Below are 57671 nucleotides of genomic sequence, written 5' to 3'. Positions count from 1 at the left end.
TATCTCGCCCGCTACCCCGTATACGTCGTAGCCGATGAGCCTGACCAGCTCAGGGTCGCTCTCGCGATCAGCGAGGATCAGCGCTTCCTCGGCGTGCCCCGAGCCGATGAGGTCGATCGGCGGCGCACCGTGCAACGGCTGACCAACCTGCGACTGCATCAGCCAGTCTTCCGAGCCCAGGTCCTTGGCGCTTACGAGCGGTCCTGTGCGATGTGTCGCCTTAAGCACGTCGAGTTGCTCGACGCTGCGCATATCATTCCGGATTCAAAGGAACGCGGAACGCCCGTGGTGCCGAACGGGTTGTCGCTGTGCTCGATCCACCACCGAGCTTTTGACGCGAATGTCCTAGGTCTGCGCCCCGACTTCAAGATTGCCGTACGACGAGACATCCTCGACGAGATCGACGGGCCGATGTTGAAGCATGGCTTGCAGGCGATGGAGGGCGTCCCCTTGACGCTGCCGAGACGGCAGGCTCAACACCCCGACCGTCAGCGCGTGGAGGAGCGTTACGAGGAGTTCCGAGCGGCAGGTTGATCTCCAAATCGTGGTTGTCGGCCGCCTCCTGCCTCGTGTTGGTCCTGGCGACGAGCTCCCACCTGGGCCGACCCTGCGGCGGGGGCCGCTGCTCGATGCCGTGGAGCGGTCCTCGCCGCAGAGACTCCGCCGGCGTCGGGCGGAGCCCCATCTCTTGCAGGACGCTTCGGGATACACCGCTGACCCGGGCGCCGTCGACCGGGGTTACCAGCGCACAGCCGGGGGCGAAGGGCGCGTCTTCGGGCGTGGCCCGTGTCGGTCGTCACGCGGGATCACCTAGTGTGTCCCAGCCAGTGGAGGACGGACCACCGAGGACGACGAATGGCGGCCCCATGACCACCGAATCGCTCATCCCAAGGATGCGGGCCTGATGGCTCGTCTGCACGTCCTGGGAGACTGGCACGGGCCCGGCGAGGAGAAGGCCGCTCGATCGCTCGCCGAATCGTTGCCGCGCGAATGGGACGTTGTCGCTGGTCGGCAGATACCCGACCCCATGGGGGCCGTCGACCTGGACCTTGTGATCATCGGGCTCCATGCCGTCTTCGTCTGCGAGGAGAAGGCGTGGGGTCGGCACGTCGAAGTCGGAGAGGTCTCCTGGTATGTCGACGGAGACCGCCGGCATAACCCCGCGAATCAGGTGGCCCACGCTACCCGGGTGCTGGCAGGGCGCCTTCGCACGAAAGTTGTCGGCTGGACATCTGCGCAGCGCAGTCTCCCCCGCGGCCGCCGACCTGTGTCTGGGCATGTGGTGCTGTCACATGACCGGCTGGTGCTTCGTGGGGCTGACGAGCTTGGTGACGACGTGGTGCTCCGGCTCGATGACGCCGCTTCACGGCTGGTGGCTATCGACAGCGAATTTCCCGCCGCCATGGCACCGCTACGTCAGGGCGTCATCAGTTACCTACTCGGCCTTGGGGAGCGCTCGAAGGAAGGACCGCCCCAGACGATCTTGCAGTACCACGTGTTGGGAAGTCCGGTCGTCAACGGCAACGCGCGCGTATATCCGACCTTGAACCCCGCCGGGGAGCACGTAGGGCTTTACTGCGTCCCGATCATCGGCGCGACCGACTCGGACGCTGCCGCGCGGCTCGCCACTCGCGAGCACGATGCCTTGGTTCGGTTATCAGCTAAGGACCGCACCTGGCGGGTCCAGGGCTGGTTTGATTGGGAGGGCTACCGCGTTACTCCTGTCCTCGTAGACATGAGCGCGGAGAGCCTTGGGCGGCTCGCGGCTGCCGGTCGACCCGAACCCGACGACACCGGCCGCGTACCCGTCGAGATCGCGCGCCACGTAGTTAGCGAGGCCTTTCAGGCGCTGGCCGACGTACATGCCGAGGGCGTTACGCATCGGGCACTCCAGATGCGAAGCGTCGAGCTCCACCCTGACACGCACCGAGTCCGTTTCCGCGACTTTAGCCGCGCACATCTCCCGTCCACTGAGACGATCGCCGGGGTCCTGGACTCGGACCACGGTTCGGCTGGGTTCCAGCCACCTGGCACCGGCCCGGAGCATTTTCAGCCGCGTGACGACGTCTATGCCCTCGCGCTATGCCTCGTGCAATGGCTTCATGGCGATGCGACCGATCAACCTGACCACGACATGGCTCGAGCTCTTGCGGCTGCCTACCCGGAGGTCGGGCAGGTGCTTGCTGAAGGCATGGCCCTCGCCGTCGACGACCGGCCGGAAGCCGCCGATGTCGTCCGGGCCGTGCGGAGGTCCAAGGGGGCGGAGTCTGAAGAGCAAGAGCCGGCAGCCTCCCCAATTGTCGAGATGGAGGAGAACGCCCTCGTCAACGGAAGGTTCCGTCTCCTGCGTCGCCTCGGCGAAGGTGCCTGGGCGGTGACGTGGCTGGCGTGGGACGAAACCGTCGAAACGCACCGCACACTCAAGCATCTCCATGGCCACCGTTCGGGTTTCGACCAGGTGCTGGCGGAATACCGCAGCGCTGATTGGTTGCACAGCCGGTACTGTGCGCGGGTGTACGACGTGCTCGCCCACCCCGAGCCCGGCGTCCTCGTCCAGGAGTACATTCCCGGGCAGAGCTTGCGCGACCTCGCTCATGCGGATAGGAGGCTCGATCAAGAGCAATGTCGTCGTATAGCAGTCGACATTCTGCGGGGCTTGGCGGACGCCCACGAGCAAATGCTTTACCACCGCGACGTTAGTCCAAACAACATCATCGTTCGGGACGACGGCAGCGCCGCGCTCATTGACTTCGGTCTATCGGCGCGCGCTGAAGAGGCACGGTCAGCGGTCGGGTCCCCTCCATACACCGCTCCCGAGGTCATCCTCCGGCGGCACTGGAGCCCGGCTGCGGACATCTACAGCGCCTCGGTTTCGCTGCTCGAGGTAATGCTGGGTCATTACCCCTTTGCGGGGACCGCCATGGACGAGCGACGGCGAGTTGTGCGACCTTCCGTTCAGCAAGAGCAGTACTATGGTCAAGCGCTCCTGTTCGCTCTTTTTGAAGGCGCGTCGTTTGAGTCCGCTACACGTCCACAGGACGCGCGCGCATTCGCCGACAGGGTGATGCGGGCGCGGGACACCTCACGCGCTTCCGGTCGCCCTGTCCACAACCCGACAGTAGCTGCGCTGCGTGGTCTCTACCGGCTCAGTGACGTCGGGAATGCCGGAAACCGAGGCATGGATGACCCGTTCGCTTACGCGACTTACGTGCAGACTCGGCTCGACACCGAACTATTACCTGCGATCACGCGCGGTGATCTGGATGTGGTGGTTCTGAGCGGGAACCCCGGCGATGGGAAGACCTCCTATCTAGTCCAGGTAGGAGAAGAGCTCGATGCCTCAGGCGCAACGACGTTACACAGCGACGCCGCTGGGTGGAAAAAACGGCTTGGGGCTCGAACTTTCGCGGCTGTTTATGACGCCTCGGAATCGCACGGCCAACTCAGCGCCGACGAGTTACTCCGGCAAGCACTAGATTCCGACGAAGACGAGCACACGGTGCTCCTGGCGGCGAACGATGGCAGGGTCGTGCAGTTCTTTCTTAACGACCACGCTGAGCGCTACCCGGAGATCGCGGAGGAGCTGGCGCGACAGCAGGCCGGAGAACCTGCCAGCGGGCGCATCGTCCTGGTGGACCTCAAGCGCCGCGCACTCGCGCTTCCGTCGGGGTCCGGCATCGTTCCCCTAGGTGAGAACATCCTAGCGTCGCTCACGGGACCTGAGCGGTGGTCATCGTGCGACGAATGCATCGCGCGTGCGGTGTGCCCAGTACGCGGCAACGTCGAGTTATTGCGCGGGAACGCAGCCCGTAGCGCACTCTCAGAGCTCCTACTAATCAGCCATCTGCGCCGCCGCCGTCGGGCTACCGTCCGCGACCTTCGGTCGGCGCTCGCGTGGCTCATCACGGGAGACCTCGACTGTGGAACCGTCCACAGTGAGCACGGACGCGGCCAGGACCCCGGAGCAGGACCGTATCGCCGTACCCCCGACCTGGCCTTCGCGCCGGACAGCGGTGACTACCTGGTGCAGGAGTGGGCCGAGCTCGACCCGGCGGTCCTGCCAGCACCCGCAGTGGCACGCGCGGCTCGCGCGGACCGGCGGCTGATCCCGGACCTGTCAGCGGTGGAGCACGAGCTCATGGGGAGTCTGAAGCGCGCGTTGTTCTTTGGCGGGTGGACCGCTCCGACAGAGGCCCACCGCGAAGTCAGGGGCTACCGCTATCTCGACGAGTACCTCGCCGCTCTGCGGGATCCTGCTAAAGCGTTGGGGCGGATCGCCCTTGGTGTATCACGGCTCCTCGCCTACCCGGGCTACGATGACCCACATCTGGCACTTCGTGACCGTGCCTTCGACGATCCCTCGGTGCGCGCGATCGTGGTGGTCAAGGAGCTGCCCGTCACCGACTTCCGACTACGTGCCACGAGCGCTTCGTCCTCGTTCGTCGAGTCCTTTGCCGATCAGATGATCCTCATCCACGTGGCGTCCAACGCTCAGCTGCGCGTAAGCCTGGACGTCGCCGAGCTCCTGCTCCGCACAGCAGATGGAGAGTTGGTTGGGGACACTGCTTCCGCCGCTCTGCGCCAGGAGATCGAGGGCTTCGGGAACCGGCTTCGGCTCCAGCCGGCGCGTTCTGTTCGGGTCGTTGACGGCTCAGGTCGCGCCGTCGGGGCGACTGTGATCGACGGCGGCCGTATTGCCCTGGAGGACCGATGACCATCAGCCTTCCAAAACCGTTACGGACCTACCAATATCGGCCATTGACGGTATTCTCGCTGATCGATACTGATACTGATAGGGTTTTGCCTCAGCTGTTCGAGATGTGCGTTAAGGGAGGACGCTCGAGCCGGTCGCGAACTGATGCGGGGAACTTTGCCGGATACCGCGAGGCGCTGGTCCGTAGTGGTGCCGTGGTCGGCTACGAACCGCGACACCAAGCGTTGCTCGACGGATGGCTGCGAACCTGCGTAGTGGACATGGGGACGGTCGGGCGATCGCGCTCCGGAGAGCAGATGCTCGCTGTTGCACCACTCACGCTCGCTGCGTACCGCGCGGGTCTGCCTAAGGAGCGGACCCGACACCGCGGCATTGACGATTTGGTGTACCAGGTGCTGGTGGCCGAGCTCGCCCGGACCGAAGGCCAGGGAAACGCTGTTGCGCAGCTGCGCGACCTCGTAGTGCGCACTGTCGGGCGTGGGCTTGAAATCGGGCCACAGCCACGCTGGGAGCCACGCTTGTCCGACCCCGCCCAGCTAGACATCGGGGCTCTCCTCGAGCTGCGGTTCCTCGAGGGCTTCGAGATGGCCGACGCGCGCAAGGTCGACGATGTAGTCGCAGACGGGCCTATGCCGCGCGTCGCCGCCGATCTCGGCGCGACCCTCTTGGCGCATCTCCGAGTCTACGGCGATCGCCTACCACCGCAGTCGCTGATGGGCGGATTTGCCGCACTGCTCGCGACCGGCATTTATACGTTCACCTTGCGGACCGATGCCGCAGCCCGTGAATTGCTCCGGACCGGTACGCTCCCTTCGGATATGGCCTCCGCGGGAACCGACACAACGCCACCATCCGAGCTCGAAATCTATTGTGACGTCACCGAAGATATCGGTTCGCAGTCCGACCGCCTCGCCAAGCGCTGCGTCGAGCGCGATTTGGACCGGACTCGTCTTGCGTTCCGGGACCGCATGACGTTCGTAGTGGTCGAGCAGGTGCTCAACCGGATCGCGGACGAGAAATCCCGATACGAGACCCTCGATCGTCCTGCCCGGCTTGAGCTGCTCGCGTCGCTGCGTGGACATCGGCGCGTCGAGTCTTCCTGCGAGGCGCAGATCGACAATCTGGTCGCCGATCCCGGTGATTCTGCCACGGAGACTGAGGTCGACTTTTTGCGCCAGGTGCAAGGTCAGGACACCTCCGAGCTCGACAAACTCCTCGACGTCATGCAGTTCGTCAACGAGACGAAGGCACTGAAGAACTCGGTGGGGTGGTTGTCGTCGGTCGGCGGGCTCCGCAAGCCTTACGGTCTGCTACACGGTCTGTCCGCTAACCGGCGAACGTGGCGTTATGCGCCGAGCGATGAACAATTGACGGCACTGCTTCTTGCACTGTTCGTCGGTCCGGGCGGTCAAAGCCATCGTACTTCAATGCCCCTCCAATCCGTCCTCGACAGGCTCCACGACCGCTACGGGATCTTGATCGATCGACCGCCCCGGTTCCTCGACGGTGCCGAGGCGCGTGCGGCTGCAACCGCAAACCTCGAGGCGTTCAAGCGCCGGCTGCAGTTGCTCGGCTGCTTCGACAGTCTCTCCGACGACTTCTCCGTCCAGGTCGTCCGCCACCCCTTGGGAGACGCCCGATGACCGCTGCTGCCCTCTCCGCCGGCCTTCCTCAGTTGATCGTTGACGCGCTCGCTACGCAGATCGTTAATACGATCGAAGGCCATGGCCGCGGCGACTGCGTCCGGGTAGACAGCATCCGCCAGGTCGACGCCGCGTCGCTGGCGGTGGCCGTCCGGACACGAGTCGAGGCGGACGTGGCAGGTGGCGCCGATGTCCATGTTCTCGCTGCGGCGCCGGACCATGACCTCGATGGCGGACTGACGATCCCGGCCGAACGGGCTGTTGAGCTACGGAACCGTAAACAGAGACGGCTCGTACTTATGGTTCCGATCGGTAGCGGCGTGAGTGCGAGCTCATTGGACAACAGTTTCGCGCGGATCGATATCGCCAGGTTGCTAGCAGATGCAGGCGATCGACTTATGGCCAGTGTGGATGTCGGCCTTCGTGACGCTGTTCGCCGCGCCGGACGCGAGCTCGGGTCATCCCGTCCGGTCGAGGCATGGAGCCGTTACGCTGCCGCGGTCGCTGCGGAGCCGACCTGGGAGGTCGTTGGCAGCTCGCTGTGGATGGTGGGGCTGATCCCGGATCTCGGCGGGGAAGAGCTTGTCGATCGACTCTCCCGCAACGCCCGTTGCGCGAAGGCGGTGTCCCGCCCGCTGCGTCCGGTCGCCTCGGTAGCGGATCGGCTCAGTTCAGCAGGCGTTCCAGAGGGTTCCGCCCGCGACCGGATCGCTAGATTCCTCGCAGGGCCTGGGGTCGACCTTTCAGATGTCGTCTCGTGGGCCGGCATGCTTGTTGAGCCAGGCAACGCCGGAGTTCTCACCTTTGAGCACTGGCCACTCACAGAGCCCACCAGCCTGCCGATCACCGCGCTCCGAGTGGATCCGTTCCTCAAGGAGGATGGTGCGCTGCGCACCGGAACTCGCCTGCGTCAGGCAGTCTCAGGCGATCTCCCCTATCTGGAAGTCGGCGAGGATACCCCCGGTTCGGTAACCGTGACATGGCGGACCGAGCCTGCGAAGTCGGATACTGTCGACCGCTGGTTGCTCGAGGTGCTCCCTCCGGAGGATCTCCGTGATTCCGACACTGAGCCGTTCGTGCGTCAAACTGTGAAGGGGGACAAGCGCCGCGCGACGGTCCGGATCGACCTGGCCGAAGAGGACGCCGTGGCGGGTGCGTTGCTGGTCGTGCGGCTGACCGCAGTTGATAACACGGGACAGGCCTGTGTGTTGAGCAGCGGCATCGATGCGGTCGACGAGAGCCAGCAATTCGCGGTGCGTTGGGAAGCCGAGCCCGTCCCAGCGGCCGGAGGTCGACGGGCCTCGGCGCCCTCATTGGCACAGGCGCTACTCGACGCCGCCCTGGACGGGCAGGATGACCTCAAGGAGGACGCTCCAAGCTGGGACGGTGGTGCTTTCTCAGTACGGGTTGGTGGGCGGCGGACGGTCCGTCTGGCCCTGAGTCCTACCCTGACGATGCTGCAGCGCCGCAGTCTCGGCGAACTCGGTGTGGCCACCGCATGGTCGGCCGAAGGCAGACTCGGAGAAGTCCTCAACATAGACGCGATCCATGCGTTTCGCGAGGTTTTGCCGCAGACCCTCTCCGAACGTCGGCGGCGCCTATTCGGGCGGCTCGCTGACCGATATCCGCGCGACGTCGTTGAGACCCTCGAGTGGGACGAAGAGCTCCGCGCAGAAGTGGAAGCGTACTGCCAGACTTACCGACGTGCCCTCGATGCAGTCACAGACCCGACGGCACGGGTGGCGCTCCTGACCATGGACACCCTCACACTCAGCGTGGCTACGGCCGGTTACGCTCCAATCGCCGCCGTCATCGTCCTGCCCCTACATCCAATGCGACTTGCATGGGCAGCCGAGCATGCCGCCACCCTGGGACGCTGGGCTCGCCAGCTCACATCAATGGGACGTCGCGCCGATCGACGCCAATCCGTGGACTCCAAGCTGGTCGCGCGTGTAGCGCCGGCGAACCTCCCGTTTGCGGTTCTGGGGGCCGAGGGATCGCCCTTTGTCTTTGTCCGCGAGGGAACGCTCGGGACAGGTGTCTATTTGGACCCGGGTGAGGCGGAGCCTGGGGCCGCCATGCAGGCCGTGTTTGATGTCCTTGGGCTCGACCGCCGAGACGTGACGCCGGAGGTCCCGTCATCGGTCTTGGCGGAGCGCATCGAGGCGTATCGGGTGGTGAATCCAGGCCAAGACGCGATGCGTGTCCTCGCTTACAACCCAGGTTCAGGCGAGTTGCTGGCAAAAGCGCTCGCCACTGCGGTGCTGGGCACGCCCGACGGCGATGACGACGTCGCACCGGCACCTTCCCGGGTCGAGGTGACTGCCTACAGCTCCCGGCCTTCTTTCACAGACCCACTTCCTGCTCTGACAGATCTGCAGCGAAGGGTCGCCAGCAGGCAGGTCCGCGGCACCAACTCCTACTTGATGCCCCCGCTCGGCGTCAGTATCCGCTCTCACGAAGACCTCGCGGCTGACGACGCCGGGGCCCACCTTGGTGTCGTGGCCGACCTCGCCGACGTCCGGGCTGACGCCGCCTCGGAAGCTACCGGGGTCGCGGTCGCAGACCCGGCGGCATCGTTCCGCAATCTCCTTACCCCCGCCTCTAATCAGCGTGCGGCGGCCGGCAATGAGGTGGTCTGGCGCACTGCTCCAGCCCTTCGGGCCCGGCTGCGCGACGGCGCCTCTGACGCGGTGGATGCGCACCGCGCGTACCAGGCCGCGCTGGCCGGCCACCTCGGTTACGAGTCGACCTCGGTCGCGCTCGCGGCGCGCCTTGGCGCGGAGGAGCGAGAGTCATTGAATGCCGCCCATAGTCGGTCTGACTGGGTCGTCACCTTGGACCGGAACCTCGGAGTTGATCTCTTCACCGGACCGGCCGGTGAGTTTGATCCTGATCGCCCGTACATCCTGGACTACGCCCCTGACTTCCTTGAGGGCCTCGGACCGCGTCTGACCGTTACTACGACGCACCGGGCCGAGGTCGAGCGACTCCTGGCCGACGCGATGCAAGAACTCGACCTCGCCGCGGTTGACGACTCGGTGCGCAACATCCTCACCCATCTGCAGGTCGTCTCGGGCCGGCTTGCGATGCGCTTGATCGGTCGATCCAACCTCGCTACGGAAGCTGTCAGCCTCGCCGCGCTTATGGCCCATTTACGTCGGCGAGGGGAACTCGACGGTACTGTCGTCATGCCAGTCGACGCACACATGGACGTCTTTGGCGATTCAGGTGCAGAGGTTGGAGTTCGTCGCTGCGATCTCGTCCTCCTTCGCTCTACAGCACGCACACTGCGACTCGAGTGTATTGAGGTGAAGTCGCGGAAGGCGGCGGCGTTGCCGAGCGCCCTCGTCGATGACATCGTCGAGCAGCTCGACGCTACAGTTTCGATGCTACGCGACACTTTTTTCCGGACAGACCCGCCTCGCGTCGACGCGGAGCTGCAGCGCGCACGCTTGACCGGAATCTTCCGCCACCACGCCGACCGAGCGTTAGCAATGGGCCTCATCGAGTCGACTCGACGCTCGGAGCTCGAGCGGCTGTTCGAGCGCGTCGAAGATGGGGCGCTCATCCCCGAGTTCGCCCGCCACGGATACGTGGTCAGCCTTAGGGGTACGGAGGGCTTTCCGAGTACACATCGCGGAGTCCGAATCGACGTTCTGACGACGCAGGAACTCGGCGAGATCGGATTCTCCACGCGTGCTCACACCGGGAGCGGGCCGACGCCGGCCCCAGAGGCACCAGGGGCGTCGCATCCCGAAATATACCCGCCGAGGCCAACCGTGACGACGACCGTCTCCGCAGGGCCTCCACCGCCCACCGTGGCCGCTAGGCCTTCTGAGACTTTGGAACGGGTAGACGCCGAGCAGTACTCGGCTCCGGGCTCAACCGCAGAACCTGCCGCCCCGCCGCACGGGCCGTCCGACGAGGCGAGCTCTCTCTCAACTCCCGCTACGAGTGCGCCGCAGGAGTATCCCGTTCCCTCGGCGCCTCCCGATGATGGAGGCGAGGAGAGACCGCGACCTTCCGAACCCGATACGCCGCGGCGTGGATTCCCAGAGAGTGCTGAGGTGGTCCTGGGGCAGGACGCTCACGCTACGGATGTGCGATGGCGGATCAGTACATCGGGAAGTCCGCACCTCTTTGTCCTCGGAATACCTGGACAAGGTAAATCGGTCACGACTCGAAGGATCCTGAACTCGTTCGCGGACCAGCATCTTCCGGCGCTCGTCCTAGACTTTCACGGTGATATGGCGTCGGCTCCGCCAGGGGAAGCCGCTGTACTCGACGCAACGCACGGGCTCCCATTCTCGCCTTTTGAGATGCGCGAGGACGATCCCGCCCGCTATCACGAAGCTGCCTGGGAGCTTTCGGAAGTCATCGGATTCGTATGCGGACTCGGGGAGATTCAGCGTAACGCCGTCTACGAGGGCCTCCGCGAGGTGTACCGCGCCCGAGGGTTCGGTACGCCTGAGGGGCCGGGTCGTCTTCCGACGATGACCGAGCTGGCTGAAGCAGTAGCTGTTGTGGAGGGTTCAGGCCGGAGCCGCAACGTTGTAGCTCGTCTGCGTCCACTCACCGACTTCGGCTTATTTGTCGAGCACGCAGATGTGTCTTTTTCTGATCTGCTTGGTCGAGGGATCGTGCTCGATGTGCATGGGCTTATGGAGCAAGTCCAGATCGCCGCAGGTGCCTTCGTCTTGCGAAAGGTGTATCGCGAGATGTTCCGCTGGGGTCAATCGAGGCAGCTGCGTCTCGCCGTGGTGCTAGACGAGGCTCATCGACTGGCGAAGGACGTGACGCTCCCGAAAATCATGAAGGAAGGGCGCAAGTACGGCGTCGCAGTAGTTGTGGCCAGTCAGGGCGTAGCCGACTTCCACAAAGATGTGCTCGGTAACGCGGGCACGAAGGTTGCCTTCCGATGCAACTTTCCGCAGAGCCGCACCGTGGCTGGCTTCATGCGTGGGCGTAACGGCCAGGATATGGCGGTGGCGCTCGAGAATTTGTCCGTCGGTCAATCCTATATCTCGACGCCGGAACGCGCTGAGGCCCGGAAAGTGTTCATGATCAAGGACTAGGTACCATCCCTAGTGCTCGCTTCGACTACGCCCGGCGGATCTTTGGCGTTACGATCACGGACGATGTTTGCGCGGTGGGCTCGGGCGCCCACCCGGATCCTGCCAATCGGCCCGCTGGCGTGAGGCAAGCGCTCTAGCCACGCTGAGGTGCTCGGAACGGGTTGAAGCCGTCAAGGCAATGAGGCGCTAGCAGGATCGACCACGAGCGCTCCGCGGGCGAACGACCCGAGCAGCCGCAAGTGGGTCTGCCTAGGGAGCGTGCGGGTCCCCGGTTCGCCTAGCGGTGTACCAGGGCGCGCCGGGGCCTCAGCGAGTAGCTCGTCGAGCCCGGACCGGGTGAGCATCAGCAAGCCGTGGGTAGCTCGCGTACAAGCCACCGCGAGCCGTCCGAAGGCTGAGTTGAAGCTGTCCAGGTTGTCGGCGCCCGACAATGGGTGGAGAGCAATAGTGATGCGATTTGTTTGGCCCTGCCATTTATCGACAGTCGACGCTGCCAAAACTCCTTCTCGCAGCTCGAGCTCAATACTGAGCCGGTCGACCAGGGCCTCAGCGTCGTCGACAGCGGCGTTGCGGCTTGCAAGTATTACTATGAGGGGGTCACCTTCGGGTTCGGCAGAGGAAGACCACTCTTCGCCGGTCGGTGCTCCAGAGTCGTCGTACACGGCCGTGCGCACGAGGAATCCGCCAACGAGGAGGGGACGGAGAAGCTCCTCGAGCACGCCGAGCAGCGGCTCATCGACGTCTGGCGCCTCCGGCTCGGCAAGCCCGTCGATCTCTAGCAGCGTGGGGCATCCGCTCGCGACGGTCGCCCAGATATCGGCCGCGGCCCCGGCTAGGGCTGGTAACTCTATCCCTCGGTCGTCAGGTGCCGCGATGCAGTCGAGTCTCTCCCAGTCCTGGTAGAAAGCGCGCCACAACGCAAGCTGCTGGGCGGGTGGTCGCCACACCGCCGGTAGGTCAATACTGAAGGTGGTCCGGAAACCCTCGTATGCAGTGGGCCAAGCACGATAGGGGTTGTAACCGGGATCGCCGCGCCAGGGGTTGTCGCTCGCGTCGATAGGCGGGAGCTGGCCTACGTCACCGACGCCGACCACGATGGGCGCGTAGCCCTCGACTCCCGCGAACAGGTGCAGTGCCATCTGCCAAGCCTCATCAACGAAGAGTACGTCGAACGGGCGCTCATCGTTGCCGGCAACTCCTAATGCCGAGAGCTGGCGAGTCCGTTCGGAAGGTGATCCGAATCGGCTCGCGGTAGCGAGGACTACCCTTACCCCTGCTGGAAGATCTTTTGCGCTGGTTACGACGGTTGCTACCGTGCGGACTTCGTCAGGGACGTCAGCGAGAACTCGGGCGCTCGCAAGGAGGCCCACTTGTGAGGGGCCAAAGACCTCGCCCAGAGATCGGGCCAAGGGCCAAATCTGCCGGTTCATAAAAGCGGTCACGGCCACTCGCACGCAAGCAGGATGAGCCAGCGCGTCGTGCACCATCCGCATCAGCTGTACTGACTTCCCCGCTCCAGCTGCAGCTCGAAGCAGGATCTTGTCATAGTCGTTACTGCCGGATAGCGATCCTGACAGAGTTAGGATCGCCCGCGTCGCAGCGTCAGTGTTGCCGACTGCCGCCTGCACATGGTGAGTGGCGTCCACGAGCGGCGGCGGCGCTGAAAAATCGATTCCCATGACTCAGTCCACATCGTCGACAGTGAGGTCTTCAGGCGGCAGACTTGGGGGGACGTCTGCGGGAACTGCGGGCCCGACGTCGAAGCGTTCCTCATCGACCAGGGGTGGCCATGTTTCGGGATTCATCTCTCCTTTGGCGCGTTTCCCGGCGAAGAAGTCCGACGTTTCGGCTTCGGCTACCGTGTGACTGCGGCAGCACCAACGGTGCGCCTGCGGGTCGGCCGCGTAGGAGCCAGGGTGGCAGTCCTTGCGGGGTGCGGCATCATTATCGACCGGCGGACGCACGACGGTGAGTTCGTGACCGTTCTTCATCACCGCCTCGAACCAAGTTGCATCGCCAAGGAGTAGCTCGTCGCCGACGGCGAGCTGTGGCACGACGACGGGAGCCCAAAGGAGCCCAGGCTTGTCGTCGGCGGTGAGCCGCCCGATCGGCATTTGCCCGATCTTGAACGTGCCGCTCTGGACCTTGAGCGTGGTACTAGGCGTCTCCAGCATTGGCTCGGCGCCGACGTGCATTCCTACGGCAACTGTGCCGTCGGAGAATCGGCGTGATGACACATCGAGCCTTATCGGCGATATACTGAGAACCGTGGCGCGCGCGACTTCTTTCATGCCCGCATCGACGGCCGCGTCTCGGGCAATTGTATAATCGACCAGGCAGGCCAGCTGAGTCCCGCACCGTTCGTCCTTCTCGAGTAACGGCACCTGTCTGTTGCGCCAGAATCTGTTGGTACGGCTGAAGCGCACCAGATCGAGCGCTCCTAGCGCTACTCGGCGCCACCATACCTGTTGAGAATCATTCTCAATTGCATCGAATACCGGAGCCAGTCGGGAGAGAGGCAGAGTCTCGAGGAAGGACGAGGCTAGCTCAATGATCTCTTGCTTGTAGCTTAGAGCACCCTCAACACCTCGTCGATAGGCCTCTGGGTCTCCCGATCGTCGCCGTGACGCGGCGTGCAACGCGTCGGACTCCGCCGTGGTGAGCCGGGCACCGGGGGTGTGCGTGAGGCTCGCGATCTCATCCGACACCGCGCGGTGGTCCAGCGGCTCCGAAGCGAGGGCCCACCGGACGAGATAGTCGAGCCGGAAAGCGTCAATGGCTGGCCCACCGACGGTGATATGTCGAGCTAGCACTTCCCGCAGATCGACAATGGTCGACCTTGTGTGGAGCGCACGGCTCCGGTCATCCTCAAGCAAGAAAGAGACACCCAGACGTTCGTATGCGTCCAAAGGCTCGGGCAGCACGGCAGGCTCCCCGTCGAAGGTGAGTGCCGGCCGACCCTGCGACAGGTCTCTTTGCCAGCGCATCCTACTGAGCTCCACACCGGCGACGGAGTCGGCCGCGGACACCAGGAGGTCGCCGGTGGCGCGATCGGGGAGGACTAGGTGGATGGGTAGGGCGCCCTCCTCCCGTGCTGCGGTGATCTCCTCTCCGATCAGCCGGAGCGCACCGCGCCGGGTAGCTGGCGCGTGGGGTTCGACGAAGATCTGCTGTAGCCAAGTGCTGCCAGCTCGTCGCAGGGCCAGGCCGTACATCCCCAGTGCGGACGAGTCTGTCTTTGCTACGACGACCTCGATCGATCCGGATCGGCCGACGGGGTCGGACCGACGTCGTGCGGTAGATACCGGTAGCCCGGTCGTGGTCGCAGCAACCTGAGAGACCACCGCGGCGGGCGCCGCGGCAGCGGCCGCGCCTGAGCCTTCGGCCAACGCCGTGACGAGCGGGCGAACCCTCTCGGGGACGCCGATCTCGACGAGGATGTCCGCCGCGTTCTGCGAGTCCCGCAGCTCGCCGCGGCAGTACAGGAAGAGGTTGCAGCTCGCACACGAACCAGGATCAAAGCGCGCGATGCGGTGCGCGACGTACCTCGCGAGCTCTGCGCTCGTGGGGTGGTCGTCTCCCAACTCCTTCTTCGCCATAAGACGCTCTCTGGCACGACCGCGCACTTCTTCCCGGTGGTCGTCGAGTCTCTCGACAACGGCCTCGGGGCGAAGGAACGCGTTGCGCGGCACTGCTAGAGAACCCGAGGGATGGACACGCATCCCTGAGGGGAGCTTGCTCCACGCGGCGGCCGACTCTGCCCCGAGGGCCACTTGAAGAAAGCCCTTGAGCATACGGGCGTCGTCGATGCGCGCTCGCACCCGTTCGTAGTCCTTGGCATCACCCATGACCAGCCAGGAGCCAACCGTCCTGTCGTGCACACAACGAGGTGCCACAACAGCAAAGTCGGGCAGCACCGCGGTCACGTTCTCGTGCTCGAGCTCTAGGTAGGGCAGGGCCAGAGCAGTGATCATCGTGGCGGTTCCGCCGAAAGTAGCGCTGAGGTCCGCCTGTGCCAAGGCAGCAGCGGTGCGCTCCACGGAGCCGCCGCAGCGCTTGCGCGCCACCTTCTCCGGACGCGGGAGGCCGAGCTGTCCGAGAGTACGCGTCAGCAGCTCGGAGACGAACTGCTCAGAGTGCACCAGCGACTCGAAGGTCATGGCCCGCATCCAGCGAGCCTCGGGGATCGTGCCCTCGGCGTCGGGGCGACCCAAGTGGGCGGCCAGCTGCTTGCGTGTCCGCCGGGTGAGGAACGGGTCCGTCATGCGGAACCGCTCGCACCCGGCATGAGCCGACGCGGCTACTGCACTCGTACCACCGCCGGACTGCAGTCCCCCCATGACCAAGTACCTTTCGCCGACGCTCCGGTGCACTCCTCCCCCAGGGTGCCAACGAGGGAGGCCGCCGGGCGAGCACGACGCGCCGTTCGGGCTACTAGCGGTCCCGCTGGCTCGGCCGGTGGGGTATCAAGGCCCGATGTCGACGATCTACGACGTCCTGGACCACCTGCGTGGGTCCGCGGTCTCGGAGGCCGACAAGGGGGCCAGGTTTGAGCGCTTGATGCGGGCGTACCTGCGGACTGACCCAGTGTTCGCCGAGCAGTTCAGCGACGTGTGGCTGTGGAGTGACTACCCCGACAGGACGGGCCCCGACACCGGCATCGACCTGGTAGCCCGCCGCGCCGACGGTTCCGGCGACGTGGCAGTGCAATGCAAGTTCTTCGCGCCAGACACCTACGTCACGAAGCCGATGCTCGACTCTTTCCTCGCTGCGTCGGGCATGGCGAGCTACGTCGAGCGGATGATCATCTCGACGAGCGACAAGTGGGGGGCCAACGCGGAGAGCGCGATCCATGGTCAGTCGATCCCGGTGCGCCGCCTTGGCATGGACCAGCTCGCCGCATCTCGTGTTACGTGGCCCGACGTCTCCGTTGACATGGCCTTCGCCGACCATCTCGAGCTCGTCGAGCGCAAGCACCCGAGAAAGCACCAGCGCGTCGCGATCGACAAGACCACGGCCGGATTCGCCGAGCATGACCGCGGTAAGCTCGTGATGGCGTGCGGCACCGGCAAGACTTTCACTAGTTTGCGCTTGGCCGAGGAGTACGTGGGCGCGGGAAGTACGATTCTATTTCTCGTGCCAAGTATCAATCTTTTGTCGCAGACCGTCCGTGAGTGGACGGATAACGCCAGTCTCCCAATTCGACCACTCGCCGTCTGCTCAGACCCACGATCGACTTCTAGAAACAGTAACCTCCGCGGCGACTTCGACGATATTTCGGTCACCGATCTGGTCTTACCCGCTACTACGAACGTGGAACGGCTGCGAGCCCGTATTGAGACCGCGACCTCTGATACGGGTGCAATGACAGTCATCTTCGCGACGTATCAGTCGATCGACATCGTTGCGCAAAGCTGGAAGGGTCGAAGGCCACTTGATCTCGTGATCGCAGACGAGGCGCATCGAACCACCGGGATCACTCTCGCCGACGACAAGCGCGAGTCGAGTTTCGTCCGGGTCCATGATGACGAGTACCTGCCCGCCGCTAAACGGCTCTACATGACTGCGACGCCTCGGATTTACGATGACGCCACTAAGGCCAAGGCTGGCGAGGCGAACGCAGTGCTGGCCTCAATGGACGACGAATCACGCTATGGGCCGGAATTTCACCGCCTCGGGTTTGGCGAGGCCGTTGAAAAGGAGCTATTGACCGACTACAAAGTGCTTGTCCTGACAGTCGACGAGTCGTCGGTGGCACGAACTTTCCAGCAACAACTCTCTGATGACGGCAATGAGTTGAAGCTCGACGACGCTGCCAAAATTGTTGGTTGCTGGAACGGCCTGGCTAAGCGAGGGCGTGCAGAGCACTCCTTCGAGCCCGACGTCGCCCCGATGCGTCGCGCGATCGCCTTCGCTGGCCAGATTGCCGACTCGAAGCGCATCGAGAAGCTGTTCCAAGATGTCACCGACCACTACGTCGACGCCACCGATCAGCAGGCCGTGGACGGGTCCTCGCCCCTAAAGTGCGAGGTACGACACGTCGACGGCACAATGAACGCTCTTCAGCGCAACGGTAGTCTCGACTGGCTGCGCGGCGATCCGGCTTCCGGATCCTGCCGGATTCTTACCAATGCCCGCTGCCTTTCTGAGGGTGTCGACGTCCCAGCACTCGACGCGGTTATGTTCCTGTCGCCGCGCAAGTCTGTCGTGGACATCGTCCAGTCAGTCGGACGAGTGATGCGGCGCGACCCCGCGGGCAGTAAAGACTATGGATATATTATTCTCCCGATCGGTATCCCCTCAGGAATGATTCCCGAGGACGCGCTGCGGGATAACAAGCGCTACGCCGTCGTCTGGGAAGTTCTACAGGCACTGCGAGCTCACGACGAGCGGTTCGATGCCCTCGTCAATCGAATCCAGCTATCAAAGGCTCGTGACAGTAAAGTCAACGTCATTGGCGTTGGCGGCGAGGGTAGCGCGGGGGAGCAGGGGATACTGCCGCTTGCGTTCGGCGATCTCGACCAGTGGCGTAATGCGATCTACGCCAAAATCGTCCAGAAAGTCGGTTCGCGCGAGTATTGGACTGATTGGGCTAAAGACGTGGCTCAGATCGCTGAGCGTCAGATCACAAGGATCGAATCACTGCTGGCCGAAGAAACGACCAGTGTTCGTGCTGAGTTCGACACATTTCTGGACGGCCTGCGTGGGAATCTCAATGAGGGCATCAGGGAGCAGGACGCCGTAGAGATGCTCGCGCAACACCTGATAACCAGGCCCGTCTTTAACGCTCTCTTCGCAGGCGACGAGTTTCTCGACCACAACCCCGTGGCTCAAACCATGGAACGGATGCTCGCCGTTCTCGACCAGCACGATCTAGAGGCCGAGAACGAGGCGTTAGGCAAGTTTTACGACTCAGTTAGGCGCAAGGTCCGCGACGTAAAGGACCGCGAGGGCCGGCAAGAATTGGTTCGTCGACTCTACGATACATTTTTTGCGACCGCCTTCAGAAAAACGGCCGACAAGCTGGGCATTGTTTACACGCCGGTTGAGATAGTGGACTTCATCCTCCGTTCTGCTGATGACCTACTCCGGCAGGAGTTTGGCCAAAGCATTACTGATGAAGGCGTGCATATTCTCGATGGGTTCACTGGCACCGGCACATTTATTGTTCGTCTCCTGGAGCTTGGCCTCGTCCGTCCGCACGACCTGACTCGCAAGTATGTCGAAGAAATGCACGCTAACGAGATTCTACTTCTTGCGTACTATATCGCTGCAGTAAACATTGAGACGACCTACCGTGGAATGCTGCGTGAGTCGGGCGCGGAGGCGCCATCGAGAGAGGGCATCTCGACGGAAGAGGAGCCATACGAATCCTTCCCTGGACTGATCCTGACTGATACCTTTCAGTCTTGGGAGGATAGCGATCGGCCAGATCTCAGCGTGTTTCCCGAAAACAATGATCGGCTGGAGCGACTAAAGCAGCTGCCGATTACCGTTATTGTCGGAAATCCACCGTACTCGATCGGACAAGAGAGCGCCAACGACCGCAACCAGAATGAGAGGTACCCTAGCCTCGACGAGAATATTCGACAGAGCTATGCGGCTCGGAGTGAGTCAACATCACTAAGATCTCTATACGACTCCTATGTTCGAGCTATCAGATGGGCCACGCTCCGCATTCGGGAAAAGGGTATTGTCGCATACGTTACCAACGGCGGATTCTTAGACTCCAACACGGCGGATGGGATGCGAAAGACCCTCGCCGATGAGTTCACGTCAATATATATCGTGAATCTTCGAGGCAATCAGCGCACGGCCGGGGACGAGTCTCGACGGGAGGGCGGCAAGATCTTTGGCGGCGGAAGTCGCGCAACAGTTGCTATCACCCTACTCGTCAAAAATCCAGCACGGAAGTCGCCGGCGCAAATTCGATACCTAGATATTGGAGACTACCTCACACGTGAGGAAAAGCTTTCACGGTTGCGTGAGCTAGGAAGTGTTGCTGACGGTGTTCCTATGGGAGACATCAGCCCCAACGCGTACGGCGACTGGCTAAGTAAGCGCGGCGCCGACTTCGATGCTTTCCTGCCGCTAACCGCGAAGGACGGAACCGGCATCTTTAAAGTTTCAAGCCACGGCCTAACTACCAACCGAGACCCATGGGTATACAACTTCGGTAAGGAAGTTCTTGCAAGGAACGTTCGCACACTGGTGTCGAACTTCAACTCCGATATCGGCATCGATCAGCCGTCGGACGATCCGACGAGAGTCAGTTGGTCTCGTGCGCTGCGTTCTCGATGGCGGAGAGGGGATGTCCTGCGCTGGGACCCCTCGGCGTTACGCGGAGGGATGTACCGGCCTTTCTGTAAACAGAACGTATACTTCTCGCCTGGATTGAACGAAGTACAGGCGAAGATGAATCGTCTGTTCCCGAGTCCCGATCTGTCCACTGTCGGCTTCATCATTTCCGGCCCGTATCCGACCGTAAAATTCTCCGCTCTCGCCGCAGATGCCATGCCGGACCTGAATCTGTTTACTGCGAGTCAGTTCTATCCCCGATGGACGTACGAGTCGATGACCGAGGACGGAACCTTAGCCCTCAATTTTGGTGAAGAAGCGGCAGGCTATCGTCGGGTCGATAACATCTCGGACGCAGGTCTATCAAAATTCGTGCAGGCGTACGGAGATGAATTTGGAAAAGACGAGATATTCTCGTACGTCTACGGGGTTCTTCACTCGCCCGCCTATCGCGATTCTTATGCGGCTGATCTAAAAAAGACGATACCTCGGGTGCCTCTTGCCGTCGACCCGTGGCCTTTCGTTCGAGCGGGACGTGATCTCGCCGATCTTCATCTGAATTACGAGTCGGAAACTCCATATCCTCTTGACGGCCTCGACATCGAGCCGACGGGTGACCCGTACGATTTCTTTGGAGTCCAGAAGATGGCCTTTGTGAAAAAACGGGACCCGGAGTCAAAGAAGCTGGTTTCGGACCGGACGGCGATCATTTACAATTCTCGAATCAGGCTTTCGGGTATTCCGGAAGATGCATATCGATTCATGCTGGGTTCGCGCTCGGCGATTGAATGGATCATAGATCGCTATCAGGTGAGAACTGACAAGTCGTCTGGAATTGTGAATGACCCCAACGAATGGAGTCGGGAGAGCGGAGATCCGCGATACATAATTGACCTACTTGCTCGGGTTGTCGCTGTCTCTCTGCGGACGATGCAGATTGTCGACGCTCTTCCGTCGCTGTCTATTCGAGAGGACTTCAAATAGAACTCTCCGGCGGCAATGAAATTGGAGCTTCTTCCCTCGGTTGAGGTTCGCGTCAAGACCTCTGAGCGCGAATCGGTTCCGTTTCACCCTTCGTTAGGAGACTCACAGATGCCGCCGCTGAGGAAAGCGCTGTGCAGACCACCTGTCGACCGACTTGATTGAACGCGAGAGGGTCCCGGCCAAACACCGCAGGATCGGCCGCTGGCGGCGTGGCGGCCTCCGGGGTGGAGAGTCCCCCACTGGGAGGGCCGGCGCAGGGGAGAACGTCGTAAGGATCGCGGCGGTGGCTCTCCTGGCGCTCGGGGCCGGTCCTGCTGGTGGTGTGGCGTTACGAGCCCTGGCTGGGTGGCCGTGTCGGGCGCGCCCTGGTCCTCCTATTGCTCGGCGTCACCATCTGAGGCCCCGTCGCCCTGGGGTGGCCGACCGCGCCGACGAGGTGCGACCTGCCTCAGCTCGGCGAGCTTCCGGAGTCCGTCGATCCCGACTGGGCGCTGCGCTCGGCTAGAAGCGCCACCCGCGTCCGGCGTCGATGCTGGCCGCCGGGGGCGTGCGCGGTCGTCGTGTGGCCCTGGGCGACCATCTCCTCCCCGCGCGCGAAGTCCCGCTGGGCGGCGCGCAGCTCCTCGGCGTAGGTGGCGAGCGGCGCGACGACGCCGGTCGCGGCTTCGCCCATGCGCTGGACAGCGGCCGCGTCCTGCTGAGTGCGCGCGAGTGCGAGGGGCGCGGCCAGCCCGGTCCAGTTCGCGGTGGTCGTCGTGCCGTGGGCGGTCACCGACTGACCGACGGCCAGCACGGACCGCGCTGCCGTGGCGAGCTGCTGCGAGGCCGCTTCGATCGCGTCCGGGTTACCTGGCAGGGGCATCAGCGCGGCCTGTCGAACCCGGGCAGCATCACGCCGCCGAGCCCGGATGCGGCTCCTGTGTCATCCAGGACGTACTGATTGGCCGACGTGTCCAGCGCGCCGGCGCAGTCGGCGAGGCTCGCCAGAGTCGCCTGGACCACCCGGTCGAGCTGGTCGGCGAACTCAGTGGCGGCACCGGCGAGTGGACCGGCTCCTGCCGCGCCGCCGGCCTGCTCGAGTGCGGTCCCGACCTGATCCCCGGCCTGGTCGAGCGCGTCGGCGTCGTCGCGGAGTCCGGCCGCACCGCGATGGAGCTCTGCGGGGCGCGCGTCGAACCCGTCCGGCATGACGGCGAGCATGACAGAGATCCACTCCGCATCAGAGCCGTTTCATACAAAGACCCTCAGCCGACTGCGCGGCTGCGCATCGGAGCCAGGTGCGGGTCGCCGTCGAGGTCTCCGGGCTGCAACCCGATGCTGAGGACCCGCGTGGGATGCAACCGGATGATCGGGCTGCCGCCCATCTGGTCCGCCCCGTCGGCCGGCTTCACGATGGCCTCCGCCCACCCCCGGATCTCCAGGAAGCGCACCCGCCACGGGTCGGTCGAGTAGACGTCGTCCACGACGAACCCCGCCCGCCCGTTCGCCTCCACGTTCCGGAACTTGCGGCTCCGCGATATGTTGTAGCCGCCGATGTCGATCGTCCCCAGCTCCCGGTTCACGCCGAACCCGACCGGGTTGTTCTGCAGGGTGCCGTCGGGCTGGCTGGTGGCCAGCCGCCCGATCCGCTGGCCGTCCAGGTACTCGAGCTCTTCGTCAGTGAACATGATCAAAACCGTAGGACCTCAACAACGATCGAGGTCAACCACCGCGCGCGGCATCGTCACCACACGCGACCCACAGCGTTAGGCCGACCAGACGAACCCGAACCAGATCTGGCGGTGGACATGAGCGGCGCAGGCAAGGGCGACCTGGAACTCGTGATCGCGGTGGTCGGCTTCCTGATCACCGCCGCGCTCCTCGTGATCACCCTGGTGACGGCCAGGATCGGTCGCGGCGGCGCCGGTCGGTGGTTCACCGGGTGCGCCGCGGCGTTCGTCGCGACCGTCGGGCTGCTCTCCTTCGTCTGAGTCGACGAGGCGCCGCCGACTTCGTTTGACCTCAAGCGTGGTCGAGGTCCTAGCGTCCGGCTCAGTCGATGCGACAGAGGAGGACGACGATGACCGTCGAGCTCAACCACACCATCGTGCCGAGCCATGATCAGAAGGCCGCGGCGAAGGACCTGGCCGAGATGCTGGGTCTGGAGGCGAAGACGAACGGCCACTTCGACGTCGTGCAGGTCCCGAATGGCATCAGCCTGGACTTCATGGACGTCGACGAGGTCCCCAAGTTCCCGATGCACCTCGCGTTCCTCGTCTCCGAGGACACGTTCGACGAGGTGTTCGGCCGCATCCAGGATCGCGACCTGCCGTACTGGGCCGACCCGATGCGCACCAGGCCGAACCAGCTCAGCGCGTACAACGGCGGCCGGGGCCTCTACTGGGACAGCCCGGACGGCCACAACCTCGAGATCCTGACCCGCGCGTCCTGACCGATCACAGGTCGAAGGCGGAGAGCTCGCCCTCGACGACGCCGGCCGGCGGCGCTCGCCACACCAGCGCATCGTCCAACCTGTCGACGATGCCCTCGGCGAGCGTCGTCCAGTGCCGGGCCGGCACCGTCGTGCGCTCCTCGATCTGCACGCACGCCGCGGTCAGATCCCACTCCGGGTCGCGCAGCTGCGGCACGAAGACGCCCCGGGACGTGATCCACCGCGCGATGCGGCTGAACCGGCGGCGTTCGCTGCTCCCGAGGATCCCGGCGAGATCCGGCTCCCGGAGGACCGACGGGTACCGCGACGCCCACGACCAGCCCTGAACAGCGCCGGCGAACGCCGCGGCCAACGGCTCGCGTTCGGTCGTGGTCGCCGAGACCCCGACGACGAGGCACCCGACGGCGAGCCCCTCGCCGAGCTCGGTGTGCTGCTGCACCATGGTCAACGCGCCGGACACCGGGTCGAGAACCTCCTGAAAGCGACACCCGGACGACACGATGCCACGGCGAGCAACCCGCCGTCGGAAACTCCTCAGAACACCCGGATCGCGCACTCCGCCGGCGCGTCCAGCAGCCGCTCGATCTCGTCGTCGAGGCGCACCAGCGTCAGGGACATCCCCGCCATGTCCAGCGACGTGCAGTACTCGCCGACGTAGTTGCGGCCGATCGTGATGCCCTTGGCGGCCAGCCAGTCGTGGGCGACCGCGTAGAGGATGTAGAGCTCGCTGATCGGGGTGCCGCCGAGCCCGTTGACCATCAGCGCCACCCGGTCGCCGGACCGGAACGGCAGGTCCTCGGTGATCGCGGTCAGGGCCTCGTCGACGATCCGGTCGGCGTCCTTGATCTTGTCCCGACGGCGGCCCGGCTCACCGTGGATCCCGACGCCCACCTCGATCTCGTCGTCCCCGAGCTCGAACAACGGCGAGCCCTTGGCCGGCGGGGTGCAGGCGGTCAGCGCGATGCCCATCGAGCGGGTCACCGAGTTGACCTTCTCGCCGATGCGGGCGACCTCGTCGAGATCGGCGCCGTTCTCCGCTGCCGCCCCGCACGCCTTCATGACGAAGAAGTTCCCGGCGACCCCGCGGCGGCCGGTGGTGTAGGTCGAGTCCTGCACCGCCACGTCGTCGTCGATGAGCAGCGTCCGCGCCCGGATGCCCTCGCCGTCGGCGAGCTCCTGGGCCATCTCGAAGGCCATCTTGTCGCCGGTGTAGTTGTTGATCAGCAGCAGGACGCCCTTGGCCGAGCGCAGCAGCTTCGCCGACTCGAACGGGAACTCCGACGGGGGAGCGGCGAACACCTCGCCGGGGCAGGCGCCGTCGAGCATGCCCTTGCCGACCGCCATGACGTGCGCCGGCTCGTGACCCGACCCGGAGCCCTGGATGATCGTCACCTTGTCGTCGCTGGGCGCGTCGGTGCGGTGGATGAGGTTGTACTCCGGGACGAACGCGAGCGTGTCCGGGTTGGCGAGCGCGACCCCGCGCAGGGTGTCGTGGACGTAGGTCTTCGGGTCGTTGATGAACTTCTTCATGTCCGCTCCTCAGCGCTGGGTCCAGCGGGTGGTCAGGTCCTCGGCGATGACGGCGACCGCCACCGCTCCCGGGTCGGGCGAGCCCTTGCTCCGCTCGCCCGTGTAGCTCGCGCGGCCGCGCCGGGCCTGCAGCGCGGCGGTGTCCTCGGCGGCCTTCCGTGCGGCCGCGGCGAAGGTCCGGGCGCCCTCGGGGCCGGTCGCGCCGCTCTGGATCGCCTCGTCGAGCGCGTCGGTCGCGGGCACGATCGCGTCGATCAGCGTCTTGTCGCCCATCTCGGCGCCGCCGCGCTGCTGGATGCCCTCGACGGCGGCCCGGAGCATCCCGACGACGACGGTCCCGTCCAGCTCGCGTCCCTCGGCCGCCTTCGCCGCGCGCAGGAACGCGGTCCCCCAGATCGGGCCGGACGTCCCGCCGATCTTGCTGGACAGCGTCATCGCGACCTTCCTGATGAAGGTCGACGAATCGGCGCGGTCGTAGGAGTCCCAGTCGGCCAGCACCTTCTCGAAACCGCGCGCCAGCGAATAGCCGAAATCGCCGTCGCCCGCGACCGCATCGAGATCGCCGAAGTACTTCTCGTTCTCGACGACCGTCTGCGCGATCGACCCGACGACGAATTCCGTGTCCTCGACGCTCATGACGGTGCTCCGATCGAGAGGATGCGCTGCACCGCGGCGAGATCCACCGCGGGGCCGGGCGAGATGCCGTGGGGGTCGTCGACGACCCGCGCCGCCTCGCCGTCGGGATCGCCGAGGCTGGTGACGACGAGGGCCGCGCCGGTGAAGTCGTCGTCGCGGCTGGTGCCGCTGACGGTGACGACGGTGCGGATGCCGGCGGCGAGCGCGGCGGCCAGTCCGTTGCCGGAGTCCTCGACGACGACGGCGTCGGACGGCTCCCGTCCGAGCTCGGACAGGGCGAGCCGGTAGATGGCCGGGTCGGGCTTCTTGCGGGGGACGACGTCGCCGGCGAACACCGCGAACGACGACGCCAGGTCGGTGCCGACCGCGTGCTGCAGCACCGCGAGGACCGACGCCTCGGCCGACGTGGACGCGACGGCGAGCGTCCACCCGCCGTCGTGAGCTTCTTTGACGAGCCGCCGGATGCCGGGCCGGGCCGGGATCTTGCCGCCGCGCACGAGCTCGCCGTAGATCTCGGACTTGCGCTGGTGCCAGCGCGCGACCTCGGCGTCGATCGCCTGGTCCGTGTTCGCGATGCCGAGCGCCGTGCAGACCTCGGGCGTGACCGCGGCTCGCATCCGCTCCTTGCCGCCGCCGATCTTCACGAGCTCGATGTACTGCTCGGGCGACCACACGATGGGCGCGCCGAACTCGAGGAACGTCTGGTTGAACGCGGGAAGGTGGCCCTCGAGCTCGGTGTCGCCGAGGACGCCGTCGCAGTCGAGGATCAGGGCCGGCACGTCACGCCTGCCCGGCGCTGCCGAACTCGCGGCACAGCCCCGTCGTCATCTCGACGACGTGGCCGCGGACGTCGCGGAAGAGCGACGGCGGGTCCCACTTGTTCTTCTCCTCGGCGCCGCGCAGGAACTCCAGGCTCGACTTCATGTAGAGCTCCTTGAGCGCCGTCGAGATGTTGACCTTGGCGCAGCCGCGGGCGATGAGGTCCTGGAACACCGCCTCGGAGAGCCCGGAGCCACCGTGCAGCGCGATCGGGACGGGGTGGCGCGCGACGATGTCGCTGACGCGCTGGGTGTCGAGCTCGGGGGCTGCCGTGTAGGAGCCGTGGGCGTTGCCGATCGCCGGCGCGAAGACGTCGACACCCGTCTCCTCGAGGAAGCGCACCTGGACGTCGAGGGTCTGGCGCTCGGAGGGGGTGTCGGACCCGACGCCGTCCTCGACCCCCGTGATCGACTCGATCTCGCCCTCGACGTGCGCGCCGTGCTCGCGGGCCTCCTTCACGACCTCCGTCGTCTGGCGCTGGTTCTCCTCGACCGAGAGCGCGGAGGCGTCGAAGAGCACCGAGTTCCACCCGGCGTCGAGGCACTCGGAGAGCACCGCGCGGTCGGGGCAGTGATCCAGGTGCAGCGTCACCGGCACCTCGATGCCCGCCGTCATCGCGGTCCACTGCGCCATCAGCACACGGGAACCGATGCTGCGGACGGTCTTCACCGAGGTCTGCACGATCAGCGGCGACCGCGCCTCGACCGCGCCCGCGAGGACGGCCTCCATCGTGAGGTCGTCGAAGACGTTGATCGCCGGAACGCCGTAGCGGGCCGCGAACGCTCGATCGACGATGTCCTTCAGGGGCGTGACTGCCATCGGACTCCCTCACGGGTCGACCGCAAACGCCCCGGCGGAGAGGGCGCTCGCTCCGCTTCTGCGGTCGAATATGCGCCCCTCCGGCCGCTGTTGCATCTATCGGGATTGTTCACGTGGCCAGGGTTGAGACGCCTGCGTCGGCGGCTGCGGCCAGGTGGTGGAATGCCTGGTCGGAGCGGGTGCTCCGTCCGGCGGGATCGGGGTTCCTGACGGCGAGCTGACGACCTCGGGTCTAGGTCGGAACAGTCCAACGGTGGAGGAGGGCGCGGGTGTCGGTGAGGTCGGACGCGGAACTCCGGGAGGTCTCGGCGTTCGCCGACGACGCGCTGGGTGACGACGACGCCGTCGGGCTCGCCGCCCGGCTCCGCCGGCACGAGGTGTCCGTGGACGAAGTGCGCCGCGCCGCTGCGGGACGGATCGCCCGGGTCGACCCGACGCTGCGCGGGCTCGCCCTCGACCGGTGCGACGAGCCCGTGTCCGGCTCGGTGTCCGGAGCGCTCGCCGGGGTGCCGATGCTGGTCAAGGAGAACACCGACGTCGCCGGGTGGCCGACCACCAACGGCAGTTCTGCGTACACGGCCGAGCCCGCCCCGGCGCACTCCGAGGTGACGTGCCAGCTGCTCGGCCTCGGCGTCCAGATCCTCGGCAGCACCCGCATGCCCGAGTTCGGTCTCAACGCCACGACCGAGTTCGTCGACGCCGCGCCCACCCGCAACCCCTGGAACACCGACTACTCGTGCGGTGCCTCGTCGGGTGGGTCGGCGGCGCTCGTCGCTTCCGGGGCGGTCCCGTTCGCGCACGCCAACGACGGCGGCGGGTCGATCCGCATCCCGGCCGCCGCGTGCGGGCTCGTCGGGCTCAAGCCGACGCGGGGGAGGACCGCGCTCAACGCCCAGGGCACGCAGATGCCGATCAACCTGGTCAGCGACGGCGTCGTCACCCGCACCGTCCGGGACACCGCGGCCGTCCTCGGCGTGCTCGACAGACAACGACGCAACCCGACCCAGCCGCCCATCGGCTTCGTCGACGGACCGGCCCACCGCCGGCTGCGGATCGGCCTCGTCCTCGAGAGCCCGGCCGGCGGCGAGGTCGACGACGAGACGCGCGCCGCCGTCGTCGCGACCGCCCGGGCACTCGAGGCCGCCGGGCACGTCGTCGAGCCGCACACCCTCGCCGTCGGGAAGCAGTTCGTGGACGACTTCCTCGTCTACTGGGGCCTGCTCGCGTTCGGGATCGTGGTCGGCGGGCGGTTCGGGTTCCCGCAGTTCGACCCGCGCCGCCTCGACCCGCTGACCCACGGGCTGCACCGCCACTTCCTGAGGACGGCGCCGCGCCGGCCGGGGTTCCTGCGGCGGTTGCGGAAGATCGAGGCGCAGTACGACGACGAGTTCGTCCACCACGACGTCCTGCTCTCGCCGACGTTGGCGCACCGCACCCCGGAGCTCGGCCGGCTGCACCCCGCGGTGCCGTTCGACGAGCTCCGGGAGCGGTTGATCGACTACGTCGGGTTCACGCCGCTGCAGAACGTCGCGGGTGCGCCGGCGGTGTCGCTGCCAGGGGGTCGGTCCACCGACGGCCTTCCGGTCGGCGTCCAGCTCGCCGCCGCGAAGGGCGACGAGCGGACGCTGATCGAGCTCGCCTACCTGCTCGAGGCCGAGCGTCCCTGGCCGCTGCTCGGCCGCCGGCGATAGGGGTCGACCTCCATGATCGGGTGGCGGGCAGACCCGGAGCCGGGAGATCATCGTGCCGTCGTTCCGTGGGCGAGGAGGAAACGTGGCTGGACAGTGGCGTCCGGGTGAGTCGATGCCCGACCGGTACCTGCTGGCGCTGGAGGCGGGCACGGTGACCGTCGAGGAGACGGCGTCCGCGCTGGCCGCCTACGAGTGGCCCGACTCCACCCCCGCGATCCCGACCGGCGCCAGCACCGCCGACCCGTACCCGCCGGGCGGCTGGGTCAAGACGGTGGAAGCGGCGTACGCCGACGGTCGGGTCACCGCCGAGCAGTACGAGGTCATCTGGCTCGCGGCCAGCGGCCGGGGCTGAGGCCTCGTCATCGACGGCGGCCGGCGGACAGCGGATGACCGCCGCCGCCGTCGTCAGGCGGCCAGGTGGAACGTCGTCGCGAACCGGTCGAGCAGATCGCCCGGACCGCGCAGCACTTCGACGACCCCGGTCTCGATCGCGCGCCCCGGGGCCAGCTCGCCGGAGATGACCCGGTGGATGCCAGGCCCCGCCGCGAAGGCGAGGTCGGCCGGTCCGTCCCCGCGCCGGACGTCGAGGGCGGAGCCGTCGACCCGGATGCTGAGCTCGGCCGCTCCGAGGTGCGCCGCGTAGGCGGTGGCGGGCAGGCTCGCCGCCACCTGCGGGCGGAACGCGGTGCGCAGGGACATCGTCATCGAGTCGGGCGTGATGATCTGCTCCGCCCGCGGATCGCCCAGCGCCTTGAACCCCCAGGCGCCGAGCGCGAGCACCACCGGCTCGAGCTCGCGCCCGAACGGGGTCAGCTCGTAGATGATGATCCGTGAGCGGGGCGCCCGGCGGATGACGCCCGCCGCCTGCAGTTCCTTGAGCCGCGACGCCAGGATGTTGCTCGGGATGCGGGGGAGCCCCGCGGCGAGCTCCCCGTTGCGGCGCGGCCCGACGAGCAGGTCGCGGACGATGAGCATCGCCCACCGCTCGCCCACGAGCTCCAGGGCCCGGGTGACGCCGTCGTACTGCCCGTACTCGCGTGGGGCCACGGAGACTCTGCCCGAGCCCTCAGGCCTGCTGGCTCGCGAACGCCTCGGGGCCCTGCTCGGCCGCGACCGGGTCCATCCAGCCGAAGTCGATGACGTTGCCGTCGGGGTCGGTGAGCTGGCGCTGGTACATGAAGCCGTAGTCCGAGGGCGGGCCCGGCTCGCTGCCGCCCGCGGCGAGGCCGGCGGCGACGGTCGCGTCGACCTCGTCCCGGCTCTCGAGGAAGACCGCGGTCGCCGAGGACGGGCTCACCTTGGGGTCGCCGATCGGCAGGTCGGTGAAGGTCTGGAAGAACTCCCGCGTGAGGATCATGAAGAAGTTGTGGTCCTCCTCGACGACGACGCACGCGGCGTTGTGGTCGGTGAAGAGCGGGTTGATGCGGAACCCGACCGCCTCGTAGAAGGCCTTCGCCCGGTCCAGGTCGGTCACGGGCAGGTTGACGAACATCCGCTTCATGGGTTGCTGCCTCTCACGCGCTCTGAGTGTGTGGCGCTGAGACTTGCAAAAAACAAGTACCCGGTCAAGGGGTCGCGACGTCAGCTCCCGATCGGCTCGATCGGCTGTGGCTTGAGCACGGGCGGCGGCGAGACCCGGGTGATCGTCGGCGGGTGATACGTGTGGCCTCCGCCCGAGCCACTCGGCGAGCCACTGCCTGGGATCTTCGGGGCGGTCACGGTGGGCGGTGAGACGTGCACGTTCGGGATCGACCCGGAGCCACTGCTCGACGACAGGTCCCCGAAGTCGGGGAGCGACGGAGACGGGACGTCCGGCACCGTCAGGGTCGGGGCGGCCACGTAGTCGTGGTCTGGGCAGAGGTTCGCGTCGGCGACCTCGAGGAAGTGCGAGCCCTCGGCCGTCGACATGAGGTTCGGGTTGGAACCGAGCACGCGGGACAGGGCGCCGGCGGTGATCCCGGGAACCCCGATGAGGTTGCACGCGCTCACTCCGAGCCGCGTCCACGTGTAGTCCGACCGGCGGGCCGCCACGCCGGGAGCGACCTCGTGCCAGCGCGTGAGGAACTGCTCCGCGGGGGTCGGGCTCGCCGTCGGGACCACCGGGGCCTGCTCGGCGACCGGTGTCGGTGCGGGCGACGAGTTGTGCGCGAACGCGAAGGCGACACCGGCTGCGATGGCGAGCAGGAGTACCGCCGTCACCCCGATCACGAGAACCGTGCGTCCGACGGATCGGGAAGAACCGGTCGGCGAGGTGTCGTCGTCGACGCCCTCGACCGGATCGATGGTGGTGGTCACGAGTTATCCCCCCAGCTGTGAGTCAGCTGTGGGGTCGTACGACTGGATCTGTCCGTTACGTGCCAGGTTGAAGTACTTCGTGCGGTGACGAGCTCGGTACGGGGAGTGGAACAACGTCGACCACGTCGCTGCTGGTGGGAGTCGGCGCTCCGTGCCCGGTGCGGGCTCGCCGAGATCCGCTGTGACGTCTCCGTGATTGATGTGAGATTCTCTCGTGACGAGGGGTGGGGGATCCCTCGATCTCAGGGGGGAACACGTGATTCGCGTATCGCGATTCGGACCAGTGATCGTTGCCGCCGCCGCGAGCGCTCTGCTCGTGGCCGGGCCGGCCCATGCGGCGCCGACCGCCTTCGTCGCACAGAGTTGTCCAGCGACGCCGACCAGCGGCACCGACGCCACGAGCACGCCGGCGTCATGCGAACCGGCGCCGTCGCCGGAGCCGACGACAAGCAGCGACCCCACCGGCAGCACGACGCCGACCACGACGACCTCGTCGGCACCGAGCCAGGGCGGGAGTCCGGGGGCCGGAGGAGGTACGTCCTCAGGAGGGAGCTCCTCGGGTCCGAAACCGCCGAACCGTCCCGGTCGTCCCGCCGGCGACCGCGACTGCGCCGACTTCGCGACCCAGAAGGAAGCGCAGCAGTACTTCACGTCGATCGGCGGGTCGAGCACGAACAACGCCGATCGTCTGGACGAGAACCACAACGGAATCGCCTGTGAATCGCTCGCCGACGACGGCGACGACCAGGACGCTTCCGCCACTTCCACCGGCGACGACGGCTCCGACGCGACGACGTCCGGCAACCAGGTCACCGAGGTGCCCGAGGGCTCGGCCCAGACCGGGGGAATCTGATGACCCGCCACGCCACGGCCCGGACGACGGTCGCCGTCCTCCTCGGCGCGCTCCTCACGCTCCTGGTGACGGCATGCGGTTCCGACACCGGCGCAGCCCAGGACTCCCTCGCCGCCAGCCAGCAGAGCACCGCCGGTGCCGTCCCCGGCTACACGCTGACGATCCCGCGACTGAACGTGTCGTCCCAGCTCATCGGACTCGGGCTCAACCCGGACAAGTCGATCCAGGTCCCGCCGCTCGCCGACCCGATGCAGGCCGGTGTCTACACCAAGGGACCGATGCCGGGGCAGGCCGGACCTGCCGTCGTGCTCGCTCACATCAACGCCGGAGGCAAGCCCGGCTTCGGGGCGAATTTCCACACCCTCGCCGCCGGCGACAAGATCAACGTGGCGACTCCCAGCGGCCCGGTGAGCTTCGCCGTGACCCGGACCGAGACCGTCCCGAAGGCCGAGTTCCCGACGTCGGCGGTCTACTCGGACACCCGCGGCCCGGAGCTGCGACTCATCACCTGCGGCGGCACCCTCGACCGCAGCGCGCACAACTACCTCGGCCAGACCATCGTGTTCGCGACGAAGGTCTGATCAGCCCGGCCTCGGCGGCCTCGACACCGCTCCCTGGCTGCTTAGCCCAGGGCGGGGATCACCCCGGCGCCCTGGAGCCAGCTCAGCCAGTCGCCGAAATGCCAGATCTCGGCCGGGCGGCCGTCGCGCCAATGGACCATGTGGGTGCCGGTCGCCGTGGTGGGCTTCCCCGTCGGATCACCCGGCAGTAGGCCTCCGGCGCCGGTGAATGTCCCGGTGCAGATCCAGCGGTGCGCGCTGCGTTCGCCCTCAACGATGTCCTCCTCGAAGGTGACGGAGAAATCGGGGAACGACTGGTGGAATCCGGCCATGAACTGTTTCAGACTGGCGCGATCCATGTCCGGGAAACCGGCGAGGTGGTAGCGCACGGTCCGCCGGGAGGATGGCGTCGACCTCATCGACCCGCCCCGTCTCCCACGGCTCCACGAGCTGCCTCACCAGCTTCGTCTGATCCGCCATCGTCTGCCTCCTCGGTTCCCAGTTTGGGTCACCGAGGGTGATGGCGGGTCATTGCCGATCACAACGCAAGCCACCCGAGCGGCCTAAGAGCGTCGACGAAACGTGTTCGTTCAGCGGCTCGCTGCACGGCGGTACTGCGCACCGGCGAGCGGCGCGAACACGGCCACGATCACCACCGACCAGATCAGCGTGTAGAGCTGCGGGTGCACGAGCGACCACGCGGTGGACACGTTCCCGGTCGGATTCGGCGCGGGGTTGCCGAACAGTTCGCGAGCGGCTTCCGTGACCGACGAGACCGGGTTCCACTCGGCGACCACCTGCAGCGGACCGGGCAGCGTGTCGATCGGGACGAAGGTGTTCGCGACGAACGTCAACGGGAAGATCACGATGAACGAGGCGTTGTTGATGACCTCGGGGCTCGGGATCAGCAGGCCGAGCCACGCCATCACCCACGAGATCGCATAGGCGAAGATCAGTAGCAGGACGAAGCCCCACAGCGCCTCGAGCGGGCCGGTGTTGATGCGCCAGCCGACGATCAGCCCGGTGATCGACATGACGATCAGGACGATCACGTTGTTCACGACGTCGGACAGCGTCCGCCCGGTCAGCACCGCCGACGGCGCCATCGGCAGCGAGCGGAAGCGGTCGATGATGCCCTTCTTGACGTCGTCGGCGAGGCCCGCGCCGGTGTTCGTCGCCCCGAAGACCACGGTCTGGGCGAAGATCCCGGCGATGAGGAACTCGCGGTAGGCCGCCCCGCCGCCGCTCGGGTCGATCGCGCCGCCGAACACGTACGCGAACAGCAGCACGAACATGATCGGCGAGAGCGTCGTGAAGACCAGCAGGTCGGGCACCCGCTTGATCTTGATGAGGTTGCGCTTGGCGACGACGGCGGCGTCGTTCACGACGTCGAGGGTGGTCATGACGCCACCTCGTCGGCCGGCTCGTCGTCGCCGGCGGTGCTGCCGGTGAGAGTGAGGAAGACGTCGTCGAGGGTCGGCCGGCGCACCCCGGCGTCGTCGACCTCCAGGCCGACGGCCTCGAGCCGGTCGAGCGCCTGGCGCAGCGCCTTCACGCCGCCGGTCACGGGCATCGTCAGGGACCGGCGATGCTCGTCGGTGACCGGTGGGGCGACGCCGAGCGGGGTGACGACGCCGACCGCCTCCTCGAGCCGGTCCTCGTCGGAGACGGTGAGCTCGAGGCGCTCGCCGCCGATCTGCGCCTTGAGCTCGTCGGACGTGCCGCGGGCGATGGCGCGGCCGTGGTCGATGACGACGATGTCGTCCGCGAGCACGTCGGCCTCCTCGAGGTACTGGGTGGTCAGCAGGAGCGTGGTGCCGTCGGCGACGAGCTGCTGGATGACGCCCCACATCTCGGTGCGGCTGCGCGGGTCGAGGCCGGTGGTCGGCTCGTCGAGGAAGAGCACCGGGGGATGGGCGACGAGCGCGCCGGCGAGGTCGAGGCGCCGTCGCATGCCGCCGGAGTAGGTGCGGGCCGGTCGGTCGCCGGCGTCGGTGAGGCTGAACTGGGCGAGCAGCTCCCGGGCCCGCTCCCGGCTGCGCGAGCGGCCCAGGTGGTAGAGCCGGCCGATCATGTCGAGGTTCTCGAAGCCGGTGAGGTACTCGTCGACCGCGGCGTACTGGCCGGAGAGCCCGAGGCGTCGGCGCACCTCTCTCGGGTTCGCCAGGACGTCGACGCCGTCGATCGTGGCCCGCCCGGCGTCGGGTTGGAGAAGGGTGGTCAGGATGCGGACGATCGTCGTCTTGCCCGCGCCGTTCGGCCCCAGCAGCCCGAGGACGGTGCCGCGGGGAACCTGCAGGTCGACGCCGTCGAGCGCGGTGACGTCCCCATACCTCTTGACCAGCCCGGCGACCTCGATCGCCACGTCCATGGATGCTCCCCGCACCTCGGTGGTCCGACGGGCGCGACAGTAGCGACGGGGTCCGACAACGTCGCGTGAGATTCGTCCGGTTCGGGGTCTGGGGCGGGATTCGGGCTGCCTAGCGACTGAACGGGGGAGTGCGGTCGGGCCTCGGGTCCGGGTGCGCGGTGCTCCCGCGGCGGCCCGAAGGTGTCACGCTCGTCGGCATGGACCGTCCGGCGTGTGATCTGCCCGGCCCGGAGACCGCGCTTCCCGAGGGTGTCCCACCGCTCGCGGGCGAAGATCACCACTGCGCGACCTGCCCGATGGACTTCCCGACGACGGGTCTCGACGACGTCCGCGCGATCGTCACCTCGGTGCCGGGTCGGGCGCGTGAGCTGCTGGCCGCCCACCCCGAGGACGCGTGGCGCGCCCCGGGCGCCGACGGGAGCTGGTCGGCCGCCGAGTACCTCTGCCACGTCCGCGACGTCTACGCGGTCTTCACCATCCGGCTCCACCGCGCCCGCACCGAGGACGACCCGCCCCTCGAGCCGATGCTCAACGACCTCCGCGCCCGCCGGTTCGGCTACGCCCACGCGGAGCTGCGGCCCGTCGTCGATCAGCTCGAGGCCCACGTCGGAGGCTTCCTCGCCGAGCTCGACCGACTCGACGAACCCGCCCGGGACCGACCCGTCCACCGGTACCCCGGCGAGCGGCGCAGTGCGTTGTGGCTCGCCCGCCAGGCCGCGCACGAGGGCCGGCACCACCTGCACGACATCGTTTCCTGCCTCGATGCTTGAGTAGGGGAGAAGGTCCTTCTCGGGGTTTCCGAGTACTTCGCTACTCATGTGCGGCTTCTCCGGCCCGCGCAGGCTCGTCCGAGGCGGTCGGGCCGGCAGGAGGCCGGCCGATCGGGACCGGTCCGCGGTCCGAGGCGGAATGGGAGCGCGCGATGAGCGAGACGGCGAGGTCGGGGGACGACCCAGCGGCGGCGGGGGACCTCGGCCCACCGATCGACCCCACCCTGCTCGCGTTCCGGGAGTTCGGCTCGACGCCCAACGTCGTCGAGGACGCGGGACCCATCGACGATCCGATCGAGATCCGGGGATCGGTCGCCCCGCCCCACGATCCGATCGAGATCCGCGGGTCGGTCGCCCCGGGCGGTGACGTCGTCGAGGTCGCCGGTCCGCTGCACCGGGAGCCCGGCGGGGTCTTCGAGGACGCGGGCCCGATCCACCGCGAGGTCACCGAGATCGCCGGGCCGATCCACCACGGCCCCGGTGACGTCGTGGAGATCGCCGGGCCGATCCACCACGGTCCGGGTGATGTCGTGGAGATCGCGGGGCCGATCCATCACGGTCCGGGTGACGTCGTGGAGATCGCGGGCCCGATCCGCGAGGTGTTCGAGATCGCCGGCCCCGTCCGCGAGGACCACGGCCACGGCCAGCACCAGGGGCACTTCGGCGAGAAGCACCACGACGGCGGCTCCGGGTCGCCGTTCCACGGCTCGACCCCGGGACACCAGGGGAGCGGTCACTCCGCCGGCGTCGATCACCAGCAGCAGTTCCTCGACGACGACCCGCCGGTGTTCCAGACCCACGCCACGCCCACCCACCACGACAGCGGCCACCACGAGGAGCACCACTCCCAGCCCCACGAGCAGCACGGGACCGAGACCCACGACCAGCACGACCACCACTCGGAGTCGCACCACGACGGCGGGCATGGCCACATCGGCTGAGGTCGGGACGACGGGATTCACGGCGCAGGATCGGGAGCGGCTCCGGGAACGGCTCTGCCGCGAGGGCTTCCTGCGCCAGGAGCAGGGCGTCCACCTCAGCGGCGCCGACGGCAGCCCGCGCGCGTGGATGCTCTACACCTGGGCGGTCAGCGCGACCGGCTCCGGCGCGCGTCTGATCGCCCGCGCCCTGCTCGACCAGATGGCCGACTTCGGCGCCTCGCAGCTGGCCGCGTTCGGGCTGACTGCAGCTCCGCTGGTGTCGGCGTGCGTGGTGCTCGACGACCGCTACACGGCCCTCGCGGTGCGCGCGGCGGCGAAGGGCCACGGGCCGGGCTGGCGCGTCGACGGGGACCGCGGCCCGGACGTCGCCGGTCGTCGGGTCGTGGTCGTCGACGACTCGCTCAGCTCCGGGCGGGCGTTCCTCACCGCCGCGACGATCCTCGAGGCCGAGGGGTTCGAGGTGGAAGGGCTCGTGGCGCTGGTCGAGTTCCCCGGGCGCGGCGGTCGGGAGCGGCTCGAGGGCCTGGGCTACCGGGTCCGCACCGTGTTCGACGTCTGGACCGACCTCCACGCCCCCGGACCACCCGCCGTCGCGCCCGCGGACGCCGTGGCGGTGACCTGGTCCGACGTGCGGACTCCCGACGGGCTGCGTCCCGCCGAGGTCGCGCGCGCCGTGCTCGAGCACCTCGTCGCGACCGGCGAGACCCCGCTCCCTCCGGCCGAGCTCGCCGCGCCCGTCGACGGTCGCGGGGGCGTCTTCGTCAGCCTGCGGCGTCGCGACGACGACCGCCGGCTCGCCCGCGGCGGGTTCTGGCACTTCGACGCGACCGACGCCGACCCGACCCGCGACCTCGTCCTGGCCGCCACCGCGACCGCGAACCGCCTGGGCGCCGCGCTCACCGCCGAGCTGCTCGAGACCGTGAAGATCGCCGTCAGCTTCCTCGGGCCGCTCGAGCTCACGACCCCGGCCGAGCTCGACTTCGACCGGTACGGGGTCGTGGTGCGCAGCCGGGTGTGGAGCGCGAAGGTCGGGGGCGCGCTGCCGAACACGCAGTACTTCACCAGCACCTTCGAGCAGTACCTCCACGCGCGCTGGACGAACGCCCGCATCGACGAGATCGAGCCCCACGACGTGTTCCGCCACACCGTGGTCAAGGACGTCGAACCGGGCGAGACGTGGCTGCCCTACGGGACCGCGCCGACCGAGACCTGGCCGGAAGACCTCGATCTCGGCGCCCGCCTCACCGGCCGGGTCCGCCAAGCCCTGCACGGAGAGAGCGCCGGCACCTCGCTCGACGACGACCTGGTGCCGACCCGCGTCGAGGCCGTCGCCGTGACCCTCTACGCCCCGAGCCCACCCCACGCCGTCGTCGGCCACGGGCTGGGCCGGCCGGCGGAGGTCGGCTCGTTCGACGCGGCCGCGGCCGCCGCCGCGGAGAACGCGAGGGCCACGACCGATCTCGCGGATGCGACCGCCTGCGTCAGCGTCCTGCACCACCCCGAGACGCTCGTCGCGACGGACGCGCCGTGGGCGATGCGCCGCGGTCGGGACGCCGTCGAGGCCCGCGAGGGTGACCGGCAGGGGCTGCTGACCGAGTACGCGGTCGCGCACCACGAGCTCAGCGCCCGGGAGACCGGCGAACGGCTGACCCGGATGACCGGGACGACCGCGCCGACCTGGACCACCTACCAGTCCGCCACCTGGCTCGACCGTCCCGGCGACGACGTCCGGCGCCTCACCTTCGGCGCCGTCGACCGGCCCGGGCACCGTCTCACCGCACCCGACGTCGAGCTCCTCGCCACCCACCTCCGTCGTCGAGCCGACGCCGACGGCTGGCCGTCGTACGCCTACGACCCCCGCACCGGGCGCGACCAGCGCTCCGGGACGGCGGCGCGCTGCGTGCACGGCCTGCGGGTCCTGCTCGACGCGGGCGCGCGGCTCGGTCGGGAGGACTGGCTGGCCGACGCGCGCCGGGGTCTGCAGCACGCCCGGCGGCACCTCGACCTCGACGGCCAGCTGCGCATCCCGCGCCACGAGCCGAGCGGGATGGCCTCGGCGTGCCTGCTCGCCGGCGTCGAGCCCCACGACGACAGGTCCTGGGCGGACGAGCTCGCCCGGCACGTCGCCGGGTGGGTCCGGGACGACGGTTCGGTGCGCGAGCCCGGCGTCGTCCCGACCCGGTCGGAACCGGACTACCTGCCCGGCGCCGCCGTCGTCGGGCTGGCGCGGTACCACCGGGCCGGCGGGAAGGTGGACGTCGACGCGGACCGGGTCCTGGCGTTCTACCGGCGACGGTTCCGGTGCCTGCGGCCGTGGAGCCTCGCCTCGTGGCACGCGCAGGGCTGGGCCGAGTGGCACCGCAGCGGTGCGCCGGGCGGGCGCGACGCCCCCGCGTTCGTGTTCGAGCTCGCCGACCGGATGGTCGGCGAGCAGCTCCGCGCCGACGGCAGCTACCTCGTCGACCTGGGCTCCCACGCGCCGACGGTGCTGACCGGGTTCGTCGCCGAGGGGGTCGGCGCCGCGTGGCGGTTGGCCGAGGACCTCGGGGAGCGGGAGCGGGCGCGGCGGTACGCGGACTCCCACCGCGCCGCGATGGGGTTCCTCGACCGGCTGCTGATCCGCCGCGAGGACACCTTCTGGACGGCCGAGCCCGAACGGGCGCTCGGCGGGGTCCGCGCGGCCCTCGCCACCGCCGACCTCCGGGTCGACTACACCGGCCACACGCTGAGCGCCCTGCTGCACGCGACCTGAACGCTGCGCGCTGTGCAGAGCGACACAACGCGCAAACTTGCACAGCGTGCATGAACGACTAGTGTGGGTGGAGCCGCGGCGGGCAGACCGCCGCGAGCCCTATCGCCTCCACTCCTCGTGAAAGCCGGACCTCGATGACCGCCGCCGTCGCTCCTCCCCAGAGCGCCCCCGCAGGCAAGCGCGCCGTGCTCGTGCCGCTGTCGGGCCTGCTCATGGCCCTCTTCGTCGCGATCCTGTCGTCGACGATCGTGTCCAACGCGCTGCCGCGCATCATCAGCGATCTGGGCGGCACCCAGGCCCAGTACACGTGGGTGGTGACGGCGTCGCTGCTCGCGATGACGGCGTCGACCCCGATCTGGGGCAAGCTCGCCGACCTCTTCTCCAAGAAGCTGCTCGTCCAGATCGCGATCACGGTCTTCATCGTCGGCACGATGCTGGCCGGGCTCTCCACCTCGACCCCGGAGCTGATCGGCTTCCGCGTGATCCAGGGCCTGGGCATGGGTGGTCTCACCGCGCTGGCCCAGGTCGTGATCGCGGCGATCATCCCGCCCCGGGAGCGGGGCCGGTACTCCGGCTACCTCGGCGCGATCATGGCCGTCGCGACCGTCGGCGGCCCGCTGATCGGCGGCGTCATCGTCGACACCATCGGCTGGCGCTGGTGCTTCTACGTCACCGTGCCGGTCGCGGTCATCGCCCTCGTCGTCCTGCAGCGGACCCTGAGCGTCCCGACGGTCAAGCGCGAGGTGCACATCGACTACCTCGGCGCGCTGCTCGTCGCCGGCGGCGTCTCGGCGCTGCTGATCTGGACCTCGCTGGGCGGCAAGAACTTCGCCTGGGTCTCGTGGGCCTCGCTGGCCTGGCTCGCCGCCGGGATCGTCGCGCTGGTGCTGGCGGTCGTCGTCGAGTCGCGGGTCGAGGAGCCGATCGTCCCGCTGAAGCTCTTCCGGAACCCGACCGTCGCCCTCGCGACCCTCGCGGCCCTGTTCGTCGGCGTCGCGATGTTCGGCTCCTCGGTCTTCCTGAGCCAGTTCTTCCAGCTCGCCCGCGGCGCCACCGCGACCGAGGCCGGCCTGCTCACCCTCCCCATGATCGCCGGGCTGTTCCTGGCCTCGACGATCGTCGGCCAGCTGATCTCGCGCTACGGCCGCTGGAAGCCCTACCTCGTCGGCGGCGGTGTGCTGCTGGTCGCCGGGCTGCTGATGCAGGGCCTGGTCATGGGCGCGGACACCCCGTACTGGGAGCTCGCCGTCGCCATGGTGATGGTCGGCGTGGGCGTCGGATCGACCCAGCAGAACCTCGTGCTCGCCGTCCAGAACCAGGTCGCCCTGCGCGACATGGGCGCCGCCAGCTCGACCGTCGCGTTCTTCCGCTCCCTCGGCGGCGCGGCCGGTGTCGCGGCGCTGGGTGCGCTGCTCTCCAGCCACGTCTCGACGGCGATCACCTCGGGCCTGACCGCGGCCGGCATCCCGGCGTCGGCGACGTCGTCGTCCGGCGGCTCGATCCCGAACCTCGCGACGCTGCCCGCCGCGATCCGGACCGTCGTCGAGAACGCCTACGGCAGCTCGGTCGCCCTGATGTTCCTGGTCGCCGCCCCGCTGGCGCTGATCGCGCTGCTCGCCATCCTGTTCCTGCGGGAGGTGCCGCTGCGCACGACGATCGACGTCGAGGACTCGGCCCCCACCCGGATCGAGGCCGAGCCGGCGACCGAGTCGATCGACCTCGGCGAGTCCGTCCTCGAGGGCACCGTCCGCGACGGCGGCCGCCCCGCGCGCGGCGCGGTCCTGACGGTCATCGACCTCGGCGGTCGCCAGCTCGCCCGGACCGTCGCCGACGACGACGGCCGCTACCGGATCGCCGTTCGCGGGTCCGGTGTCCCGCACCTGCTCGTCGCGCAGTGGCAGGGCAGCCCGCACGTCGAGCTGCTCGGCGGCACCGTCGGACCGCAGCGTCGGGACATCGCGATCGTCGGCGAGACCCCTTCCGGCCGGCACCGGGCGATCACCGAGGGGCTCGACGCCGCGACCGAGACCATGCCGGCGGCGTCGCGATGAGCACCTTGACCGTCCGCCGACCGGCCCCGGGAGAGACTGGGCCGGTGGCGGTCGGGCGACGGGAGCGCAAGAAGCAGGCCACGCGGGCGGCGCTGAGCGAGGCGGCGGTGCGGCTCTCGCTGGAGCACGGCGTCGAGAACGTCACCGTCGAGCAGATCGCCGACGAGGCCGACGTCGCCCTGCGGACCTTCTTCAACTACTTCTCCAGCAAGGAGGAGGCCGTCGTCGCGGGGGACGCGGCCCGTACCGAGGTGCTCGTCGAGCGGTTCCGGATGCGGCCGACGTCGGAGAGCGTGCTGACCGCGCTGCGCGTGGCGGTCCTCGCCCACGTCGACGACCTGAGCGCCGAGGGTGAGATGGACGCGCTGCGGATGATGCGGCGCACTCCCTCGCTGCTCCCGCATCAGCTCGCGGCGTACGCGGCGGGGGAGCGGGCGCTGGCGGTCGCGGTGGCGGAGCGGATCGGGGAGCCGGGTCGCGACGGTTCCGACGACGAGGCTGCGGACCGGCCGGTCGGGCTCTACCCGGCGCTGGTCGCCGCGAGCGTCATGGCTGGAGTGCGGGTCGCGATGCAGCGGTGGACGGATGCGACGGCGGGCGGGGCGCGGGACCGGGGAGCGCTGCACGAGATCGTCGGCGAGGTGTTCGACCGTCTCGCCGGAGGGCTGTAGCGCACCTAATTGATGCACGGGATCGCACCCGCGCTGATCGGGGCCGGCGGCGGAGCTGAGGCGGACGACGGGGAGGCGGCTCCGCTCGCCGGGAGGTCGGTGCCGAGCGTGATGCGCAGCCGACCGGGGGAGAGCGACTCGTCGGGAGTGAGGGTGACGCCCGCGCCGAGCACGGCCTGAGCAACGACCGCGTCCGCCTGGTCGGAGGGCGCGTACTGGATGGTCGTGTCCGGCCGGGTGTGGGCGTCGCCGGTGTCGGAGGGCGAGAACCCGGCCTCGGTGAGCGTGTTCAGCGCGGACGAGGCGGCGCCGCCCTGACCGGAGCCGTTGAGCACCTCGACGCTGTCCACCGAGCCGTCCGCGTGCACGGGGGCCTGCGGTGGCGCCGGCGGAGCGGTGCTCGTGCTCGGCGGGGCCGGGTCGATCGCGTTCTGGATGAAGCCCTGGACCTGGGTCGGGTCGATCTGCACCGCGGTGCCGTCCTCGGGGGTCTGGAGGTCAGTCGAGCCGGTGGGCACCGTCCGGAAGGTGACAGCGCCTGCCGAGAGCCCGTGCAGCTGCTCGGCGAAGGAGAGCAGGTCCCAGTTCTGGTCGAGCACCACGTCGTCGTCGACGGCCTGCACGAGTCCACCCATCGCCGACGGGCTCGTGAGGGTGCCCGCGGAGAGCAGCTTCGCGCTCAGCGCGGCCATGAACACCTGCTGACGGCGGATGCGGTCGAGGTCGCCGTTCGGCAGGCCGTGACGTTGCCGGACGAAGGCCAGCGCGGCCGCGCCGCTGATCGTCTGGACACCGGCGGGGAAGTTCGCCCCGGAGAAGTCGTCCCGGGTGGGCGCGAGCAGGCAGACCTGCACACCCCCCGCGGCGTTGCTGATGGCGTCGAAGGCGGCGAGGTTGATCGCCGCGTAGTGGGTGATGGTCAGCCCGGTCAGCTGCTGCACGGTCCCGATCGCCTCCCGCGCACCGGCGTCGGCGGTGGCGACGGCGAGCGCAGGTCCGGCCTGCCCCTGCGCGGCCAGCTGGGGGCGCGCGGCGTTCTCCCCGTAGGTGTACGCGGTGTTGATCTTGTGGGCGCCGAAGTCGCCCGCCAGCTGCACGTAGGAGTCCCGCGGGATCGAGAACGCCGTGGCCGCGCCACCCCCGGCGGGGATGTGGATGACGATCATCGTGTCGGTGTTGTCACCGCCGTCGTCGGAACTGCCGGCGTGCAGGGCCGCCAGCTGGTCGGCCGGCAGCGGGTTCCCGTGCGCGTCGGTGCGGGTGTCCAGGCCGACCAGCAGGATGTTCTGCGCGCCGTTGTCCGCGACCCCGTCGGAGATGACGTCCGCGCCGCCGACGCCGTGGATGCTGACCCACGCGGTCCCGCAGCCCACCAGCACCGCCGCCGAGAGCACCGCCACCGCGACCCGCCAGCCCCGACCCCGACGACGACCGCCGGACGCCGCCGGCGGGGGCGGGGCCGGTGAACGGCCGGGAGGTCCGGGCGCCGGGCGCGGCGGGGCCGGGGCGGCGCCCGTGGGCCGGGTCCCGGACAGGGGCGGAGCCACCCGGGTCGGGACGAGCCGAGGGTCGGGCGGCTTCAGCACCATCCCGGCTCCGCCACCGACCGCCCCCTTCCCGAAGACCGACGCCCGACATCATCGTGTCCGAGGCATGAATCCTCGATGAGGAGAGCGGCTACTGCGCCTGGTGCTGCGGGGACAAAGCCGACATCGCGGTCCACTGGTCCCACGGCACCGTCCAGTCCGCGATGTCGCCGTCGGACATCGTCAGCGGGACGGGGCTGTTGGTGACCTCGACGGGGTCACCGAAGATCGCGGTGTCGAAGTACTGCTGGGCATTGTCGGTGGAGAGGTTCACGCAGCCGTGCGTGACGTTCTCCGAGCCCTGCACGCCATCGGTGAGCGGGTTGGCGTGGATGAACTCGCCGTTGTTCTCGATCCGCACGGCCCAGTGCTCCGGGACGTTGTTGTAGCCGTACTTCGGGTTCGACATCAGCACCGTCTGGGACTTGCTCATGACGATGTGCACGCCGTTGGTCGTGTTCCGGTTCGGGTCGGAGCCGAGTCCGTAGCTGGCCGGGAAGCTCATGACCGTCTTGCCGTCGCGCACCACGTCCATCTGGTGGCTGTTCACGTCCGCCTTGACGATCTGCGAGCGGCCGATCGTGAAGTGGCTGGTGACGTCCTCCGCGCCCCAGACACCGCCGCCGTCGTTCACGCCGAACTGGTGAACGGTGAGCGCGACCTGCGTGCCCGGCGTCCAGTAGTTCTGCGGCCGCCAGTGGGCGCGCGAGCCGCCGTTGTCGTCGTCGAGCCAGGCCCAGGACCCGGTGGTCGGCACCGAGGTCTGCACGCTCATCGCGCGCTCGGCGACGGCCTTGTCGGTGACGTGGTGGTCGAACTGCACGATGATCGGCGCGCCGACCCCGACCGTCTCGCCGTCGGCGATGTTGACCTGCGCCTGGGTGGTCCGGGCGGGGTCGACGGTGCTGAACGAACCACTGACCGGCACCGTCCCGCCGTCGCCGGTGGCCTGTCCGGACCAGGTGTAGGTCGCGCCGTAGGTCAGCGCCGTCTGCGCGCGCCAGCTCCGGCCGTCCGGGGTCGGCGTCCCGGCGACCGGGCCCTGCGGTCCCTGCAGCGCCACGCCCGTCAGGCGGGAGTTCGTCGCGGTCACCGTGACGGGCTGGTCGGGCGCGACGTCGTGCGCGCCGGCCGTCGGGGAGAGGGCGACGGCGGGTGCGGGCGGTGGTGGCGCGGCGGCCTCGTCGTGCGTCCGCGGCGTCGTCGACCCGATGGCCGTCGCGCCGTACACGCCGCATCCCAGCAGGAACGCGAGCACGACCATCATCAGAGCCACGAAGCCCCGCTGCCACACCACCTGATCCACACCTTCCTGCTGTTGCGCTCGTCGAGTCGTCAGACGGCCGGCGGGGGCCGGGGGTTGTCCGATCCCGGTCAGTCGGGAGTCAGCGCGGCGTCGGTGAGCCCGTCGATCCCGGCCAGCGGGGCGGCGAGCGACGGCGAGAGATGGTGGCGGTCCGCGAGGACGGCCGGCGTCAGGTACGACACCTGCGTCCGGCCCCCGTCGTCCCAGACCAGCAGCTTGAGCGGCAGATCGAGCGCCGCGAGGGGCGCCGCGTCCATGACCGGCGTACCCGCGACCGGGCTGCCGAACAGCAGCAGCACGGTGTCCCGGAGGTCGAGTCCGGCCTCGCGGGCGGCGGCCCGCTGATCGATCGCGGCGAACAGCGTCATGCTCCGGGCGGCGATGAGCGTGGTCAGCCGGTCGACGGTGTCGGGCACCGACCAGGGGCTCGACTTGGTGGTGTACGGCTGCGCGGCATCCACGGCTCTCCTCCTCGCCGCTGAGCATCGCACGTCGCGCGGGGGTCGACGGTGCTTCGACGGGCGGGTTTCGCGAGGAAGGTGGGACGGTCGGGGGCGAACCGGGCGAGTCAGCCCGCGAGCGCGTCCCGGAGATCCGCGAACAGGTCGGTGCGGGTCTCCGAGCCGAGGCGCTGGCGCATCCGCCCGACGTGGTGCTCGACGGTCTTCGCGCTGATGAACAGGCGGTCGCCGATCTCGCGGTAGGTCATGCCGTCGAGGAGCAGCTCGGCGACCTCGCGCTCGCGGTCGGAGAGCACGCAGGGTCGCGGGGCCGAGGCGGGCGCGGCGTCCCGGACGGCGGGTGCCTCGGGCGCCGGGTCGGCGGGGGCCGACGACGGACCGGCGACCAGACCGCGGGCGAGCCCGAGCGTGGCCGCGAGGACCCGCTTGTCGGTGGTGCGGACGGCGGCCTCCTTGGCGAGGCGCGCACCGTCGTAGGCCATCCCGGCCTCGGCGAGCGCCGTCGTCGTCGCGGTGACCTCGTCGAGGTCGACCGCGCCGGAGAGCACGTGCAGCCACACCCGCGCGGCCCGGGCGAGCAGGGTGGCGAGCGAGCCGGCGTGGGCGGCCGGGTCGGATGCGGCGTCGGCGAGGCGGGCCGCGTGGTGCTGCGCGGCGGGCGGGTCCTCGGCGGCGACCGCGGCGAGGAACCCGCACCAGTGCCACGGCGCGGCCCAGAGCACCGGGCGGCCGAGCGCGGCGAGCAGCTCGTCGCCCGCCTCGGCGTGCGGGGCGAGCCAGGCGCCCTGGCCGAGGCGGCCCGCCACGACGACGAGCTCGCCGATCGCGAGCAGCGACCACAGGTCGACGGCGTGGCGCAGGACGGCCTCGCGGGCGCGGGTCCACAGGGCGAGCAGGCCGCGGATGTCGCCGGCGCGACGGACCAGACCCGCCTCGAGCGCGACGGCGACGAGCTCGTCGCGGGCGTGCACCGGCTCCGGGCGGGCGGCGGCCGCGTCGAGCCCGGCGCGGGCGGCGGTGAGGTCGCCGCCGGCCATGTCGGCCCAGGCGCGCAGCAGTAGATGGCGACGGCGGTACCCGGGCCCGCCGAGATCCGTCGCGACGGCACGGTCGACGAGCGAGCGCGCCAGGTCCGGCTCGCCGCGGTGGAGGGCGACGAGCGCGCCGAGGGCGGCGGGGGAGTCGTCGAGCAGCACGGCCCCGCCGCGGCACTCGAGGGTGGCGGCGGCGCGAGTGAGGTCGGAGAGGGCGGCGGCCGACCCGCCGGGGCGGATCGAGGCGGCGATCGCCCGCCCGACGAGGCCCTCGGCGCCCGCGCGCAGGGTCGGCGGTGCGGGGCGGGTGGCGTCGGGGGTGGGCTCGGCGACGTCGCGCCCGGTGCCGAGCAGCGCGACGGCGGCGGCGGGCGACGCCGAGCACGGGGCGACGAGCGCGACCCACGCGTGCAGCTCGGCCGCGTCGGCGAGCATCCCGCGGTGGGAGTGGACCCCGGCGAGGACGTGCGCGGCGCGGACCAGCCGGCGCGGCTCGGCGTCCGGCTCGACGAGGACGGCGTCGGCGCAGCGGGCGGCCTCCACCAGCTCGCCCGCGGCGGCGGCGCGCTCGGCGGCCTCGACGAGGTCGGGCGCCGGCGGGTCGGCCAGCTCGGGCGCCGGGGCAGCGAGGGGATCGGGGGACGCGGATCCCACGAGGTGACGTGAGGAGGAGTCGGCGGCGCGGGCGATGGTGATCGGGGAGTCGTCGAGCACGGTCACGCCGGCACCGTCGCGGCGGCGGGCGCGGCCGGAGCCGCGGGCGTGGTGGTCGTCGGGCTACCGGACCCGGCCGGCGGGGTCGAGGCGGGCGGGTTCGACGCGGGCGGGTTCGAGGCCGGCGGGGTGGTGTCGCCGCTCTTCGGCTGCCCGGCGCCGGGGTTGGCGGCCGGCGTCCCGCCCGTGTTCTTCACGGGCGCCGGGACCGGGGCGGGCGCGGGGTTCGCGGCAGCCGGCGCTGCCGCCGGCTTCGCGGCCGGGACCACGGGAGGCGCGACCGGGGTGCCGGGCCGGGCCGCGGCGGCTGCGGCCGGGGTGCCGGGCGCCGGTGCGGCTGCGGTCCCTGCCTTGTTCGCGACCTTCGCGGTGGTCCCGCCGGTCGCGGCACCCGTCGTCGGGTCGGTGGCGCCCGGGAGGGTGCCGGCGGGGAGGGTCCCGGCGTTCGCGGCGGCCGGCTGGGCGGTGATCCCGGCGGGAGCCGCGGGCGCTGCGGCCGTCGTCGCGGTGCCGGTGGAGCTGGCCTTGCTGATCATCGGCACCGAGACGGCGACGGCCCCGCCGACGACGAGCACCGCCGCCGCGCCGGCACCGATCGCCAGGCGACGCCGGCGGGGGTCGGGCCGCGACGGAGGCTCGAACGGCGCGGCCGGGGCGAACGACGTCGGGCGGGCCGGGGGCAGGGCCGAGGTGGTGACGCCGTACGCCGGGGTCGGCGGCTCGGGCGCCTGCTGCGCGGCGCGGAGGTCGAGGCGCACCGGCGTCGTCATGGGGTCGTCGGGGTCGGCGTGGCGGGCGTGCGCGAGCAGCGCGGCGGAGCGGCCGACGACGTCGGTGCGGGGCTCGTCGTCGAACGGAGCCGCCGGGAACGGACCGGAGCCCTGGGCCGGGAGGCCGTACGCGGGCGACGGCGCCGGGAACGGACCGGAGCCCTGGGTCGGGAAGCCGTAGGCGGGGGACGGGGCCGGGAAGGGCCCGGAGCCGTGGGCCGGGAACGGGCCGGAGGTCGGGGCGGCCGGGCGGACCGCACCGCTCGCGGCCGCGGCGGCCCAGGTGGCGCCGCGGGCGACGACGGTCGTCGGGTCCGGGTCGACCGCGACCGGCCGGCCGAGCTCGGCGGAGAGCATCCGCGCGACCAGCGGGATGCGGGACGACCCGCCGACCAGCAGCACGCCGTCGAGGTCCTGGGCGCGGACGCGGGCGGAGTCGAGCACCTCGCCGAGGACGTCGACGGTCTGGCGCAGCGCCGGCTCGATCATCTCCTCGAACTCGCCGCGGGTGACGCGCACCCGGGTGGTGACGTTCGGCAGCCGCACGTCGACGACCGCGTCGGTGTCGACCGAGAGCGTCTCCTTCGCGAGCACACAGGACCGGCGCAGTCCGGCGACGGCGCGGACGGTCTCCGGGTCGGCGGGGTCGAGCGCGGCGACCGCACCGCCGAGCTCGGAGCAGACGTGCCAGAACAGGGCCTCGTCGAAGTCGATGCCGCCGAGGGCCTCGAGGCCCTGGCCGCGGCCGAGCACGGTCAGGCCCACCGGCGCCGTCGGGCAGGCCGGCACGCCGCGCACGACGGCGGCGTCGAAGGTGCCGCCGCCCAGGTCGTAGACGGCGACGGTGCGCCCGACGGGCAGCCGCCCGGCGGCGGCGTGGGCGGCCGCGGCGGCCTCGGGCTCGGTGAGCAGGACGACGTCGTGCAGGCCGACCTCGGCGAGGGCCTCAGTGAAGACCCGGCGGCGGTAGGCGCCCCAGCCGGCGGGGTGGGCGACGGCGATGCGGCGCGGCTCGGCGCCGTGGGTCCCGGCGACGCGGTCGGCGGTCCAGCGCACCATCTCGGCCGCGACACCGTCGGCGGAGAAGCCCTCGCCGGCGACGACGATCGGGGTGGCGTCCCCGAGCCGGCGCTTGAACTCGCGCACCACGCGCTGCGGGGCCCACGGGGCGCGGGCCTCGGCCTCGCCCCCCACCAGGAGCGACCCGTCGTCGTCGACGAGCAGGACCGACGGGACCTGCACGGAGCCGCGCTCGAGACCGACGACGCGCACCGTCGGGTCCGGGGCCCCGGGGCGGGCCTCGCTGCGCACGGCGGCCGCGGTGAAGGTGGTGCCGAGGTCGACGCCCAGGTCGTAGGGGGTCTCGGCCCGTGGCGCCGCGGCGGCGGGCTGCAGCGGCGTGATCGGGCGCGGCGCCCACTCCTGGTTCGTCACGTGCACTCCCGGCTCCCCCGTCGTCGGTGTTCCGCGGGACGCGTGAGCGCCGTCCCACCGTCCCCCTCGGACGGGTCGGCACGCGTCGCTGATCCGTGGACATCATCGGCCCCCGGGAGAGCACCGTTACACGTTCGTAGCTCGAACGAGTGACGACACGGCGAGAGGTCGGGAGTACTGCACACCGGCCGTGACGGCGACCCCCGAGGGCGCGGCCGGGCGTGGGACCCGGACCCCCTAAGGGCCCCGATCGCGAACCCGGCGCGAGCCCCGATGGCCGGTGGGGCCCGGGACGGCACCGTTCTCACCACGCCGCCCCGGCAGCACCGCCGAGGGCGCTCCGAGAGAACCACACGATCACTGGGGGCACCCGACATGAGCGAGCACAAGACCCTGCTGCAGTTCCTCCTCGACCTGCTGCACGACAAGTCCGCGCTGGCCGACTTCCGCGAGGACCCGCAGCAGTCCCTGCACGCCGCCGGCCTCGACCACGTCTGCGTCCAGGACATCCAGGACCTGCTCCCCGTCGTCCTCGAGAAGGCCGACCCGGAGAAGTGCGCCAAGTACGAGGACGACTGCGACAAGGGCGACTGCCACGACGACGCCCCGAAGCACCACGACCCGCACCACCACAACGGGCACCACTGGAACGACGACCCGGGCCACGACGACCACAAGTGGCACGACCACGACAGCGAGATCGACAAGGTCGTCACGCACCTCAACTACGTGACGAACAACTACTCGTTCGACTCGCACGACACCGTCTTCAACACCACCAACGTCACCAAGATCTGGGCCGACCACGGCGCGAAGGTCGACGTCACCAACCAGACCCAGAACGCGAGCGACGGTGGCGTCAACGTCGGTCACGACAACAACGCCCCGATCGCGACCGGTGGTCACAACCAGATCGGCGACGGCAACATGCAGTCGGGCGACGGTTCGACGACGGCGTTCGGTGCCGGTTCGGCGCTCTCGCACGTCGGTGCGAACGACGGCGGCGCGCTCTCGGTGAACGGCCCGGCGACCGGTAACTCCGAGCACGCCAACTTCCAGAACTACGGCGACGGCAACCTCACCGCGGCCACCCACGCCCCGGCGTCGTCGTCGACCGTCGACTCGCACAACCACACGTCGACGGACTCGCACAACCTCACCAAGACGTCGACCGACTCGCACGACAACACGAACTCGAACAACCACGACTCGGGCAACACCGACACCGACACGAACACCCACACCGAGACCAACACGGACCTGTCGCAGCACAACGACAACTCGGTGGACAACTCGATCCACGCCCACCACGCCACGGTGGACGCCGGCGACCACCTGTTCCCGGTGGGCTGAGGTCGCCCGGCCAAGGGGGAGTCACAGCCGCGTAACGTCAGCGGCGTGACGACACAGCCGGGGCACGGTGCACACGCGCCGTGCCCCGGCTGTCGTGTGTCCGCAGGGGGATGACGAGCAGGGGGACCGCGCATGACCGACCACCCGCCGGGCGGCGAACCGTCCGAGCTGGTCGAGCTGGCCCGTCGGGCCGCCACCGCCTACGACCGGCCCGACCTGGAGAAACGGCTCGGCGTGGTGTCGCGGGCCGTCGCGGACGACCGGGCCCGGGTCCTCGTCGTCGGGGAGTTCAAGGCGGGCAAGACCGAGCTGGTGAACGCGGTGATCGGGGGTCGCGCCCTCCCCACCGACGCGCACCGCGCCACCACCGTCCCGACGATGTGCGCCCACGGCGAGCAGCCCGCCGTCGTGCTCGTGCGGGGTGTGGAGGGCGGCGTCGAGCAGCAGCAGATCTCCCCGACCGACCTCGCCGAGCACGTCACCGAGCGGGGCAACCCGGACAACCGCGCCGGCTGGTCGCACGCCGAGGCGACCCTGCCGCGGCCCGTGCTCGAGGGTCTGCGGCTCGTCGACACCCCGGGCGCGGGCGGGCTCGCGTCGCCGTCGGCGGTCTCGACGATGGCCGAACTGCCCGGGGCGGACGCGGTGCTCGTCGTCGCCGACGGCGGGCGTGAGCTGACCGCCCCCGAGCTCGCGCTGACCCGGACGGCCGCCGCGGTGAGCCCCACCGTCGCCGTCGTGCTGACCCGTATCGACCTGCACCCGCACTGGCGCCGGATCGCCGACATCGACCGCGGGCACCTGGACCGGGCCGGGGGCGAGCGAAGCGACGGGACAGGCGGATCGAGCCTCCGGGCGGTCCGCATCTTCCCGACGTCGTCCGCCCTCGCGCTGCACGCCGCCGAGGACGACGACCTCCCACCGGACACGGCCCGCGAGCTCGCCGCCGAGTCCGGGATCGAGGAGGTGCGCCGGCTGCTGGTCCGGGAGGTGGCCGAGGGCAGGCAGGCGCGCCGGATCCGGATGGTCGCCGACGAGGTGATCGTCGCCTGCGAGCAGTTCGCGACGGCCTTCCGCGCCGAGCGCGACGCCCTCGCCGACCCGCAGCGGGCGCAGCGGATCGCCGCGGAGGTCGAGCGCTCGCGGGCGCAGGCGGCGTCGTTGCGCGACCGCGCCGCGCGCTGGCAGCAGACCCTCAACGACGGGGTCGGCGACCTCGTCTCCGACATCGAGTACGACCTGCGCGACCGGCTCCGCGCCGTCGTCGCCGACGCCGAGGTCGCGCTCGACGACACCGACCCGGCCAAGACCTGGGAGCAGTTCGCGCCGTGGCTGCACCAGCAGGTGTCGGCGGGGGTGTCGACGAACGTGGTGTGGGCCGAGGAGCGCACCCGGTGGCTCGCCGAGCGGGTCGCGACGCACTTCGCCGAGGACGGGGCGGGCGTGCTGCCCCCGGTCACCGTCGCAGCGTCGCCGGACGGGACGGGGCTCGCGGCCGACCCGGTGAGCATGCTGGCCGCGCCGGACCACGAGAAGTTCGGGGTCTCGCAGTCGCTGATGATCGGGATGCGGGGGTCCTACGGCGGCGTGCTCATGATCGGCATGCTGACGACGATCGCCGGCATGGCGCTGCTCAACCCGTTCTCGATCGGCGCCGGGCTGCTGCTCGGGTCGAAGACGCTGGTCGACGAGCGCAAGCGCGCGCTGCGCCGGCGGCAGGCCGAGGCCAAGCAGGCCGTCCGCCGCCACGTCGACGACGTCACCTTCCAGGCGGGCAAGAACTCCCGCGACATGCTCCGCGAGGTCCAGCGCACGCTGCGCGACCACTTCACGACGACCGCCGAGGAGCTGGAGCGCTCGCTGGCCGCCACGGCCGACGCGGCACGCGCGGTGGAGGCCGACGACGCCAAGCGCACCGCGCGGCTCGCCGACGTCGAGGCCGAGCTGGAGCGCGTCGAGCACCTCGCGGACCGGGCCCGGCGGCTGCGCGGGCGGGCGGGCAGCGGGTCGTCGCGGTCGTCGCGGCTGGTCGGGGCGTGACCGCGCCCGATCCCAGCGGCCTCGTCGGCGCGGCCCGGCACGTCGTCGACGGCGCCCTGCGGCTCTACGGCACCGGCCCGGCCGACCCGGCGACGTCGTGGGCCCGCTCGGTCCTGCACGACGCCCGCGCCCGGCTCGACGAGCCGCTGCGGGTGGCGCTCGCGGGGACGCTGAAGGCGGGGAAGTCGACGTTGCTCAACGCGCTGGTCGGCGAGCGGATCGCGGCGACCGACGCGGGGGAGTGCACCCGGCTGGTGACCTGGTACCGCGACGCGCCCAGCGCCGCCGTCGTGCGCGAGGACGTCGACGGGCGCCGGGCGACCGTCCCGTTCGCCCGCGACGGCGAGGGCCTGCGGATCGACCTGGGCGGGATCGGCGACCCGGGGCGCGTCGGGCGGCTGCTCGTGGACTGGCCGTCGCGGGGGCTCGCGCAGGCCACCCTCGTCGACACCCCCGGGCTGGACTCGATCCGCGAGACCAACTCGCGCCGCACGCTGTCCTTCGTCACCCCCGACGACCGGCCGTCGGGCGCGGACGCCGTCGTCTACCTGATGCGGCACGCGCACCGGAACGACGTCGGGTTCCTCGAGGCGTTCGCCGATCTCGCCCAGGGCGGGGCGGGCGGGCTGGGTGCGGTCGGCGCGTCGGGCACCGTCGTCGTGCTGTCCCGGGCCGACGAGGTCGGCGGCGGCGGGCTGGACGCGGTCACGACGGCGGGTCAGGTCGCCCAGTCCTACCGCGAGGACCCGGCGCTGCGGTCGCTGTGCCAGACGGTCGTGGCGGTCGACGGGCTGCTCGCCGAGACCGCGCGGACGCTGCGGCAGTCCGAGTTCACGGCGCTCCGGGCGTTGGCCCGGGCGCCGCGCGCGGAGGTCGACGCGCTGCTGCTCTCGGCGGACCGGTTCACCGTGGCCGAGCCGCCCGCCGTCGTCGCCGAGGCGCTGGCGTCGGACCCCGACGGGGTGCGGCTCGACGAGCCGGCGCGGCGGGCGCTGATGGAGCGGTTCGGGGTGTTCGGGATCCGGTCGGCCACGACGGTGCTGCGGCGCGGGGCGCGGACCGGGCGCGGGGTGGTCGACTCGCCGTCGCTGGCCGAGGAGCTGGTGCGGCGCAGCGGGCTGGAGGAGCTGCGCGAGGCGCTCGTCTCGCGGGTGCTCGGCCGCCGGGACGTGCACCAGGCGCGGTCGGCCCTGCTGGCGGTCGACCTGGTGCTCGGCCGCGCGCCCCGTCCCGACGCCGGCCCCGTGGCCGCGGAGCTGGAGCGGCTGCTCTCGGGGGCGCACGCGTTCACCGAGCAGCGGCTGCTCGCGGCACTGCGCCAGGGTCAGGTGACGATGCCCGAGGGGACCGCGGCGGAGGCGGAGCGGCTGCTCGGCGGGGACGGGCCGGGGGCGGCGGAGCGGTTGGGGCTGGCGCCGGGCTCCGCCGAGGTGCGCGCGGCCGCCCTGGAGGCGCTCGACCGGTGGCGGGTCCGGGCGGAGAGCCCACTCACCTCCCGGGCGGCGGCCGAGGTGGCGCGGGCGGTGGTGCGGTCGTGCGAAGGGGTCCTCGGTGGCTACGGCTCGTGAGCGCCGAATGTCGCGATCGCGACATTCGGTGCATTCGAGCGCCAGGCGCACCGAGCGGGCGTATCCCTCGAATATCGCAGTGCTGTCGCTTTCCGTAGTTTCCCGCAGCACGGGGCGCTTTGTCCCATGTCGCACAGATGTGTGAATTGCTCATCGCGCAACGGCGTCGAGTGGCGGCTCTCCGTAACCCCCCGGCCGACCGTCGGGTGCGGAGCGCTTAGGGTTCGCCACGGCCGTGGGACCGATCGACACTCCGGAGACGATGTGAGTACCACTGACGACGCCGTGCCGGGGTTCCCGGCGGCCGGCCCGCCCGGTGGCCCCCAGAGATCCTCAGCGGAAACGTACGCCCAGGTTCAGGCGAGCCCGGAGTTCGCCGCGCTGCGGCGCCGGTGGCGCGGTTTCATCTTCCCGGTGAGCGCCCTGTTCCTGATCTGGTTCCTGGCGTACGTCCTGCTCTCCGCCTACGCCCCCGGGATCGTGAACACCAGGGTCGGCGGCAGCAACATCACCGTCGGCCTGCTGTTCGGCCTGCTGCAGTTCGTCTCCACCTTCGCCATCGCGACGATCTACTCGCGCTTTGCCGAGAAGGAGCTCGACCCCGAGGCGTCGCGTCTGCGCGCCGAAGTGGAGGACTCGCTGTGACCGTCCTGGCGGAGGGGGAGCAGCAGGTCGGTAGTCCGCTGCTCAACATCTCGATCTTCGTCGTGTTCGTGGCGCTCACGTTGGTGATCGTCTACCGCGCGAGCAGCAGCACGAAGACGCAATCCGACTACTACACGGCCGGGAGCTCCTTCACGGGCGCGCAGAACGGGATCGCCATCTCCGGCGACTACCTCTCGGCGGCGTCGTTCCTCGGTATCGCGGGCCTGATCGCGACCAAGGGCTATGACGGGTTCCTGTACTCGATCGGGTTCCTCGTCGCGTGGCTGGTGGCACTGCTCCTGGTGGCGGAACTGCTCCGCAACACCGGCCGGTTCACCATGGGCGACGTCCTGAGCTTCCGGATGCAGCAGAGTCCGGTGCGCGCCGCCGCGGCGGTCTCCACGCTCGTGGTCTCGCTGTTCTACCTGCTGGCGCAGATGTCCGGTGCCGGTGGTCTGGTGGCGTTGCTGCTGGGGATCAAGAGCACCCTCGGCCAGGATCTGGTGATCGCTCTCACCGGCATCGTGATGGTCGTCTACGTCCTGGTGGGCGGAATGCGCGGTACCACCTGGGTGCAGATCATCAAGGCGTCGCTCCTGGTGATCGGCGCCGCGGTGATGACCATCTGGGTGCTCGGGCAGTTCAGTTTCAACCTGTCCAGCGTGATCGGTGCCGCCGATTCCGCGGATGCCACCTCGGTACTGCGGGACTCGGGCAACAGCTACGCCTCGAACCCGCTGGACTTCGTGTCGCTCGCCGTCGCACTGGTGCTGGGTACGGCCGGTCTGCCGCACGTGCTGATGCGCTTCTACACCGTGCCGACCGCGCAGGAGGCCCGTCGTTCGGTGACATCGGCCATCTGGATCATCGGCATCTTCTACCTGTTCACCCTGGTGATCGGGTACGGCGCGGCCGCTCTGGTGCCCGGTGGCCCGCCGGCGATCCTCAAGGCCCCCGGCAAGGACAACGCGGCCGCGCCGCTGTTGGCCGAGGCTCTCGGTGGCCCGTTCATGCTCGGGATCGTGGCGGCGGTCGCGTTCGCGACGATCCTCGCGGTGGTCGCCGGACTGACGATCACGTCGTCGGCGTCGTTCGCCCACGACCTGTACGCGAACGTGATCAAGAAGGGCGACGTCGCGCCGGGCGAGGAGGTCCGCGTCGCACGGATCACCGCCGTCGTCGTCGGTCTCCTGGCGGTCGTTGGCGGAATCCTGGCCAACGGCCAGAACGTCGCATTCCTCGTGGCGCTGGCGTTCGCCATCGCCGCGTCGGCGAACCTGCCGACCCTGCTGTTCTCGCTGTTCTGGCGCCGCTTCAACACCACGGGCGCGCTGTCCAGCATGTACGGGGGGCTGGCGATCTGCCTGTTCCTGATCGTGTTCTCGCCGGCCGTCTCCGGGCCTGCGGGGCCGGAGGCGACGGCGATGATCACCGCGGTCGACTTCCACTGGTTCCCGCTGTCCAACCCGGGCATCGTGTCGATCCCGCTGTCGTTCCTGCTCGGCGTGATCGGCACCTATGTCGGTCAGAACCGGGAGAGGCGGCTCGTGACCGCGGACCGGTTCCCGGAGATGGAGGTCCGCTCCATGACCGGTGCGGGCTCCGCCGGCCGCCCCAAGCAGCGTTCCGGCGTCATGGCGGACCCGGCGACACACCCGAACCAGGTGGCGGGCCGCCCCGGCGCCCACTAGCGACCGCAGTACCGCGCCCGGACCCGCACTCCGACCGGTCGGGGGTGACGTGGGTCCGCGGCCGCAAAAGCCCGGACCTTCTGTGCCGGAATGTCCTGGTTGACGTTCGCGACGTATAACGAGAACCTAACGCCTGCTTGTTCGGGGTCGGACGGTGCGCCCGACCCCAGTCGTCCGGGGGCCCAATGTCCCCGGCGCGTGTGCAGTATTCGGTAAACATTCCTGGACCCTGGAGACAGAATTCCTATGACGACCACCGAGTCGACGAACGAGTCCCGGCTCTCGGAGGTCGGGGCGACCCACGAGGCCAGTGACCCGACCCGGCACATCGCCGAGCCCGGCCCGCTCGGGCTGGCGGCATTCGCGGCGACCACCTTCCTGCTCAGCCTGTTCAACGCCGGGATCGTCCCGGACTCGTTGGAGAAGGTCGTGCTCCCCCTCGCGCTGTTCTACGGCGGCCTCGCGCAGTTGCTGGCCGGGATGTGGGAATTCCGCAAGAACAACACGTTCGGGGCGACGGCCTTCGTTTCCTACGGGGCGTTCTGGCTCGCGTTCGCGGGCTTCGTGCAGTTCACCGAGCCCGCCCTGCAGGCCGGCGGCGCGTCGAAGGCGCAGGTGGGCCTGGCCACCGGCCTGTTCCTGCTCATGTTCGCGATCTTCACCGCCTACATGACGCTGGCCTCGCTGCGCACGACGGCCGCGCTGATCGCGGTGTTCGTCCTCCTGACCCTGACCTTCCTCGCCCTCGCGATCGCCGAGATCGCGGGCGCGAGCGGGCTGGCCACGGTCGGCGGCATCCTCGGCCTGCTCACCGCGCTGGCGGCCTGGTACGCCTCGGCGGCCGGGGTCACCAACGCCACGTGGGGTCGCGTCGTGCTGCCGGTGGGTCCGCGCAGCTGACGACCTGCACGTCCGGCCCCGGGGGCCCAGGAGCAGCCGTCTCGGCCCGCTCCGGTGCCCCCGGGGCCGACGCGCGTCGGACCACCGGGACGTCGTCCCACCGGCGCGCCGAGCGGTTTCTCGTACCGAGCAGCATCGATCGACCGGAGGCCAGCGGATGTCGGAGCAGGGCACGATTACGTCGAGCCAGGGGAATCAGTATCCGCCGGATCCCGAACTGTCGAAGACCGCGAACGCCCGCCCGGAGATGAAGGAGCAGGGT

The 57671-nt window shown here is 69.3% G+C and carries 43 protein-coding genes (1 of these 43 running past the window's edge); 22 read left to right on the top strand and 21 right to left on the bottom strand.

Going from position 1 to position 57671, the window contains the following annotated elements; all coding sequences use genetic code 11:
• The 4 genes from LQ327_RS31460 to LQ327_RS31445 form a co-directional block, all read left to right on the top strand.
• Positions 1–534, top strand: partial view of an HNH endonuclease gene (locus LQ327_RS31460; protein ID WP_230740329.1) — the 3' portion only. The gene continues 372 nt to the left of window position 1, outside the view; 534 of the gene's 906 nt are visible here — the last part of the coding sequence; its start codon lies off the left edge, out of view; the stop codon is at positions 532–534.
• 370 nt (positions 535–904) lie between these two features.
• The gene (locus LQ327_RS31455) at positions 905–4714 is read left to right on the top strand and encodes a protein kinase domain-containing protein (protein WP_230740327.1); all 3810 of its coding nucleotides are present in this window, start codon (positions 905–907) and stop codon (positions 4712–4714) included.
• Positions 4711–6357 (top strand): methylation-associated defense system protein MAD7, encoded by a 1647-nt coding sequence (mads7, locus tag LQ327_RS31450; protein ID WP_230740324.1) that lies wholly within the window; start codon positions 4711–4713, stop codon positions 6355–6357. The genes LQ327_RS31455 and mads7 overlap by 4 nt, the downstream gene beginning before the upstream one ends.
• On the top strand, positions 6354–11435 hold the full coding sequence (locus LQ327_RS31445; protein ID WP_230740323.1) for a helicase HerA domain-containing protein: 5082 nt from the start codon (positions 6354–6356) through the stop codon (positions 11433–11435). Before mads7 ends, LQ327_RS31445 begins: the two co-directional genes overlap by 4 nt.
• A 170-nt stretch (positions 11436–11605) precedes the next feature.
• Here LQ327_RS31445 and LQ327_RS31440 read toward each other — a convergent pair whose 3' ends face one another.
• Positions 11606–12574 (bottom strand): hypothetical protein, encoded by a 969-nt coding sequence (locus LQ327_RS31440; RefSeq protein WP_230740321.1) that lies wholly within the window; start codon positions 12572–12574, stop codon positions 11606–11608.
• A 543-nt stretch (positions 12575–13117) separates the two neighbouring features.
• Positions 13118–15700, bottom strand: coding sequence for a hypothetical protein (locus tag LQ327_RS31435; protein ID WP_230740319.1), 2583 nt, complete (start codon positions 15698–15700; stop codon positions 13118–13120).
• Between the two features lie 211 nt (positions 15701–15911).
• Between LQ327_RS31435 and LQ327_RS31430 the strand changes: the two genes are divergently transcribed.
• On the top strand, positions 15912–20717 hold the full coding sequence (locus LQ327_RS31430; RefSeq protein ID WP_230740317.1) for a DEAD/DEAH box helicase: 4806 nt from the start codon (positions 15912–15914) through the stop codon (positions 20715–20717).
• A 448-nt stretch (positions 20718–21165) separates the two neighbouring features.
• Here LQ327_RS31430 and LQ327_RS31425 read toward each other — a convergent pair whose 3' ends face one another.
• From LQ327_RS31425 to LQ327_RS31415, 3 genes are read right to left on the bottom strand one after another with little or no spacing between them, the layout of a single operon-like run.
• Positions 21166–21579, bottom strand: coding sequence for a hypothetical protein (locus LQ327_RS31425; RefSeq protein ID WP_230740315.1), 414 nt, complete (start codon positions 21577–21579; stop codon positions 21166–21168).
• Positions 21579–21905 (bottom strand): hypothetical protein, encoded by a 327-nt coding sequence (locus LQ327_RS31420; protein WP_230740313.1) that lies wholly within the window; start codon positions 21903–21905, stop codon positions 21579–21581. Before LQ327_RS31420 ends, LQ327_RS31425 begins: the two co-directional genes overlap by 1 nt.
• A 56-nt stretch (positions 21906–21961) precedes the next feature.
• Positions 21962–22384, bottom strand: coding sequence for a PPOX class F420-dependent oxidoreductase (locus tag LQ327_RS31415; protein ID WP_230740311.1), 423 nt, complete (start codon positions 22382–22384; stop codon positions 21962–21964).
• A gap of 120 nt (positions 22385–22504) precedes the next feature.
• On the opposite strand from LQ327_RS31415, the gene LQ327_RS31410 reads away from it, so the two are divergent.
• A complete protein-coding gene (locus LQ327_RS31410) occupies positions 22505–22687 on the top strand; it encodes a hypothetical protein (RefSeq protein ID WP_230740309.1) in 183 nt (60 codons plus the stop codon).
• A gap of 89 nt (positions 22688–22776) precedes the next feature.
• A complete protein-coding gene (locus tag LQ327_RS31405; protein WP_230740307.1) occupies positions 22777–23148 on the top strand; it encodes a VOC family protein in 372 nt (123 codons plus the stop codon).
• A gap of 4 nt (positions 23149–23152) precedes the next feature.
• Here LQ327_RS31405 and LQ327_RS31400 read toward each other — a convergent pair whose 3' ends face one another.
• The 5 genes from LQ327_RS31400 to LQ327_RS31380 form a co-directional block, all read right to left on the bottom strand.
• Positions 23153–23608: a hypothetical protein gene (locus LQ327_RS31400; RefSeq protein ID WP_230740305.1), complete on the bottom strand. Its 456-nt coding sequence runs from the start codon at positions 23606–23608 to the stop codon at positions 23153–23155.
• Positions 23609–23682: 74 nt separating this feature from the next.
• A complete protein-coding gene (gene dhaK, locus LQ327_RS31395; protein ID WP_230740303.1) occupies positions 23683–24678 on the bottom strand; it encodes a dihydroxyacetone kinase subunit DhaK in 996 nt (331 codons plus the stop codon).
• 9 nt (positions 24679–24687) lie between these two features.
• The gene (dhaL, locus tag LQ327_RS31390; protein WP_230740301.1) at positions 24688–25314 is read right to left on the bottom strand and encodes a dihydroxyacetone kinase subunit DhaL; all 627 of its coding nucleotides are present in this window, start codon (positions 25312–25314) and stop codon (positions 24688–24690) included.
• Positions 25311–26093 (bottom strand): HAD-IA family hydrolase, encoded by a 783-nt coding sequence (locus LQ327_RS31385; protein ID WP_230740299.1) that lies wholly within the window; start codon positions 26091–26093, stop codon positions 25311–25313. The genes dhaL and LQ327_RS31385 overlap by 4 nt, the downstream gene beginning before the upstream one ends.
• Position 26094: 1 nt before the next feature.
• On the bottom strand, positions 26095–26952 hold the full coding sequence (locus tag LQ327_RS31380; RefSeq protein ID WP_230740296.1) for a class II fructose-bisphosphate aldolase: 858 nt from the start codon (positions 26950–26952) through the stop codon (positions 26095–26097).
• 269 nt (positions 26953–27221) lie between these two features.
• Here LQ327_RS31380 and LQ327_RS31375 point away from each other — a divergent pair, with 269 nt between their 5' ends.
• Together LQ327_RS31375 and LQ327_RS31370 are read left to right on the top strand one after the other, a co-directional pair.
• Positions 27222–28643 (top strand): amidase, encoded by a 1422-nt coding sequence (locus tag LQ327_RS31375; RefSeq protein WP_230740294.1) that lies wholly within the window; start codon positions 27222–27224, stop codon positions 28641–28643.
• Positions 28644–28725: 82 nt separating this feature from the next.
• Positions 28726–28995, top strand: coding sequence for a hypothetical protein (locus tag LQ327_RS31370; protein WP_230740292.1), 270 nt, complete (start codon positions 28726–28728; stop codon positions 28993–28995).
• Between the two features lie 53 nt (positions 28996–29048).
• Here LQ327_RS31370 and LQ327_RS31365 read toward each other — a convergent pair whose 3' ends face one another.
• From LQ327_RS31365 to LQ327_RS31355, 3 genes are all read right to left on the bottom strand, one after another.
• Positions 29049–29690 carry a winged helix-turn-helix transcriptional regulator gene (locus tag LQ327_RS31365; protein WP_230740290.1) on the bottom strand — a complete coding sequence of 214 codons (642 nt, stop codon included), beginning with the start codon at positions 29688–29690 and terminating at the stop codon, positions 29049–29051.
• A 19-nt stretch (positions 29691–29709) separates the two neighbouring features.
• Positions 29710–30144 carry a VOC family protein gene (locus tag LQ327_RS31360; protein WP_230740288.1) on the bottom strand — a complete coding sequence of 145 codons (435 nt, stop codon included), beginning with the start codon at positions 30142–30144 and terminating at the stop codon, positions 29710–29712.
• An 80-nt stretch (positions 30145–30224) separates the two neighbouring features.
• A complete protein-coding gene (locus LQ327_RS31355; protein ID WP_230740286.1) occupies positions 30225–30938 on the bottom strand; it encodes a flagellar basal body-associated FliL family protein in 714 nt (237 codons plus the stop codon).
• Between the two features lie 283 nt (positions 30939–31221).
• On the opposite strand from LQ327_RS31355, the gene LQ327_RS31350 reads away from it, so the two are divergent.
• Positions 31222–31791, top strand: coding sequence for an excalibur calcium-binding domain-containing protein (locus LQ327_RS31350; protein ID WP_230740284.1), 570 nt, complete (start codon positions 31222–31224; stop codon positions 31789–31791).
• Complete coding sequence (locus LQ327_RS31345; protein WP_230740281.1) at positions 31791–32372, top strand: sortase domain-containing protein; 582 nt, start codon at positions 31791–31793, stop codon at positions 32370–32372. Before LQ327_RS31350 ends, LQ327_RS31345 begins: the two co-directional genes overlap by 1 nt.
• Before the next feature lie 41 nt (positions 32373–32413).
• Here LQ327_RS31345 and LQ327_RS31340 read toward each other — a convergent pair whose 3' ends face one another.
• The 3 genes from LQ327_RS31340 to LQ327_RS31330 all read right to left on the bottom strand — a co-directional run bounded on the left by LQ327_RS31340 (position 32414) and on the right by LQ327_RS31330 (position 34722).
• A complete protein-coding gene (locus LQ327_RS31340; protein WP_230740279.1) occupies positions 32414–32740 on the bottom strand; it encodes an ester cyclase in 327 nt (108 codons plus the stop codon).
• Positions 32741–32941: 201 nt separating this feature from the next.
• Positions 32942–33754: an ABC transporter permease gene (locus tag LQ327_RS31335; protein WP_230740277.1), complete on the bottom strand. Its 813-nt coding sequence runs from the start codon at positions 33752–33754 to the stop codon at positions 32942–32944.
• The gene (locus LQ327_RS31330; protein ID WP_230740275.1) at positions 33751–34722 is read right to left on the bottom strand and encodes an ATP-binding cassette domain-containing protein; all 972 of its coding nucleotides are present in this window, start codon (positions 34720–34722) and stop codon (positions 33751–33753) included. Before LQ327_RS31330 ends, LQ327_RS31335 begins: the two co-directional genes overlap by 4 nt.
• Before the next feature lie 197 nt (positions 34723–34919).
• Here LQ327_RS31330 and LQ327_RS31325 point away from each other — a divergent pair, with 197 nt between their 5' ends.
• The 5 genes from LQ327_RS31325 to LQ327_RS31305 all read left to right on the top strand — a co-directional run bounded on the left by LQ327_RS31325 (position 34920) and on the right by LQ327_RS31305 (position 41907).
• Complete coding sequence (locus LQ327_RS31325; RefSeq protein WP_230740273.1) at positions 34920–35492, top strand: DinB family protein; 573 nt, start codon at positions 34920–34922, stop codon at positions 35490–35492.
• Between the two features lie 152 nt (positions 35493–35644).
• Positions 35645–36433, top strand: a complete 789-nt coding sequence (locus LQ327_RS31320; protein WP_230740271.1) for a hypothetical protein — start codon at positions 35645–35647, stop codon at positions 36431–36433.
• Positions 36417–39185 carry an AMMECR1 domain-containing protein gene (locus LQ327_RS31315; protein WP_230740269.1) on the top strand — a complete coding sequence of 923 codons (2769 nt, stop codon included), beginning with the start codon at positions 36417–36419 and terminating at the stop codon, positions 39183–39185. Before LQ327_RS31320 ends, LQ327_RS31315 begins: the two co-directional genes overlap by 17 nt.
• A gap of 134 nt (positions 39186–39319) precedes the next feature.
• Entirely contained in the window at positions 39320–41236 is a 1917-nt protein-coding gene (locus tag LQ327_RS31310; protein ID WP_230740267.1) for an MFS transporter, read from the top strand.
• A 44-nt stretch (positions 41237–41280) separates the two neighbouring features.
• Positions 41281–41907, top strand: a complete 627-nt coding sequence (locus tag LQ327_RS31305; RefSeq protein ID WP_230740265.1) for a TetR/AcrR family transcriptional regulator — start codon at positions 41281–41283, stop codon at positions 41905–41907.
• Between the two features lie 5 nt (positions 41908–41912).
• On the opposite strand, the gene LQ327_RS31300 is transcribed toward LQ327_RS31305, so the two are convergent.
• The 5 genes from LQ327_RS31300 to LQ327_RS34365 all read right to left on the bottom strand — a co-directional run bounded on the left by LQ327_RS31300 (position 41913) and on the right by LQ327_RS34365 (position 49212).
• Positions 41913–43496: an LCP family protein gene (locus LQ327_RS31300; protein ID WP_230740263.1), complete on the bottom strand. Its 1584-nt coding sequence runs from the start codon at positions 43494–43496 to the stop codon at positions 41913–41915.
• 88 nt (positions 43497–43584) lie between these two features.
• Positions 43585–44799: a L,D-transpeptidase gene (locus tag LQ327_RS31295; protein ID WP_230740261.1), complete on the bottom strand. Its 1215-nt coding sequence runs from the start codon at positions 44797–44799 to the stop codon at positions 43585–43587.
• Positions 44800–44867: 68 nt separating this feature from the next.
• Positions 44868–45260, bottom strand: coding sequence for a DUF302 domain-containing protein (locus LQ327_RS31290; RefSeq protein ID WP_230740259.1), 393 nt, complete (start codon positions 45258–45260; stop codon positions 44868–44870).
• 107 nt (positions 45261–45367) lie between these two features.
• On the bottom strand, positions 45368–47014 hold the full coding sequence (locus LQ327_RS35105; protein WP_308286411.1) for a LuxR C-terminal-related transcriptional regulator: 1647 nt from the start codon (positions 47012–47014) through the stop codon (positions 45368–45370).
• Positions 47011–49212 (bottom strand): Hsp70 family protein, encoded by a 2202-nt coding sequence (locus LQ327_RS34365; RefSeq protein ID WP_308286410.1) that lies wholly within the window; start codon positions 49210–49212, stop codon positions 47011–47013. Before LQ327_RS34365 ends, LQ327_RS35105 begins: the two co-directional genes overlap by 4 nt.
• Before the next feature lie 375 nt (positions 49213–49587).
• Here LQ327_RS34365 and LQ327_RS31265 point away from each other — a divergent pair, with 375 nt between their 5' ends.
• The 6 genes from LQ327_RS31265 to LQ327_RS31240 all read left to right on the top strand — a co-directional run bounded on the left by LQ327_RS31265 (position 49588) and on the right by LQ327_RS31240 (position 57409).
• Complete coding sequence (locus LQ327_RS31265) at positions 49588–50565, top strand: IniB N-terminal domain-containing protein (RefSeq protein ID WP_230740255.1); 978 nt, start codon at positions 49588–49590, stop codon at positions 50563–50565.
• Between the two features lie 132 nt (positions 50566–50697).
• Entirely contained in the window at positions 50698–52605 is a 1908-nt protein-coding gene (locus tag LQ327_RS31260) for a dynamin family protein (RefSeq protein ID WP_230740253.1), read from the top strand.
• Positions 52602–54173, top strand: a complete 1572-nt coding sequence (locus LQ327_RS31255) for a dynamin family protein (RefSeq protein ID WP_230740252.1) — start codon at positions 52602–52604, stop codon at positions 54171–54173. Before LQ327_RS31260 ends, LQ327_RS31255 begins: the two co-directional genes overlap by 4 nt.
• 285 nt (positions 54174–54458) lie before the next feature.
• Positions 54459–54818 (top strand): DUF485 domain-containing protein, encoded by a 360-nt coding sequence (locus tag LQ327_RS35100; RefSeq protein WP_230740704.1) that lies wholly within the window; start codon positions 54459–54461, stop codon positions 54816–54818.
• Positions 54815–56509 (top strand): monocarboxylic acid transporter, encoded by a 1695-nt coding sequence (locus tag LQ327_RS31245; RefSeq protein ID WP_230740249.1) that lies wholly within the window; start codon positions 54815–54817, stop codon positions 56507–56509. The genes LQ327_RS35100 and LQ327_RS31245 overlap by 4 nt, the downstream gene beginning before the upstream one ends.
• Before the next feature lie 246 nt (positions 56510–56755).
• Entirely contained in the window at positions 56756–57409 is a 654-nt protein-coding gene (locus LQ327_RS31240) for an acetate uptake transporter (protein ID WP_230740247.1), read from the top strand.
• Positions 57410–57671 lie beyond the last annotated feature (262 nt).

Source organism: Actinomycetospora endophytica (assembly GCF_021026375.1).
Taxonomy (GTDB): Bacteria; Actinomycetota; Actinomycetes; order Mycobacteriales; family Pseudonocardiaceae; genus Actinomycetospora; species Actinomycetospora endophytica.
The sequence above is the reverse complement of the archived record's forward strand: the minus strand, read 5'-3'. Positions and strand labels throughout refer to the sequence as shown.

Bases quoted from the DNA above. Each gene is read 5' to 3' on its own strand.
- dhaL (WP_230740301.1), bottom strand. From the start codon at position 25,314: ATGAGCGTCGAGGACACGGAATTCGTCGTCGGGTCGATCGCGCAGACG.
- LQ327_RS31435 (WP_230740319.1), bottom strand. From the start codon at position 15,700: ATGACGGACCCGTTCCTCACCCGGCGGACACGCAAGCAGCTGGCCGCC.
- dhaK (WP_230740303.1), bottom strand. From the start codon at position 24,678: ATGAAGAAGTTCATCAACGACCCGAAGACCTACGTCCACGACACCCTG.
- LQ327_RS31240 (WP_230740247.1), top strand. From the start codon at position 56,756: ATGACGACCACCGAGTCGACGAACGAGTCCCGGCTCTCGGAGGTCGGG.
- LQ327_RS31315 (WP_230740269.1), top strand. From the start codon at position 36,417: ATGGCCACATCGGCTGAGGTCGGGACGACGGGATTCACGGCGCAGGAT.
- LQ327_RS31360 (WP_230740288.1), bottom strand. From the start codon at position 30,144: ATGAAGCGGATGTTCGTCAACCTGCCCGTGACCGACCTGGACCGGGCG.
- LQ327_RS31325 (WP_230740273.1), top strand. From the start codon at position 34,920: ATGGACCGTCCGGCGTGTGATCTGCCCGGCCCGGAGACCGCGCTTCCC.
- LQ327_RS31405 (WP_230740307.1), top strand. From the start codon at position 22,777: ATGACCGTCGAGCTCAACCACACCATCGTGCCGAGCCATGATCAGAAG.
- LQ327_RS31425 (WP_230740315.1), bottom strand. From the start codon at position 21,579: ATGCCCCTGCCAGGTAACCCGGACGCGATCGAAGCGGCCTCGCAGCAG.
- LQ327_RS31265 (WP_230740255.1), top strand. From the start codon at position 49,588: ATGAGCGAGCACAAGACCCTGCTGCAGTTCCTCCTCGACCTGCTGCAC.
- LQ327_RS31330 (WP_230740275.1), bottom strand. From the start codon at position 34,722: ATGGACGTGGCGATCGAGGTCGCCGGGCTGGTCAAGAGGTATGGGGAC.
- LQ327_RS31410 (WP_230740309.1), top strand. From the start codon at position 22,505: ATGAGCGGCGCAGGCAAGGGCGACCTGGAACTCGTGATCGCGGTGGTC.
- LQ327_RS31455 (WP_230740327.1), top strand. From the start codon at position 905: ATGGCTCGTCTGCACGTCCTGGGAGACTGGCACGGGCCCGGCGAGGAG.
- LQ327_RS31415 (WP_230740311.1), bottom strand. From the start codon at position 22,384: ATGTTCACTGACGAAGAGCTCGAGTACCTGGACGGCCAGCGGATCGGG.
- LQ327_RS31420 (WP_230740313.1), bottom strand. From the start codon at position 21,905: ATGCCGGACGGGTTCGACGCGCGCCCCGCAGAGCTCCATCGCGGTGCG.
- LQ327_RS31345 (WP_230740281.1), top strand. From the start codon at position 31,791: ATGACCCGCCACGCCACGGCCCGGACGACGGTCGCCGTCCTCCTCGGC.
- LQ327_RS31260 (WP_230740253.1), top strand. From the start codon at position 50,698: ATGACCGACCACCCGCCGGGCGGCGAACCGTCCGAGCTGGTCGAGCTG.
- LQ327_RS31335 (WP_230740277.1), bottom strand. From the start codon at position 33,754: ATGACCACCCTCGACGTCGTGAACGACGCCGCCGTCGTCGCCAAGCGC.
- mads7 (WP_230740324.1), top strand. From the start codon at position 4,711: ATGACCATCAGCCTTCCAAAACCGTTACGGACCTACCAATATCGGCCA.
- LQ327_RS31380 (WP_230740296.1), bottom strand. From the start codon at position 26,952: ATGGCAGTCACGCCCCTGAAGGACATCGTCGATCGAGCGTTCGCGGCC.
- LQ327_RS31430 (WP_230740317.1), top strand. From the start codon at position 15,912: ATGTCGACGATCTACGACGTCCTGGACCACCTGCGTGGGTCCGCGGTC.
- LQ327_RS31310 (WP_230740267.1), top strand. From the start codon at position 39,320: ATGACCGCCGCCGTCGCTCCTCCCCAGAGCGCCCCCGCAGGCAAGCGC.
- LQ327_RS31300 (WP_230740263.1), bottom strand. From the start codon at position 43,496: ATGGTGCTGAAGCCGCCCGACCCTCGGCTCGTCCCGACCCGGGTGGCT.
- LQ327_RS31320 (WP_230740271.1), top strand. From the start codon at position 35,645: ATGAGCGAGACGGCGAGGTCGGGGGACGACCCAGCGGCGGCGGGGGAC.
- LQ327_RS31445 (WP_230740323.1), top strand. From the start codon at position 6,354: ATGACCGCTGCTGCCCTCTCCGCCGGCCTTCCTCAGTTGATCGTTGAC.
- LQ327_RS31440 (WP_230740321.1), bottom strand. From the start codon at position 12,574: ATGGCACTGCACCTGTTCGCGGGAGTCGAGGGCTACGCGCCCATCGTG.